This is a genomic window from Campylobacter sp. RM16190, from assembly GCF_012978835.1.
Lineage (GTDB): Bacteria > Campylobacterota > Campylobacteria > Campylobacterales > Campylobacteraceae > Campylobacter_A.
Genome location: NZ_LIWS01000004.1, coordinates 53,651 through 108,915 on the forward strand (window position 1 = coordinate 53,651; position 55,265 = coordinate 108,915).

The following is a 55,265-nucleotide window of genomic DNA, read 5'->3' on the forward strand; positions in this document are numbered from 1 at the left end:
AAAGGTATGAATTTATAGAGCTTGGAAGAATTTGGCAGATAATTCTCTTCGTGGAGCTTGTTGTATGGATGGTGCTTTTGCTTCGCGGCTTTGTAGGCGGATTTAAAGCCGGTGGAGATAAAATTTACTCGCTATATTTGCAGCTTCAGCCATAGCCGTGGGGCTGTTTTACGGAGCGGGGTTATTTTACGGTCAAAGAAGCCCGATTCCTGTTATGGAGTACTGGCGCTGGTGGGTAGTTCATCTTTGGGTTGAAGGATTTTTCGAGGTATTTGCTACGGCTTCGCTAGCTTTTGTCTTTGTTAGCCTTGGGCTTGCTTCAAAGAAAATGGCTACGTTTGCTACTCTTGCAAGTGCGAGTATATTTATGATAGGAGGAATTCCTGGCACCTTTCACCACTTATACTTTTCAGGAACCACGACACCTATAATGGCGGTTGGAGCCAGCTTTTCAGCTCTTGAGGTAGTGCCTTTAGTGCTACTTGGATATGAAGCGTTTCAGCACTATAGGATGCAGTTTGCTCAAACATGGGCAAAGACGCTTAAATGGCCGCTTTACTGCTTTATCGCCGTTGCGTTTTGGAATATGCTAGGTGCGGGGGTATTTGGATTTTTGATAAATCCTCCGATAGCTTTATTTTATATCCAAGGATTAAATACAACTCCTGTTCACGCGCATGCGGCGCTATTTGGCGTCTATGGATTTTTAGCGCTTGGCTTTATTTGGCTAGCTACTATTTATATTTATAAGGATAAAGAGTTTAACGATACTCTTATGAAGGTTGGATTTTGGTCGCTAAACTGGGGACTTATACTCATGATTTTAACCTCGCTTTTGCCTATAGGAATTTATCAAGCCGTAGCAAGTCTTGAAGTGGGTATGTGGTATGCAAGAAGTGCTGAATTTTTGCAAAGCGAACACCTGCAAATGCTAAGATGGATAAGGATGATAGGCGACACGATATTTATAGTGGGCGGAATTTGCTTCTTTATACAAATTTGTAAATTTATATTCGGCAAGCCTTCGCTTAAGGCTTAAGATTATAACCGACCTCTAAAATAGGGGTCGGTGTAGTTAAATTTCGATATTTATTGTTATATTGTTTTAGTAACTAAAAAATAGTAATACGAAGAATAATTATAAAATAAATGCTTAAGTATATTTCTTGTATGATAATGTTAATTAAGTTTTTAGATTCAAAATGATTATGACAAGAGACTATATTACATTTCCTCAACGAAAAATTAAAAAAAATTATCGTTCAGTTACTGGACATTTTCCAAGTGTAAAAAATAATAAGTCTATTGGTTTTGAATCATTATTAGAAAAGCATCATTTTTTGTATTTAGAATTTGATGATAATGTTATATCGTATTATGAGCAACCACAAATAAAAATACACTTCAATAACAGAAACATGACTTATAGTTTAGATTGCTATATTGTAAGAGATCAAAAATTAGGTCTCAAAGACTCTTTGATCGAAGTTAAATATACTAATGAGATTGATAGAAGAAAATCATATTTTGAAGATAAATTCGAAGCTACAAGAAAGTTTGCGCATGAATATGATTTAGAGTTTGATTTGTTTACTGAAAAATCATTAAATTTGACATATTTGGAAAATATAGATTTTTTATACAGATATAAATTAAATCCTATTGAAGTTGAGTTTGAAGACGAAATAATTTCTGCTTTGAAATATTATAAGAAATTAACTGCATTTGACTTGGTAAAAAAGATTACTTCAAATCTAATTGATTATCCCATTGTTTCAAATTTTATATGGATGCTAGTAGTTCAAAAAAAGATAAAAGCTTGCTTGGATATAGAAAAACTGACTATGAATTCATATTTGGAGATAACGCAATGAGCAATGTTATAAGTTTTGAAATCGGCACAAAGATTTTCTATGAAGAAGTGGAATATTATATTAAGGCCTATACGAATTTTGATGAAGTTATACTTAAAAAAAGTACAAATCCTTTTGATCAGAGGCTAGTAAAGGTAAATGAACTTATACGAGATCCTAGAAATATTAAACGGCTTGACAAAACATTATCTCAAATCAAAGATGAAGAGTTTGATTTAGTGTTGAAAAAGTATAAAATTATTGAGCCATTGCTGAAGCTTGAAAATAGAACAGCAAAAGATGTAGAAAAATAGCTAAAAAATATAAAAAGGGAATATCTACTATATATAGATGGATTAGTCTTTATGAAGATTATGGCACTTTATCGTCTTTAATAACTAGAAGAGAGTATTGCGGAGGAAAAGGCAAAAGCAGGCTAGATGATTCAGTAGATGTAATCATTGAAAAAGTAATAGAGGAGATGTATTTAAATAAACAACGATATCCTCTGACAAGTATATACAATAAGATTGTAGAGAAGTGTAGTATGGCAGGTTTTAAAATTCCTACTAAAAACACAATACGTAATCGAATCAACGCCGTCAATCCAAAGATAATTGCCAAGCATAGAAAAGGGATAACAGTTAGAGAGACTAGGGGAATGCCAAATCGTTTTCCGGAAGTAAGAATGCCTTTGGATATTATTCAAATTGATCATACAAAGATGGATGTTATGATTGTTGATGAAGATACAAGAAAGAGTATAGGAAGACCTTATATTACTGTAGCTATTGATGTGTTTAGCAGGATGATATATGGGTTTTATATTAGCCTAGAGGCTCCGGGATATTTTAGTGTCGGACAGTGTCTACTCAATGCTATTTTGCCCAAAGATGATTTGATGCAGCGTTATGGCATTCAAGGAGAGTGGCCAGTTTATGGACTTCCTCGTAAAATACATATGGATAACGGCAAGGATTTTAGAAGTATAAGTCTGCATAAATTTTGTGAAGAATATAGAATTGAAGATATATATCGTCCTGTAGCTAGGCCTGAATTTGGGGGAGCAGTAGAAAGAGTAATCGGAACATGTATGAAAAAAATACATGAAATACCTGGAGCAACTTTTTCTAACACTGCTGATAAAGGTAACTATAATTCTGAGGAACAAGCTGTAATGACTATGCATGAGCTTGAAAAGTGGTATTTGGATTTTGTAGTAAATGTCTACCATTGTACAGAACATAGTTCATTAGGCATGACGCCTAAAGAGAAATTTTATCAAGGTTTATTAGGAGTAGGAGAAGATAAATCAATTCCATTTTTGCCTACAGTTCCTGCCGATACATTGAAACTTAGAATGGCATTGTTGCCAGAAATAAGAAGAGCTGTGCAAAAAAATGGTATTACTATTGATTACATTACTTACTTTAGTGAATACCTTAGAAAATGGATTATACCAAGCCAATATAAAAAATTAAAACCGGACTTAAATAATAGAGTTGTTTGCAAAAGAGATCCAAGAGATGTGAGTAAAATTTATATTTATGATGAAGATATAAATGATTACATTGCTATTCCGTATGCCGATATAAGAAAGCCAAAGATGAACTTATCGGAACTAAGAGCTTCTATAGCGGAAGCAAGGCGTATAATAACCGGAAGAGAGCTAGAATCTTATGATATATTTGAAGCTTATAATAGATTGCATCAGTATACTTTAGATGCCATGTATCAGAAAAAATCAATTAAAAGAAAACATAATTCAAAAAAACATCAAGAAAAAACACTTAAAATAGATAAAGAAAGAATTGACTATAAAGAAGAAAATGATGCATTAAAATTGAATAATGAGAAGAATGATGGCGGTAATGGATATGAAATATATTCGGTTGAATAAATGAATAGCAGAAATTTAACTTCAGAAGCTTTTGAATTTTTATCAAAAAGTGACGAAGAAAGAATTAGTTATTGTAAGCAGGATCATTGGATAGCATATCCTGCTGCCAATAAATTAATAGAATTGCTTGAGGATAAATTTTCAGATCCACCTCAAATGAGGCATGAGGGGCTTTTGGTTTATGGCGATTCTAACAATGGAAAAACAGCTATTTTAAAAAAGATGTATCGTTTGCATAATGCTAATTTGGACTATGTGAAATATGATAAGGAGTGTATATATGAAATACCGATTATATATTTTCAAGCTCCAACCATGCCAGATGAAGGTAGGTTATATTCTCTTATTTTAAATGAGTTATTTGTGCCACATAAGCTAACTGAAAAAATTATAGAAAAGTCAAAATTAGTAGAAAGGCATCTTAAAAAACTTAATACTAGGATGATTTTAATTGATGAAATTCATAGTGCTTTAACGGGAAATTTAAACAAACAACGTACTTTTATTAATGATTTAAAGCAGCTAAGCAATAATTTGTCACTAACAATAGTTTTAGCCGGAACAAAAGAGGCTTATTCTGCATTATCTATAGGATCAGAAACTGAATCCAGATTTCCTGCGATAGAATTACCAAGATGGAGTAATGACAAAAAATTTCGTTCATTTATAGCAACTTACGAAAGATGTTTGCCTTTAAAAGAGGCTTCCAATATGGCAGACGATGCGGAGATTATAAGTGTATTATTTCATAAGTCAGAAGGATTGATTGGCAAAACGGTTAATTTGCTTAAAAAAGCTGCCGTAAAATCAATAAAATCAAAGAGAGAAAAAATTATAGTCTCTGATATAGAGTATTTGCCTAAGCTATGACATGAATAAGCAAAGAAGGGCCAATAATTGGGTTGAGGATTATTTCTTTTTAGTTGTTCCGCATCCTCTTAAAGATGAATTATTGAGTTCATGGCTTACTCGCATGGCGAGTAAGCATTTTCAAAAGCTTTCTTCATTTTTTACATTGTTTATCAAAAAAGATGGAAGTTTGGTTAGTAGGACAGATATAGATTTTTTATATGATGAAAAGCTATTTGACTATATATCTTTAAAGAGTGGTTTAGACAAACAAAATGTTTTAAAAATGTCTCTTAGAAGTGAAGAAGGGCATCTGTTTTCTTGCAATAATTGTCTTTATCCGCCCAAGCAGATTAGAAAGTTAAAAGACAAGCGCACTCATCATGGGCTAATGTTTTGTCCAAAATGCTTATCTGAGGATACAGTTCCTTACTATAGAAAGTATTGGAGATATTATTTTTATAATGCCTGCACTAAGCATAAAGTATTTCTCACTGATAGATGCTGGAGTTGCTATCAAGAAATTAGATTGGATAAGATAAATCGTTTTCAAGAAATTTGTTTTTGCAGCAAATGCAATAGAGATTTACGTTTAACTACTACTATGCCTATATATAGTAATTTTGAATATGGGTTAAAGGCCATCCGATGGTTTCAAATGGGACTTGATAGGGGTTATTTTATTATTGATAAACAAAAAATTAATTCACTTTTTGTATTTCAGATTTTTACCAAACTGTGTTGCATGCTAAACAACATAAGACTTTTAGTGCTTGATTTTTTTCCTTTATTAGATGAGTATAAAATAATTTGCAACAAACTTAATTTGTATAACTCTAAAAAGACTTTGTCAATACAAAAAGATTTCGTATTGACCGCGATGGTGTATTATCTTTTTCAAAACTACCCTAATAATTTGTTAAATTTCATAAAACAAAATAAATTAACCTATAGAGAATTTATACATGGTTTTAATGATATTCCATTCTGGTATAAAGAAATAGTAGGTAGTCTTATACCGCCACAAAATAAGATAGGCAGATTAATAAGTGAAAACGAAGTTGTGTCTGCGATTAGATATCTAAGAAGTATTGATAAGATTGTAAATCAAAAAAATGTAGCTGATGTTATTGGATGCCACTATACTGTACATAGGCAATTCGTAAGAATTTATAAACAAATAATATAGTTTAATAATTTATAGATAAGCAATATCTAGTTTCATACCTTGCTTAATAGTCCACTTGCCCATCTAATTAAATCTCTTTTTGATAGATCTTTTGTGTGTTCATGATTTTTTGTTACAAATTTTAAAGGAGTATTCTTATATATATTTTTTATATTTTCTATTGTCATATCATCTATAAAATATAAATTTATAAAAAAATCAAAAGTATTTTGTGTTACTGGATTGTTTGAAATAATCACCCAAGTACTTGCCGATGAATTTTCCCTATTTTCAATATCCAGTAACCCTATATGTAAATTATTGTACTTAAAAGTTGCTGTAATGTATTCTTTTTCTCTTTGATTTAGTTTGCATTTTGGTTTAACTTTTCCGGTTTTTTGGTCTATGATTTGTGGTAGCTTTTGAACATTATTTTTGACTAAACCTTCTATGTTGCATTCGGTTTTTAAAAAATCAATATACTTATTGAATGCTTCAAAATTTTTAATGCGTTCGTCGTCAATTTTCTTCATGATATATTCTTTTAGTTTTGTGCCGAGCACAACTTTTCTTATTGTGCTTACGCCTTTAATCTGCGATTCGGTAGTGCTTTGATCTATTGGCGTATTGTTTAAAGCGTATTCTTTTATCTGTAATATTTTTATTATGCTATCAATAGTTTCTTCTTTTTCTTTTACTTCTATGCCGCATAAGCTTCCACAAGAAAAATTTTTGTCTTTATAAATTTGTTATAAAAATATGCACGAGTCGCTGGCGCTTCTTTAAGTATCTCTGTTGTGTCATGTAGCATCATGGACTTTACAGTGGGTAATGACGAAAAATCTTTCATACTTTTTATAATATTATCTTTTTGAATTATTTTAAGAAGTTTTGTGAATCCGAGACTTGAATAATCATTAGTAATTTCATGTATGAAATAAGTAAGCTTGCCATGCTTATCATTAATGAGTGATGCCCTAGATTCAATTCTAAATTCATCCATAATAGGAAATTTTGCTTTTATTGGCATGTTTTTCACTGTTTTATTTTTCATATAATTGAGATAGGATTGTATGTAGGCACTGATGTCCTCAAAACATTTCTTGGAATACTCTTGGCATACAAAGCGATGTATATGAGCTGCATCTTCGTCTGATTTTTTCTGCTTTAGTATAATTGTAGCCTTATTGTTTTCAATATATGCTCCTTGATGCAGATTGTCTAGTTGATCTCTAAATACAGCCTCTCTTAAACTAGTAAATCTGAAATAATAGTATATTGCAACCGCATAGTGCGGGATTATTACATTGAAATTGTCAAAACAAATATAATAGCAATATATTTGTTTAGCGTATTTTAGATATGGATTTAATAATTTATCAAAAAGATAAAAAATTTCACTTTCTTCTATCAGTTCTTCTAATTTAAATGTGTTATCTTTATTTATCATATAAGTATTGATATTAAAGTTAAATCTTTGTATCTCATTATTAATTATTTCTGTTGTTTTGCACCCATTCAAGAAATACTTCCTGACAGGAAAATGAGTAAAAAGTAGCTCCGGAGAAAGATTGTAGCTAAAAGTATAATTTTTTTCATAGTTTTTTATTATAACCTTGAATTTATTATTTGCATAATCATCACTATTAAGCATTAGTCTTATTGGGAGTAGAATTTCAAAAATATCTTTAGGATTTTTTGCCATAAATTCCGGGATTATATTCCTAGTGGTTTTGTTTCTCCTCATTTCCATTCTCATTTTTTATTGTATATATTATCAATTTTTATTTCCTATTCTCATTTTATTTTGACTTTGACAAAATTGCTTAATATAAATGTGTAAAATATCAATCGCAGCAGGTGTAATGCCCGAAATTTCACTTGCTGCAAATAGCGTAGGCGGCGCAAATTTTTCAAGTTTTTCTACCACCTCGTTGCTAAGTCCGCTGATACCGCGGAAGCTAAAGTCTTCAGGAATTTTGACGCTCATCATATCTTTCATTTTATCGATTTGGTTTTTTTGTTCGTTTATGTAGTGCTTGTATTTGCATTCGATTAAAATTTGCTCCAAGCTAGCTTCGTCTAAATTTTCAAAGAATTCATCCAGTTTGCGCAGTTTTTCTTCGTTAAAGCTCTTTCTGGCGACTATCTTTTGAAGTGTGATTTTTTCGCTGATGATATCTTCATTTAAGCTTGCAAGCATAGCTAAATTCTCTTTTGACGGAGTTAACTCGCGACTTTCTAAAATTTCAAGCCCTTTAGCTAAATTTGCTCTTATGCTTTCTATTTTTTCGTAGGTTTTTGCATCTATTAGCCCAAGCTCGCGTCCGTATGAACCAAGTCTTAAAATCGCGTTATCTTCGCGCAAAAGCAAGCGGTATTCTGCTCTGCTGGTAAACATTCTATAAGGCTCTTTTGTGCCTTTTGTGACCAGATCATCTATCATCACGCCGATATACGCTTCATCTCGGCGCAAGACTAAAGGCTCTTTTTCATCGATACTTAAAACCGCATTTATGCCTGCCATGAGCCCTTGTGCACCCGCTTCTTCGTATCCTGTCGTGCCGTTTATCTGGCCTGCTAGGTAAAGCCCTTTTATCTTTTTGGTTTCTAAACTGTGTTTTAGCTCGGTAGGCTCGACGTAGTCGTACTCGATAGCATATCCGTGGCGAACTATGCGAGCCTTTTCAAAGCCTTTTACCGAGCGCAGCATCTTAACTTGCACCTCGTAAGGAAGGCTCGTTGAAAAGCCGTTGATGTAGTATTCAGTCGCTTCAAGAGTTTGAGGCTCGATGAAAAGATGGTGGCGCTCTTTATCGGCAAAGCGATTTATCTTATCCTCTATGCTTGGGCAGTATCTTGGTCCAACGCCTTCGATCTGTCCCGTAAAAAGAGGTGCTTTATCAAAATTTGAGCGGATAGTTTCGTGCGTGATGTCGTTTGTGTAAGCGATGTAGCAAGGCAGTTGGGTGGGGTTAAAATTTTCTGTTCTAAAGCTAAACGGCTTTGGATTTTCATCTCCGCCTTGCTTTTCAAGCACGCTAAAATCAATCGTCTTGGCATCTATCCTTGGACAAGTTCCCGTTTTTAGCCTGCCCATTTTAAGCCCTAAATTTGCAAGGCTTGAGCTTAAATTCGTAGAGCTTAGCTCGCCAACGCGTCCTGCTTTAAGCTTGTTAAATCCAACGTGAATAAGCCCGTTTAAAAAAGTTCCCGTAGTAATGATGAGCTTTTTGGCTCCATACGTATTTTCAAGATGTGTTTTTACGCCTGTTATTTCGCCGTTTTGAGTTAAAATTTCAGTTGCTATCTCTTGAGAAATTTCCAAATTTGGAGTGTTTAAAAGCAAATTTCGCATATAGACTCTATATCTATCCATATCAATTTGCGCTCTTGAACCGCGAACCGCAGGACCCTTGCTCTCATTTAGCACGCGAAACTGAATTCCTGTAGCGTCCGTTGCAAGCCCCATAGCTCCGCCAAGTGCGTCTATCTCTTTTACGAGATGACCTTTTGCTAGTCCTCCGATTGCGGGATTACAGCTTGCTGCACCGATTTGCTCTGCTAGAATTGTTATAAGAAGTGTTTTTTTACCCATTTTTGCAGCCGCCGTGCAAGCTTCAATGCCCGCATGACCGCCGCCGATCACGACTACATCATAATTATCCACTAAATTTGCCTTTTAAAAATAAAGGGGATTTTAACTAAAAACTTATAAAGGACAGCTGATTAAGATTGTATAAAATTTTAGTTATAATTTTATAAAAATTTATTAGTTTTTTAATATCTGTCAAATTTTTGGAGTTAAATTTAGTGCTAGAAATTTTAAAATCAAAAAGCGTTTTATATGCAGAAGATGAGCCAAGTGTCGCAAACGAGGTTATAGTTCTTTTGAATATGTTTTTTAAAGAGGTTTTTTATGCAAAAAACGGAAAAGAGGTTTTAGAAATTTATGAAGAAAAAACTCCAGACATGCTTTTGCTTGATGTGTCTATGCCTATTTTAGATGGGCTTGAAGCGCTTAAAGCTATAAGAAAAAAAGATAAAGATACCGTTGCCGTTATGCTTACCGCTTTTGATGATAAAAGTACGCTTTTAAGGGCTGTAGAGCTAAATATAACAAAATTTTTAGTAAAGCCTTTTAACAAACAAAATTTCATCTCCATGCTTGAAAGTTGTGCTAAAAAATTTACTTTAAAAGATATAAAAATAGATGAAATTTATACTCTATCGCTTGAAAATATGCATATACAAAGCAAGCAAAATTCTGATATAAAACTTACTAAAAAGGAGTTTTTACTTCTTAAATTTATGCTTGAAAATAGAGGCAGAGTTTGTCAATTTGATGAAATTTTAAATGTGGTTTATGAGTATGATAAGGGTAGCAAAGACAGCTTAAAAGCTATAATTAAAGAGCTAAGGAAAAAATGTGAATTTCTAGCTCTTGAAAACTCTTTCGGGCTAGGGTATATACTTAAGTGAAGCTATCTATAAAAATTAAAACACTAAGCGTTGTTTTGGTTATTTTTATGATGTTTTTATCGGTATTTTCATATCTTCGTTATGAAAACATGAAGAGCATAAGTCAAAATAACATACAAACTACAAATTTTAGACTTCAAAATCTAATCAAGCGCAACATATCTAGCCTTAATGAGTTTTTACATAATAGAGCCGAAGCGAATTTTAACTCTACAGGAGTTAGGCATGCTTTGAGAAATTCTCTTTCAAATGAGCTTTACATGCTTAGTTTGGGTAGGTATAAAATTTTGTCCAAAGAGAATATTTTTCTAAAACAGATGGTGTTTTTTGATAATAATTTTAAACTCATAACAAAGATGAATGATAGTATAAATTTGCCTATGATAAAGGGATGGAATGACGGATTTTATCTATATAAAGATGAGGTTTTATTTATAAGTTCTACGAAAAACGAAGACGGATATATTGTTTTTATTTTTGATGCAAAGCATTTTTTGGATCTTATCGAAAAAGAGGGTTATACCAAGGCTAAATTTGTTCTTGATTCCGAGCTTAATAGTTTTAAGAAGGCTAAAATAGGCATACTTGATAGAGTGTCAAATCCGTTTTTATCTTTTGAAAATTTATATATGTTTGAAGATAAACTTACTTTGATGCATAAATTTAATATAGATTTTTTGGATAGCAAAAGCGGATATATCGTAGTTTTTGAGGATATGTCAGCACTAAATAAAGATATAAAAAAGGCTTTTTACGTAACTGTTGGCGTTGGGTTTATTATGTTTGTGAGTGCTTTTTTGATACTTAATTACGCTTTTAACGTTTTGATTAAAAGGCTTGAGATAAGCGAGCGCAGTTTAGCCTTTGCAAATGAAAATTTAAAAAACGAGGTAAAAACCCAAACCGAGCAGATCATACAAAAAGAGCGGGTTATGATACATCAAAACCGCTTAGCAAGTATGGGTGAGATGCTCTCAAATATCTCTCATCAGTGGAAGCAGCCTCTAAGCGCACTTTCTGCAATCATCACAAAGCTTGATCTTATGAATGACGTGAGCGAGATTAAAAGAGAGGATTTGAGAGAAAATTTGAGTAAGTCTTCACAGATAATTGATTTTATGTCAAAAACAATCACTGATTTTAAGCTATTTTTTGCAAAAGAGAGTGAAAAAAGAGTTTTTAGTATCAAAGAAGAGTGCGATAAGACTATAAATCTTGTAAGTGCGCTTTTAAGCTCAAAGTCAATAGATATCAAAAGAGAGTATAGGTCAAATTTTGAAATTTTAGGCTATGCCGGGGAGTTTTCTCAAGTAGTCTTAAATCTTATCACTAACGCCAAGGATGCTATCTTGCAAAATAGCGTGGTAGATGGAATTATAACTATTAGCATTTATGAAGATGAAAAATTTGTAAAAGTGAGTGTAAAAGATAACGCAGGAGGCATTAAGGTTGAACCGATAGATAAAATTTATGGGCCTTATTTTAGCACTAAAGACAATAAAATAGGCACCGGAATAGGACTTTATATGAGTAAAACAATTATAGAAGAGCGATTTGGTGGCACTTTAACTGCGATAAATTTAGACGGCGGTGCAATATTTGAGATAATTTTGTCTAAAACCTCTTAAATCTCCCTATTTTCTCCCTGATTCCAATTATAATTTTTGAAATTTGATTTCAAGGAGGACGTAGTGGAGTTTTTAACACTTGTTATTATTACTATTTGCATGTATCTGCTAATGTTTAAGCCTGAGCGAGAGAAACTTGCTTTTGGTATGTTTGGGGCGGCTACTTTTATCCTTGTAGGAATGTGGTTTGTTACCACTTTTGGCTCCATCTTTGGCAACGGAAACTACTAGGAGGATATGATGAATAGTTGTCTAAACGAAAAGAATTTCAATCTAGTAATGGCTACGGCGATCATGCTTATTTTGGTTATTCCTGTCGGAATAGCTAATGTTTGGCTCGGATATGTCGTAAGAGAAAGCCCTTGCGCGCTTTGTTGGTGGGAGCGTATGGGTATGATTTTAGTGGGACTTCTAGGCTTTTTTATGCTTAGATACGGACCAAGACTAAAATACGTTATATCGGTATTTTTACTTGCGGCTTTTGGTATCCATATGGGCTTAAGACATCTTGGAAATTTCGTTCAGCTTGATGTAGATATGGGTCTTGGGGCTGAGATTATGGGTATTAGAACCTATACTTGGGCTGCAATAGTTTATTGGGCTGTAGTTATAGTGATGTCGCTTTTTTAATGTTTATAAAAAGAAGCGAAGAGTTAAATGCTGATTTTACCGGGCAAAGAAGCGTTATTAAGCCTTTTAGCAAATTTGGCAAAATTGTATTTTACATCTCTTTTGCTCTTGTTATTTCAAACGGTGCTCAAGCGTTTTTTACCCACGGAATTCCTCCATACGGAGGCAAAGCGCCAAACGATAGAATGAGTCTGAATTTGCCTATGATAAGCAAGACTTGGGAGACTTACATTTGGGATAGATTAAAGAGCTTTAGTATAAAAAAGGATTATCCTGAAAAGCCTTATATACACGGTATTTTTAATACTAAGAAATTTAACGAAAACTTTGCAAGCGGAGCTTTTGAAGAAGCTAAAAAGCTTCAAATTTTATCCGTTAAAGAGATTGGTATTAAGATGAATAAAGGCGATATGATAGCCGCCGTATCTTACGATAATAAAAATGAAGAATTCGCCTTTACTTCGCACTATGGCGGAAGTTATTTTACAAAAGATCTAAATACGGCTAGCAAATTTGCAGTAGTTGATTATCAAAATAGCTGGAATTTAGGACACACTACGGCAACTGCTTTTACTGGCGAAAATTTGCTAGTAATCGGGCAAAACAAGACGGCTTACGGTTTAAGAAAGCTTGAAAAGCCTATGGATGAAGTTATTCAGTATAGAACGTTTTTAGAGACAAGCGGAGATTACGGAAGCTTTTTTGAAAAGAATGTGGATAGATACACCAAAGACGGAAGACCTTTTTTAACCACGATAAGGGCTAAACAAGCTTACGCTTTGGCTTTTGGGTCCGATGAGAAATTTATGTATACAGTAAGTGCCGCAAATAGAGTTGTTAAAAATGTCGTTGTCAGCAAATTTCTTATAAGCGAAAGAAAGATGAGCTCTGAAGCTTATATCAAACCTTCTAAGGATTTAAAGCTTAAAGAAAAAAGAAATTTAAAAGACTATTACGTTGTGGGTGCTGCTGTTGATGGCGATAGAATTCTAGCTTATAGTAGAGAGTATAGCACACTTTTAAGTATCGATAAAAACAGCTTTGAGGTTAAAGATGTGTATGAGATGCCGCTTATGAAAGAGCCTCATTCACTTGCAGTAAGTAAAGATAAACTATATGTGCTTGGTTTTGAAAACGGAAAGAATTTATTATATGAAATAGAAAAGCCGTTTTGAAATTTGATTTAACTTGTTTGTGAGTAGAATTTTAGTAAAATCCTTGAAATTTTAAGGACTGAAATATGTTTAACGGACTTATTCGCGAGATAGCCGACGTTGTTGGCTACTCTCAAAACAAGCTTAGACTAAAGGCGAAACATAGACCAAATTTAGGCGATAGTATCGCGGTAAATGGCGCTTGCTTAAGCGTGATAGAGCTTTTTAATGACGGCTTTAGTGTGGAGCTAAGTGCGGAAACCAGAGCCGTTATAGCGATTGAAAATTTAAAAGGACGAGTTCATATGGAGCCTGCCATGAGGCTTGGCGATAGGGTTGACGGGCATTTGGTGCAAGGTCATATCGATGTGCTGGGCGAAATTTCAAAGATAGTTAGGCATGAAAACGGAGTGGATTTTTATATAAATTTGCCGCGAGATATCATGCACTTAATGGCAAACAAGGGCAGTATCTGCGTGGATGGAGTAAGCCTTACGATAAATGAGGTTACGCCAAACGGAGTGCGACTAACGATCATCCCTATAACGTTTCGCGAGAGCCTTTTTAGCGAGTTTAAAATAGGACGAAGAGTAAATGTCGAAAGCGATCTTTTAGCGCGCTACGTGGCTCACCAGCTTGGTTTTAAAAAGCAGATGAGCTGGGAAGAGATAGATCATATCGCAAGTCTTTATTAGAGCTGTTTAAAGCGAAATTTCAACCGAATTTGCCGTGGATGTATTGCTTAGTTTTTTTCTCTTTTGGGTCATGAAAAATTTGCTTTGTTTCGCCAAATTCAACTAAATCTCCAAGATGGAAAAATCCCGTAAAATCAGCTATTCTCATAGCTTGTTGCATGTTGTGAGTAACGACAACTATGCTAAACTCTTCACTCAAATCAACCATAAGCTTTTCTATCGTCTTTGTCGATATCGGATCAAGCGCGCTTGTGGGTTCATCCATCAAGATAAGCTCTGGCTTAATGGCTATGGTTCGCGCTATACAAAGGCGTTGCTGCTGACCGCCGCTAAGCGAAGTTGCAGGACTTTTTAACTTGTCTTTAACCTCTTCAAATAGCCCCGCCTTTTTTAGGCTATCAACTACCAGCTCATCGCACTCGCTGCCCTTTTTTACCATCTTATGCACGAGCGGAGCGTATGAGATGTTTTCGTATATGCTTTTTAAAAACGGATTTGGCTGCTGAAACACCATTCCTATGCGTTTTCTGACCTCTATCTCATCGGTGTTTTTTGAGTATATATTATGACCGTCTACGGTAACTTCTCCTGTTATCTTAACGTTTTCTATTAGATCGTTCATTCTGTTAAAACACCTTAGAAATGTCGATTTACCGCATCCCGAAGGTCCGATAAGGGCGGTGATTTTTTTATTATAAATATCCATATTTATATTTCTAAGTGCTTGTTTTTCTCCGTAAAAGAGGTTTAAATTTTTGCTTTTTGCTTTTATTTTCATATTTTTCCTTTTAGTTTTTATTGTTTTGCATTCGGCTTCTTATGATGATGGCGGCTAAATTTAGTGTAAATGTCGTAAATAAAAGCACTAAAATAGCCGCACTTGTTTTTTCTACATAAATTCGCTCCGGGCTTGAAGACCACATGTAAATTTGAGCCGGCATTACGGTTGAGGGATTTAGCACGTTTGTAGCGATTTCGGGCACAAAGGCTATCATTCCTACTATTATAAGCGGTGCGGTTTCGCCGATAGCACCTGCTAAAGCCATGATAAGTCCGGTTAAAATTCCGCTAAATGCGTTTGGTAAGACGTGATCTTTTAGCACTTGAAGTTTTGTAAGTCCGAGTGCGTATCCGGCTTGAGATATGCTCTCAGGCACCATTTTAAGAGCGCTTCTTGTGCTTACTATGACTACCGGCAGGCTCATTACGGCTAGCACAAGACCTCCTACTAGCGTTGAGCTTCTTGGCATGCCGAAGAAATTTATAAAAACGGCAAGTCCCAAAAGCCCAAATATGATAGAAGGAACGGCATTTAGGTTGTTTATATTTATCTCGATAAATTTTGTAAATTTGCTGTCTTTTGCAAATTTTTCAAGATAGATTGCGCTTGCAACTCCTATAGGGAAAGCAAGTCCCATAGCTACCATCATAGCTAGCACGCTTCCTATTATCCCCGACGCAAAGCCTGCGTTTTCAGGTATTTTAGAGTCTCCTTTTGTGAAAAAGTCTCTATTAAATTTGCTTACTATCACGCCCTTTTCAACTAGCTTAAATATAGCCTTTCTATCATCATCGCCGAATTTTGTGAAATTATGCTTTAAAAAGCTGTCCGTATCGGCGTTTGCGATTGCTTCGTAGCTTTTGGTTTCGCCTATTTTAAGACCATCTTGTTTGATTAAATTCGGTAAATTTCTAAGCCAGGCGCGAGATATGTATTTTTTCTCTACGTTTGGCAAAGAGTATGGATTTTGAAGCAGTTTTTCGGTGACGGTTATATCTATTTTTACGTAGTGTCTAGTAAATTCAGGCATTGCGGTTTTAACAAGAACCGATAAAAAAAGTAGTAAAAAGCCTATACAAAATATAAATGAAAATTTTGATAAGCCTTTAAAAATTTTGCTTTTCAACTTCCTTGCTTTCGCATCTTTTGCTATGAACGGATTTTGCATATATCGCCTTTAAAGATTTGAAATTTTATATTTTCTTTGGAAATTTCTTGAAATTAAAACGGCTATTAAATTTATGATAAAAGTTAGCACAAATAGCGTAATACCAAGAGCAAATGCGCTTAATGTAAGCGAGTTGTCAAACTCCTGATCTCCGCTTAAAACCTCTACTATTTTAACCGTAACCGTAGTCATATCTTCAAGCGGATTTAGGCTTAAATTTACCCTCAAACTTGCCGCCATTACGACTATCATCGTTTCGCCTAATGCTCTTGAAAGCCCTAAAAGAAAGGCTCCTATGATACCGGGCATCGCAGAAGGAAGCACCACAAAGCAAATACTCTCTTCTTTTGTTAGCCCAAGGCTTAAAGCCCCCTCTTTTAGTCGCTTTGGCACAAGCGATATCGCGTCATCACAAAGACTTGAGATCATCGGTATGATCATTACTCCCATGATAAGCCCCGCGCTTAAAGCGTTGTTGTAAGATGCGTTTATATCGAAATTTGAAGCTATTTTTACGATTAAAGGGGCCGCAAATATAGCCGCGAAAAATCCATAAACCACACTCGGAACCCCCGCTAAAATTTCCAAAATCGGCTTTAAAAAGCTTCTGGCTCGTCTGCTTGCATATTCGCTTAGATAAAGAGCGCTAAATAGCCCAAATGGAATTGCCGTTAAAATCGCAATTAGACTTATATAAAATGTTCCTAAAAATAGCCCGACCGATCCAAAGTGAGCCTTTTTATCCAAAAACGCATCGTGCGGCGCCCAAGTAGAGCTAAAAAAGAAGCCAAAAGCGCTCTCTTTTTCAAAAAATTTAAGCGCTTCAAAGATGATTGAGCCAAGTATCATAAGTGTCGCTAGTATCGTAATGAGCGATGATACAAATAAAAATGCGATAACTAATCTCTCGACTTTTTTGTTTGTTAGGCTTAGGTTTTGTAAATTTAGTGCCGTATTTTGGCGTTTATAGAAAAAATAAACACCAAAAGATAGGCAAAATAAAACTATATAGAGCAAATTTAACCCCTTATTTTATAACTTCACCGCTTTTTATCATCTCTTTAGTAAGCCTAATAGGCTCTGTTACGTTTTGCTTCATCTTTGTAAAAGTTTGGCTATCTGCAGGGATTAATCCGATGGTTTTTAGCACCCCTTCATCTCCTATCATCGCTTCGCTTATAAACATATCTACAAAGTCATTTATATCTTTGTTTTTTACTCTGTTTTGGTTTTTAACGTAGAAATAAAGACTTCTTGCAAGCTTGTAGCTACCGTCGCTAACGCTATTTTCATTCGGTGCTACGCCGTCTATCTTTACGGCTGCGACTTTGTCTTTGTTTTCTGCTAAAAAGCCGTATCCGAAAATTCCAAATGCGTTTTTATTTTGGGCTAGTTTTGCGATGATTAGGTTATCGTTTTCGCCTGATGGGATATAGACTCCATCGTCTCTAATTTGGCTGTATTTACCTGACTTATCACCATACTCTTTAAAGCTTTTTGAGGCTTTTTGCATGAGTTGCTCTTCAAAGCTATCTCTAGTTCCCGAAGTTGTCGGAGGTCCGTATATAACGATAGGTTTAGAGCTAAGAGAGCTATCTATATCGCTCCATTTTTTATACGGATTTGCTACTAATTTGCCATCAATTGGAACCTCTTTTGCAAGCGCTAAGAAAATTTGCTCTTTGCTTAGATTTAGTTCGCCGTTTTGCTTACCCATGGCAAAAACGATCCCGTCATATCCGATCATATATCCGCTTATATCCTCTATGCCGTTTTTTAGACACTCTTCAAACTCGCTCATTTTCATAGGACGAGATGCGTTTGCTATATCTATGCTGTTTTTGTCTTGTGACGAACAAAACACCTTAAAGCCTCCGCCCGTGCCGATACTCTCTACTATCGGGGTCTTTTTATTTTTTACAACCGCAAATTCCTCCGCAACATAACTTGCAAAAGGAAATACCGTTGAGCTGCCGGCTAGCTTTATCTGATCTGCCAAGGTTACCGTGCAAATTAGCGAAGTTAAGATTAAAGCCTTTGAAATTTTCATCTTTTTTCTCCTTTTTAGTTTTGATAGCGTAAGTGTAAAATTTTTTGGAAACTTTTAAGAAACATTTTGGATTGATTTGTTTTTTGAAATTTTGTAATATAAGATTTTTAAAATTTAAGGGATAACATGTCTGCACTGATAGCTTTGATTGACGATGAAAAGGATCTTTTGGATATTTTAGAGTATCATTTGCAAAAGGCGGGATTTGAAGTTGTAGGCTTTAGCGGCGTATCAAAGGTCGAGCAATTTTTAGAAGAGGAGAGTGTTGATCTTTTGATAGTGGATAGAAATTTAATCCATGCCGAGGGAGCTGTTTTTGTAAAAGAGCTTAGAAATAAAGGCTTTAATACGCCCGTTATATTTCTTAGTGCAAAAGATAGCAAAAAGGCTAAGCTTGAGGGTTTTGAAGCAGGCGGCGATGACTATATCACAAAGCCTTTTGATGTGGATGATCTTGTAGTTAGAGTTAAGGCTGTTTTAAAGCGAACAAAGGGTGAAAGCAAGATATACAAATTTAAAGATATAGTTATAAATTGCGAAACAAAGCAAGTTTTTGTGGCTGGTAACGAGATAAATTTAAGCAAGCTTGAGATGAATTTGCTTATAGAGTTTATAAAAAATCAAAATATAGTTTTAAGCAGAGATTATCTTTGGGATAAAATTTGGGACGGCGAAGAGATAAGCAAAAAGACGATAAATATCGCTATAAAACGCCTTAGGCAAAAGCTTGGAAATAGCGACTATATAGTTTCGGTTAGGGCTATGGGATATAAGATATGCTAGTTAAAAATAGAAATTTTGTATTTTTATTTTGCTTGCTTTTTGTGCTTTGTATAACTGTTTTAAAACTGCTTGAAAATATCTATATAAGCGCATTTTTGATATCTTTTTTATTTGTAGCGTTTTTGTTTTTTATGATCAAAAAAGACACTAGCAAACTTAATGTAAATATAGAAAATTTAAAAAATTCAAATTCTGAACAAGATGAATATAAGATGTTTTTTGGCGAGAGTAAAAATCTCCAAGATACGATAAAAGAGCTTAGAGAAGAGCTTAGAAAAAAGAGCAAAAAATCCATTAAAAAATCAGCCAAAATAAAACTTAGAAACACTCAACTCCAAGGCATTTTAAGCTCTATTTCACACGAGTTTAAAAATCCTATCGCAATCATTCAAGCCTCATCTCAAACGCTTTTAAACGATAAAAATTTAAGCAGCGATATGAGAGATAAATTTATAGAAAAGATCACCAGAAACTCGCAAAAAATCGTAAATTTGATAGATAGATTAAATTTAAAATCAACCGAAAGCCTAGAGCTAAACATCACAAATTTTAGCCTGCTAAAACTTGTAAATGAAGTTAAAAGCGAGCTTTTGGAAAAATATCCAAATAGGGCGATAAATGTACCAAAAAAAGAGATTTATATAAGTGCCGATGAGGCTCTTATAAAGCAAGTTTTAGTAAATTTCGTTGAAAATGCGCTCAAATACTCTCAAAAAGATATAGAAATTTACTTTGCAAATGAGGCTGTTTTTGTAAGAGATAGTGGCTCAGGAATAGAACAAAAAGATATAAAGCTAGTTACTAAAAAATATTTCAAAACAAAAAGCAATATAGAAACCAACTCTTTTGGCTTAGGGCTTTATATCGCAAAGCAAATTTTAAGGCTGCACGGCTTTGAGATGTTTATATTAAGCGAGGTTGGCAAAGGATCGGTGTTTGGCTTTGGCTATATTAAAAAACAGCCTGATGAAATTTTAGACGAGAGCGGACAAGCGGATGAAACAAATTAATTTTATACTTGATAACGAGCGTTTTTGCGCCGGTTTTACAACTCGTTTTGGTGGAGTTAGCAGCGGAGCTTATGAGAGCTTAAATTTGGGCGATCATGTTGGAGATGAGGCTAAAAATGTGGCTAAAAATAGAGAAATTTTAGCTAAGCTTCTTAGCGTAAAGGCAAAAAATCTAAAATTTATGCGCCAAATTCACTCAAACCGCGTGGAGATAATTAGAAATTTAGACGATGAGATAGCGCCATGTGATGGCATAATCACAAATTTAAAAGGCGTTGTACTTTGCGTTTTGGTAGCTGACTGCTCGCCTATTTTGATTGTCGATGAAATGCGCGAAGTTGTCGCTGCTATCCACGCCGGAAGAGCCGGAGTCGTGGGGCAAATTTGCACAAATGCGGTTAATAGAATGAAAAGCGAATTTGGCTCTAAAACGCAGAATCTTAAAGTCTTTGTTGGACCAAATATTAAAGGCGGCTGCTACGAGATAGGCGAACTTGATCTTGGCGAGTTTAATAGATACAAAAACGATGGTAAATTTGATATAAATGCCGCTTTAGCTGATGAATTTAAGGAGCTTGGCGTAAAGAGCGTAAAATTTGATGAAATTTGCACGCATTGCGATGAGAGGTATTTTTCTTATCGCAGAGAGCGAGTTACGGGAAGATTTGCGGGTTTTATTATGGCGAGATAGCGATTAAGCTTGGCTGTTTGATTATTGATCGATATTGCCTATTAAATTTAAATACGTAAATTTGTAGAACCATTAATAAACTTTGCGAAATAAGAAATTTTAAGCTTTTTATTTTATTTTTCTATTTTATTCTTAAATTTTGTTTTATTTTTCTTTTAAAATTATTATTTAATTTTTTAGCCTAAAAAACTTGATTTTAATTATTAGTTGTGTTATACTCTGCTTGTCCAATCTTAAAAATTTCACAAGGAGATAGCAATGAAGAAGATATTAACTTCTTTAGTCATAGCAGGTGCGTTAAGTGGTGCTTTTGCACATGATTTTTGGGTCGTAGGAAAAAATATGGATAAATTTAGCGCCGACATCGGTTACGGACATAGCTTCCCAAAACCTGAAGCGATAGCCGAGAAGAGATTAAGTCTTTTTGCTCCGCCATATATAGTGGATAAAAGCGGTGCCAAAACCGTTTTAAAGCAAGCCGGCGAAAACTATCACTATGAGGGCGAAAAGCTCAAAAAAGGCTCTTATGTGCTGGCGGGCGACTATAAACCTACGTTTTGGTCAAAAGACAAGGACGGCAAGTGGCATCAAGACGGACATAAAGAAAATGTAAAAAACGTTGAATCTTGCGGATTTCACGCTAGAACGGCTAAAAGCATAATCGTAGAAGGCGATCAAGTGGAGGACTTTATCTATAAGCCGATAGGTCAGATCGTAGAAATCGTTCCTCTAAGCGATGTTACGAAGATCAAGGTTGATACTCCTTTTAAATTGCAATTTTTCGCTAACGGCAAGCCTGCGAAAGTTGCTAAAGTTACGGGCGTGATTGAAGGATTTCCTGAGGGTAAATATACATTTTTTGGTACGACCGACCTTCAAGGGGTGATCGAAGTTATAGCTATCAAAGAGGGAAATTGGCTATTTCAAGCCAAGCACGAGACGGCTTACGCAGATCCTAAAAAATGCGACAAAGAAGAGCTTGACGCTAGCCTTGTAATAAAAGTAAATAAATAATCTTCCTTACCGATCGGACTAGTTCCGATCGCCTCTTTTTGCTTTGATAATTCAGTTTTGTTGTTTTATAATTTTATTTTTTAAGATACTTTAAGGACTGCATAATGGGATATGAAGCATTTGCGCCTAAGGATTTAAGAGTGGTAAAAATAATTCAAAACGCCAAGAAATTTGGAGTGGAAAGACTTCAAAACGAAGCTTTGGTAAAGGAATTCTTAAACCGCGAGCAAATTTCATTAAGCGAAGATGAGCGCGAAAATATAAGACAAATTTTTATAAATTTGATGAAGATTGAAGAGGAAGTGCAATTAAGCGGGTGAGATAATGAAAAAGATAGCTTTTATTGTTTTATTAGCCTTTACTCTTTTTGGCGCGCAGTTGCAAGAAGCGCAAAGACTCTTTCGCATAGGAGATGAAAAAGCCGCGATAGAAATTCTAACAAAGTCTTGCGATAGCGGGCTTTTAGACTCTTGTATTATGCTTGGGAATTTTTACTTTTCAAACGATAAGCTTAAGTATGAAAATGCCGTCAAGTTATATCAAAAAGCCTGCGAAGGCGGAAATTTACTAGGCTGTGATAGACTTGCTAGTGCTTATTATGAAGGCAGAGGTGTTAAGCAAGACTTCGCGCTTGCTGCGAAATTTGCCATGCAAGCTTGTGATGACGATATTCCTTACAGCTGCATCATCTTAGCGAATTTGCACTACTACGGAAACGGTGTCATAAAAGATCATGCACAGGCGCTTAAATTTTGCGAGCGGGCATGTGAGCTTGAGACGGCTTCAAGCTGCGTTATGGCGGCAAATATGCATGAAAAAGGCGAGGGTGCGCCAAAAGACATACAAAAATCGCTTCTTTATCACGAAAGAGCATGCGCTCTTGGAGCTAAATCAAGCTGCGATAAGGCTCAAAATCTAAAATAAACGATAAATTTAATCCACTAAAAAGAGATGATTTGTTAATATCACGTCCTTAAAATTTCACAAAAAGGACAAATTTGAATAAGATTATCTGTATGATAGTTTGCGCGGGAGCACTTTTTGCCTCGACTTTAAATAAAGCCGATGATGCTTATGTAGAGGGCAGATACGAAAAGGCGGCCAAGCTTTATGGGAAGGCTTGCGATGAGGGCGATATGCAAGGGTGTTATAACCTTGGCGCAATGCACGAAAACGAAAGAGGCGTTAAATACGACATGCAAAAGGCAGTAAACCTCTATGAAAAAGCTTGCAACGGTGATAATGTCTATGGCTGTTATAACCTTGCTATGGTTTATAGCGATTTGAAAGATTACTCAAAAGCTGTTACGCTTCTAACGAAAGCCTGCAACGGCGAAGACGGCATGGCGTGCTTTAACTTGGGCGTGTTTAACTTCAAAGGCGAAGGCATAAAAGAAGATAAAAAAGCGGGCAACGAATTCTTTAAAAAAGCTTGCCAATACGGGACTCCTGAAGGTTGCTACGAGCTAGCGCGCTCTTATGTAAGGGGCCATGGAATCGAGCTAAATTTCAAAAAAGCCGAAGAGTTTCACGCTAAAGCTTGCCAGATGCATCACGCAAGAGGCTGCTACAACGTGGGTGCGCTAAATACTAATCCGAAAGCCAAAGCTCACATGAAGCAAGATAGAGAAAAGGCTAAGGAGTTTTTTAAGCAAGGCTGCGATCTGGGTGATGAGCAAAGCTGTGAAAATTTAATGTTTATGGAGCTTGGAAAGCTTTGATTTAATTTTGCATAAAGGCTAAAATTTCTTTAAATTTGCTAAAATAAAAAATCTACATTTGAAATTTAAAGGAGTTAGCATGCTACTACTTAAAAATGCAAATTTATTTACCCCTGAGCATGTCGGAGATAGTGATGTGCTTGTGGGCGGAGGTAAAATTTTAGCTATCGGAAAAGGACTTGATTTCCGCTGTGAAAACCTTGAGACTTACGATCTTAAAGGCAAAATTTTAGCTCCCGGACTAATCGATCAGCACGTTCATATCACTGGTGGAGGCGGCGAAGCGGGCTATCATTCAAGAACTCCTGAAATTAAATTAAGCGAGATCGTAAAGCACGGTATCACGACTGTCGTTGGAGTTTTAGGCACTGATGGCTGTACCAGAAGTCTTGAAAATCTTTACTCCAAAGCAAAAGCGCTTGAATTTGAAGGTATCTCGACATTTATCCATACAGGTTCATACGCTACGCCGACTGTTACTTTTACGGGAAGTATTACTAAAGACTTAGTGCTAATCGATAAAGTTAGAGGCGTTAAAATCGCAATGTCGGATAACAGAAGCAGTTATCCGACCGATGAAGAGCTTATCAAAATCCTAACTCAGATAAGAATTGGAGGCATGATATCCAAAAAGGGCGGCGTGATGCATATGCACATGGGCGGACTATCTAGCAAGCTTGATGCGGTGTTTAGGATACTAAAAGACTGTGAATTTCCTGTTCAGTACTTCTCTCCGACACATTGTGCCAGGACAAAAGATCTCTTTGATGAGTGCTTGAAACTTCAAAAGATGGGCGGATTTTTTGATATCACAAGCGGCGGAAGCCAGTTTGCTCCGCTTCATGAGGTAATCGCTTACGGCATCGAAAAGGGCTTAAAGCTAGACATGATGACGATGAGCTCTGATGGCAACGGAAGCGTGCCTAAATTTGATAAAAGTGGCGCTCTGGTCGGATACGGATGTGCAAGTTGCAGCGCAAATTTAGACGTGCTAAGAGATGTGGTCAAAAACAAAATTTTAACTCATACGCAGGCTTTTGCTTTGATGGGAAAAAATGTGGCTAAATTTTTAAATTTAGAAAATAAAGGCTCTATAAAAGTCGGTTTTGATGCTGACTTTACGAGCTTTGATGAGGATATGAAAGTTCAAGATGTAATCGCGAAAGGCGAGTTTTGCGTGAAAGATAAAGAGCTTGTTAAAAAAGGATTTTTCGAGTGATTTTATTGCGACCGTGATAGTAAATTTGCGATTGTGTTTGAAATTTATAGGCTCTGGTTTAGTGTGCCGGGGTCTGTAAATTTTGATAATTAAAATTTACTAAGAATTTTGCTTTAACCAAAGCCTATTCATAAAATTTAGCTTAATTTTATATTGCTTTCAGTATAATCCAAGCTTCAATTCACACACACCAATCCTAAAATTTGGTTGCGACAGGTGCAAATTTGTCGTTAATGGGTGTGGAGGAGAAACCTAAATTTCGCGCAAAAGCGCACAAGGAGAACCGATATGGTAACAATGAGAGATTTGCTAGAGTGCGGCGTTCATTTCGGACACCAAACACGCAGATGGAACCCAAAGATGAAAAAATTCATTTTTGGCGAGAGAAAAGGTATCTACATTATAGATCTACAAAAAACTATCCGCTACTTCCGCTACACGTACAACATCGTTCGTGACGCAGCGGCAGAGGGTAAAACTATCCTTTTTGTTGGAACAAAAAAACAAGCCGGTCAAACAGTTGGCGAATATGCTGAAAAATGCGGAATGCCATACGTAAATCACCGCTGGCTGGGCGGCATGATGACAAACTTCGGAACAATCCGCCAAAGCATACGCAAGCTTGAAGTTATCGAAGCTATGGAAGAAGATGGCTCAATCAATCTTCTAACCAAAAAAGAAGCTTTGATGCTAAGAAGAAAAAAAGAAAAGCTTGTAGCCTACCTTGGCGGAATTAGAAATATGAAAACTCCACCTGATATGATCTTTGTTATCGATACAGTTAAAGAAAAAATAGCAGTCCAAGAAGCTAACAGATTAAAAATCCCTGTAGTTGCTCCGATAGATACAAACTGTGATCCTGACGTAATTGATTATCCAATCCCTGGAAATGACGATGCTATCCGCTCGGTGCAACTTTTCTGCCAAGAGATGGCTGAGGCTATCATCGAAGGACGCTCACAACTTGAAAAAGACGGCGGCGTAGCCGAAGAGGGCAAAGAAGAGGTTACTCAAGATGAAAAAGACGCTGTGCTAGAAGAGGCATTTAGCGAAGAAGAATTTGAAGCGGAGGATGAAGAATAATGGAAATAACCGCACAAATGGTAAAAGAGCTCCGTGAAGCAACCGGAGCCGGAATGATGGATTGTAAAAAAGCTTTAGCCAAAGCTAACGGCGATATGGAAAAAGCCGTAGATATACTTCGCGAAAAAGGTCTTGGACAAGCCGCTAAAAAAGCCGACAGACTTGCAAGCGAGGGTCTTGTAACGGTTGAAGTATGCGAACACTGCAAGAAAGCAACTATTACAGAGATAAATTCAGAAACCGATTTCGTTGCTAAAAACGTTCAGTTTCAAAACCTTACAAAAGACACTACCGCTCATATCCAAGCAAACTCTATCTCTAGCGTAGAAAGCCTTAATGAGAGCGTTATAAACGGTGTTAAATTTGAAGATTATTTCAAGGGTCAAATCGCTACAATCGGCGAAAATTTGGTAGTAAGACGCTTTGAGACGGTTAAAGTAGATGAAAACGGCGTAGTAAACGGATATGTGCATTCAAACGGACGTGTCGGCGTTATTATTGCTGCAGCTTGCGATAGCGCTCAAACAGCTCAAAAGGCAGAGGATTTCATAAGAAATTTATGTATGCATGCAGCCGCTATGAAGCCAAGCGTGATAAGCTACAAAGATCTTGATAGGGAATTTGTGGAAAAAGAATTTATCGCTCTTAAAGCCGAGCTTGAAAAAGACAATGAAGAGCTGGTTCGTCTTGGCAAACCGCTTCACCACATTCCAAGTTACGCAAGTAGGTTGCAACTTACCGATGATGTCGTAGCAAAAGCCGAAGACTCGATAAAAGAAGAGCTAAAAGCCGAAGGTAAGCCTGAGAAAATTTGGGATAAAATCATACCTGGCAAGATCGAAAGATTTTTTGCGGACAATACTGTACTTGATCAAAGACTTACGCTACTGGGTCAATTTTACGTAATGGACGATAAGAAAACTGTTGAGCAGGTAATAACTGAAAAGAGCAAAGAGCTTGGCGGTAAAATCGAGATCGTAAAATACGTTAGATTTGAGCTTGGCGAAGGCTTAGAGAAGAAAAACGAAGATTTTGCGGCGGAAGTTGCGGCGCAAATGGCTTAAAAATGGAAATTTTAAAGGGCGTAGATCTTAGCTTTGCGTATGATTATACGCTCTTTGAAAATGTCAATATATCTTTAAATTCCCGCGAAAGCTCGGCAATTTTAGGTGTAAGCGGATGCGGGAAATCAACTATACTTAATATACTTTCAACACTGCTTAAGCCTAAAACGGGCGAAGTTATTTATAAAGGCAGGTCGCTTTATGATCTCTCTTCAAACGAACTTTTGCAGATTCGCAGACTTGATTTCGGAATTATTTTTCAAGCGCACTATCTGTTTAAAGGCTTTAACGCAAGGGAAAATATCGAACTTGCGGGAATTTTATCGGGTCAAAATATAGATGAAAATATCCTTGAAAATTTAAAAATCAAAGAAGTTTTAAATCAAAAAGTAGGCGAATTGAGCGGAGGGCAGCAGCAGCGCGTGAGTATCGCTAGAGTGCTATGTAAAAAACCAAAAATAATATTTGCCGACGAACCCACTGGAAATTTAGACAAACAAACTGCAAATGACGTAATGCAAACTCTTTTTGGGTATATCAAAGCAAACGATGCGGCACTTGTGCTTGTAACGCATGATAACGAGCTTGCAAGCAGATGCACAAACGTATATAAGCTAGAGGATAAACAACTGCAAAAATGGAGATAGTAAGCTTTTTTGGCGCTGATAGAGTTATAACTTTTATGCTTTTATTCGCCAGATTAAGCGGACTAATGGTCTTTTTTCCTTTTTTTGGGCACTCTCAAATTCCTATCTCGGCAAAAACTGCTCTTACGTTTTTTTTAACTATCTTCTTGTTTCCTATGGCGAGCGTTAAAAGCGGCGAAATTTACTATCTTGCAGTTGAAATTTTAAGCGAACTTATGCTTGGACTTTGTGCAGGATTGCTTGTAACCATCGTATTTGGCATACTTCAGCTTGCCGGCGAGCAAATTTCTATGGTTATGGGCTTTTCTATGGCTAGTGTGCTTGATCCTCAGACGGGTATAAACTCGCCCGTGATGTCAAATATCATAAATTTTCTTGCTTTGATGACGTTCTTGGCATTTGACGGACATCATCTTTTGTTGCTATTTTTTGCAAATTCACTCACCCATATCCCGCTTGGCGAATTTTACCCAAGCGCAAATATAGTCCACTACACTTCAAAATCCATGATAAATCTCTTTATGTTTGGCTTTATCATGTCGTTTCCTATCCTTGCGCTTTCGCTTTTGTCTGATCTTATCTTTGGCATGCTTATGAAGACTATGCCGCAGTTTAACCTGCTGGTTGTGGGTTATCCTATTAAGATTGTGATAGGGTTTTTAGTGCTGATTGCTATTTTAACAGGAATGATGGAACTATTTAGCGAGCTTATGTTTAGAGTGATAAACGATATGCCGTCGCTCTTTTTTAACTAAGCTAGGAGTAATAAAAAATATCTTAAAATACCTATTTTAGGTTTTATGAAAGGAGTCTTGATGAAAGTCGCACTTGTCAATAGTAATCCTGCAGTATCGCGCTTGGCAACGCTTAGCCTTAGTAAAATAGGATATGAATATATTGAAGTTGATAACCTTGATGATATTAAGGGTAAGTTTTTTGATATATTAATTTTAGATAGCGAAATTACTGTTCAAGATGTAAATTTAGAAGAGATAACAAGTAAAATTTTATACCTATCTTCTAAAAGCTCTCCGGAATTTGATCGTGCGGACAAGATTTTACCAAAGCCTTTTTTACCTACGGAATTTATATCTATTGTAGAATCCTTAGGGCATACTCAAGATCAAAATTTATCTGGTTTTGATGAAGATAAAGAAAAATTTAGCGAACTAAAAGACGAACAAGGTTCTTTAGCTTCTATCGAAGATAGTGAATTTGTAGATGAACTTAGCGATGAGCTATTTAAAGATGAATTTGGTATTAAAGACGACAATATTGAAGATGACAGATTTAGCTTGGATGATTTTGATATAGACTTGGCGGATAAAGATGAAGAGGCTAGAGATTTAGATAGCACTAGTGAAGATGATGATATAAACAAAGAAGATATTTTAGAAGAATTTGATGATTTTAAAGATGAAGAACCTGCTGAGATGACTTCAAGAGAGGAGGATCTTTTGTCTGATTTTGGCTTTGATGATGACAAAAAAGAAGATATCAAAGAGAATGCAGATCTAAGTGACCTTGAAATTGAAGAGTCATCGCAACCTAAAGATGAGCTGGCTGAAGAAAATGAGTATAGCAAAAATGAAGATTTAAGTGACGAAATAGAGCTTAAAGATGATGGCGATAAGGTTGATTTTGAAACAGAAGACGATACATTTGCCGATATTAGAAAAACTATAGATGAGATAGACAATTTGGATAGTGATTTAAATTTAGATGAATTTGAAGATAAATCCGAGAGCGAATTTGCAAATGATCGCTCTGAAATGGTAAAAAAAGAGAAAAATTTAGATACACAAGATCAATTAGGAAATGAAGATTTTATAAAAGAAAGTGATGAGATGGGCGATTTTACGTTTATCGATCAAGAGAGTGAATTTAAGGGCGAGCGGTTAAATGTATCCAGCACTAGCGAATATGACGATATTGATCAGATAAAAGAAGAGGATCTGGCAAAGGCTTTGAACGAGGATTTTGCCAGTATAGTAGAACCCACAAAAAGCGATTTAGTAGGTAGCTCTGAGGCTATAAAAAAAGAGCTGGCACATAAGATAGGAGAGCAGATCACAGGCGCTCTTAGTGCCGATTCTATCAAAGAGGCCTTAAAGGGTCTAAATATAAAAATAAATATAACATTTGAGGAAAAGTAGTTTGAAGGGGCAAATTTTACTTATTTCAGGACCTAGCGGAAGTGGTAAAAGTACCCTTTTAAATAGGCTTTTAAAAGAGGAAACCGATCTTTATTTTTCGATTTCAAGTACAACAAGAGCTATAAGAGATGGTGAAAAAGAGGGTGTAAACTATCACTATATCAGCGAAGAGGAGTTTAAAAAGGGTATCGAAGAGGATAGTTTCTTGGAGTGGGCGTATGTGCATAAAAACTACTACGGAACATCATTAAAACCTGTATTAAAAGCTCTTAATGAAGGAAAAATCGCCGTATTTGATATAGATGTGCAAGGCTTTCATATAGCTAGAAAAAAATTTGGCGAGCTTATAACCTCTGTTTTTATTACAACTCACAGCCAAAATGAACTTAAACGTAGGCTCGAGGGTCGGAGAACCGATAGCGCACAAACTATTGAACATCGCCTAGCAAACGCTCTTGATGAGATGGAGCACATCTTAGAATACGATTATTTTTTCATAAACGATGATCTTGAAGAGAGTTATAAAAACTTGCAGTCAATTTTAAGAGTTATTAGGCTAAAAAGTAATAGTATAAATTTACGCGAAACTATCAATAATTGGCGTGAATTTTGAAAAATATGATAATATAACGAAAATTTTAAAAGGAGAAAAAATGGGTCCAAGTGTCCAACAATTGCTTATAGTTTTACTTATAATAGTTTTGCTTTTTGGAGCAAAGAAGATTCCGGAGCTTGCAAAAGGACTTGGTAAGGGTATAAAAAGCTTTAAATCAGAGATGGAAACTGATGATAAAAAAGCTGAGAATGTAGAGAAAGTTGAAGAGAAAAAAGAGGAAGCTATAACCGCTACAAAAGTAGATGAAACCACTAAGAGTGCGTAAGGTTTAGGGTTGAAAAATTTAGTAATAGACGAGATAAAAAAAGTTATAGAGGTTGATTTTGTCCTTGAAAAACCAAAAGATAAAAATCTCGCCCACTATGCGACTCCTCTTGCGTTTTCTTTGGCAAAAGAGCTTAAAAAATCCCCCGTAATCATAGCGCAAGATATTGCTAGCAAATTTCAAGATAGCGAGATCTTTGAAGTAAGTGCATTAAATGGCTATATAAATTTTAAGTTAAAACAAAATTTCTTAGGCAATCTTGCTAAAGCCGCTATAGAAAACCCTCAAAATTTTGCCAGAGGCGGAGCCGAAAGTGAAAAAATTTTACTTGAATACGTAAGTGCAAATCCTACAGGTCCTCTTCATATAGGTCACGTAAGGGGTGCTGTATTTGGAGATACTCTTGCTAGAGTCGGCAGATATATAGGCAAAGATATTAAGACTGAATACTATATCAATGATGCGGGTAATCAAATAGATCTGCTTGGAATTTCCATAAGTCTTAGAGCGCGAGAAGAACTTTTTAGTGAAGATGTAGTCTATCCGGAGGCTTATTATAGAGGCGATTATATCCTAGACATAGCTAAGGCTGCGGAACAAAAATTTGGCAAGGAAATTTTTTACGATCAGAGTAGAAATTTGGAGCTTGCTGATTTTGGTAAAGACATTGTATTAAATCTTATTAAGCAAAATTTAGCAGATGCGCAAATTTTTATAGAAAACTGGTCAAGTGAGAGAAGCTACTATGATCAGCTTGATGAGACTCTTGATAGGCTTAGATCTTGTAACGGAATATATGAGCAAGAGGGTAAAATTTGGCTAAATTCTAGTTTAGTAGGAGACGAAAAGGATAGGGTTATAGTGCGCGAAGATGGTCGCGGAACCTATCTGGCGGGAGATATTGTATATCACAATGATAAATTTAAGCGCGGATACGATAGATATATAAATATCTGGGGAGCCGATCACCACGGTTATATAGCGAGAATGAAAGCGGCCGTGCATTTTCTTGGCTATGATGAAAATAGACTAGAAGTTTTACTCTCGCAGATGGTTAGCCTGCTTAAAAACGGCGAGCAATTTAAGATGAGTAAGAGAAGCGGCAATGTAGTCTTGATGAGTGATGTTGTGGAAGAGATTGGCTATGAAGCTCTTAGATTCATATTCCTTAGCAAAAAGAGCGATACTCACCTTGAATTTGATGTAGACGAGCTTAAAAAAGAGGATAGTTCAAACCCGGTTTTTTACATAAATTACGCTCATGCAAGAGTTAATCAAATTTTTGCAAAGGCTGGTAAAGTTGTAGATGATGTCAAAAATGCGAGCTTTGTAAATTTGAATGAAGATGCTAAAAATCTGCTTTTTGAAGCACTTGCTTTAAACGAGGTTTTAGTAGATGCGTTTAACGCTCGCTCTATGCAAAAAATTTGTGACTACTTAAAGTCTTTAGCTGCTAATTTTCATAAATTTTATAATGAAAATCGCGTTGTCGGGAGCGAAAACGAAGATGAGTTGTTAAAATTATTTGCAGTTGTTGCACTCTCTATAAAAACAGCGCTTTCTCTTATAGGGATAACTGCAAAAGATAAGATGTAAATTTATGCTAAGTTAAAATGAAGTTAGCTAAAAAACGAAAGATTAGATCCTGGCTTATCATACTATTTTTAGCCAGTTTTTCTATTTTGCTATCTAAAATTCCTCCATTTTCCACTTTTTATATTAGCCCTCTTATAATCGCCGTGGTTGTTGGAGCTATACTTGGCAATATCTCTTATAAAAATGTATTAATGCTAAGAAGAAGCCATGTTTTAGCCGTGAGTACAAAGCAAATTTTAAGACTTGGGATTATTCTTTTTGGATTTAAGCTTAGTATTGCAGATATTTCACAGGTCGGTATTGTAGGTATATTCTTATCGTTTTTTATCGTATTCTCAACATTTTTCATTGGATATTATTTAGGGCAAAAGATAGGTCTTGATAGAAAAAGCGCGGCGCTGATTAGTAGTGGTAGCTCTATATGCGGTGCTGCTGCAGTGCTTGCCGCAGGAAGCGTCATAAAAGCAAAAAGCGATCAGATAGCCATAGCCGTATCTACCGTGGTTGTATTTGGCACGATAGGTATGTTTGTCTATCCTCTTATATTTGGCTCTCAAATTTTAGCTTTTAGCGAGTTAAAGATGGGATTTTTTACCGGAGCTAGTTTGCATGAGGTGGCTCATGTAGTAGGAGCTGGATCTGCTATAGGCGAAGTGGCTCAGGCAAATGCAGTTATAATTAAAATGCTAAGAGTCTTGATGCTCGCTCCGTTTTTGATAGTTCTTAGCTCATTAAATTTAGAAGTATCAAATGGTAAAAAATTATTAAATATAAGAGCCTCTTTCCCATATTTTGCACTATGGTTTTTATTCGCCGTATCTTTTAATTCAATTGGAATCTTAAGTGACTTTTTGCTAGATATTATCTATTTTATAGATATTTTATTATTAACTATTGCGATGAGTGCACTTGGGGTAACGATAAGAAAAGATGTTTTGAAAAATGCCGGCAAAAAGCCTTTTGTTTTGGCTTTTATTCTGTTTGTTTGGCTATTTTTATCGGCTTTTTGTCTAGTTAAATTTCTAGTATGAGCTTAAAAGCGATCTACTTATCGAGATTTTTTACATTTGTTTTTATATTTTTATTAGTGGTTATAGAGTATATGGCTATTATAAGTGTGGAATTTGAGCTTGTAAAAAGCAGTTGGGATAAGATAAATCATTTTTTAGCTTTTGTTGCGCTTTATATCACTATGAATTTTGGGTTAAAAAGTCTAAATTTAATCCAAAAAATAGTTATACTAATGATCTATGCGGCTCAAATAGAAGTTGTTCAAGTGTTTTTGCCAAATAGGTATTTTAGTCTGCTTGATATTTTAGCCGATTTTATAGGGGTATTATTTGGAATCTTGGCGGTAAGGGTTTTGTTAAAATTTACCGCCAGGTAGGCTTAGCTTCTTTGCTCTTTTAGTTTTGATAAAAACTCTTCGATATTGTATTTAGCGCGGTATTGTGGGCTTAGAAGATGTATTAGGATATCTCCCAGATCCAGCACAACCCAATCGGGCGAGCTTTCTATGCCTAAAAATTCCTCTCCAAGCGGTTTTAGTGCTAGCTTTAAATCATCTGTTAAAGAGTATGCGTGCCTCTCTCCCATTGTAGTTGCGATTACTACATATTTTACGAAATAATCCTTTTCTCTCATATCAAAGGCTTCTATTGACTCAGCCTTCTTTTCATCTAGAATTTTGATGATTCTGTCGATTCTTTCTTGCATTTTAATCCTTGGTAAAATTTTATAACTTCATCTTTTATTTTAGCAGGAATTTGATCTTGTACCAGATCGCTTCTTATTTTAGAAGATGAGATATCTATATGTATATCAAGCTTTTGAAGCTTTTTTGGTATCTTAATATGATCTCTTTTGGCCACTATAAAATGAACTAAAGAGCTAAGAAGCTCAAAATTATGCCATTTATCAAGAGTCGCCAAGTGATCGGCTCCTATTAAAAGATATAATTTCTTTATATCGTAAATATCATAAAGGTGTAAAACACTCTCTATCGTAGGCACAGGGCGATTTTGATCTATCTCAAATCTGCTTATTTCAACATTTGGCAGATCTCCCCAAATCTCCTTTGTCCATTTGAGTCTAAGTTCTGGAGGCGCTGAAAATTCTGCCTTAAAAGGGCTAATGTATGTAGGCATTATTATGAGTTTATCTATATCAAGGCTATCAATCGCCATCTTTACGATACTGTCATGCCCAAGATGAGGAGGATCAAAACTCCCACCAAAAAATGCCAACTTCATTCCCAATACATCCTATTTGTATCTGCTAAAATTTAGATATAAAGCTTATCAAAATTAGAGTAAAACTGAGTTGAAAAATATATAAATTAAAAATTTTAATTAATAAAGCAGGGTTAAAGTTCTTTATATGTAAAATTTAGCAAATTTCATTATCAAAGGAAGTACGAATGGTTAAAATCGCTATAAACGGCTTTGGTAGGATTGGAAGATGTGCGGCGCGTATTATATTAGAGCGTGACGACGTAGAGCTAGTCGCCATAAACGATACGGCAAAGAGAGAGATGACAAGGTATCTTTTAAAATATGATACTGTTCATGGGGAGTTTAAGCAAGATGTAAAAGTTATAGATGACGACTACATCGAGGTTAATGGTAAAAAAATAAGAGTTTATTCTACAAGAGATGCAAATGAGCTTGATTTTGCAGCCTTTGGTGCTGATGTTGTGCTTGAGTGCACAGGAGCTTATCTAACTACTGAAAAATGCCAACCTTATATCAAGAATGGGATTAAAAAAGTTGTGATGAGCGCTCCCGCAAAAGATGATACACCTACATACGTAATGGGCGTAAACGAGGAGCTTTACAAGGGTGAGGCTATAATATCAAACGCAAGTTGTACTACAAACTGCCTTGGTCCGGTCGCAAAGGTTTTAGATCAAAAATTTGGCATAGTCAAGGGTCTTATGACAACTGTTCATGCGTATACACATGGACAAAGTTTGGTTGATGTTAAAGCTAAAGATTTTAGACGAAGTCGTGCAGCGGCATTAAATATCGGACCTACTACCACTGGAGCTGCAAAAGCTATTAGCAAGGTACTTCCGCAACTTGCCGGCAAGATGCACGGTCAAAGCGTGCGTGTACCTGTGGCAAACGTTTCTATGGTTGATTTGACAGTAGTTTTAAATAAAAAAGTAAGTGTAGAAGATGTCAATAACGCCTTTAGAGATGCTGCAAATGGTGCTATGAAAGGAATTTTACTTGTAGATGACGATCAAAGAGTATCAAGTGACTTTATGACTTCAAGCTATAGCTCTATCGTAGCAAGCGATATTACTCAAGTAATTTGCGATGATCTTGTAAAGGTCATGGCGTGGTATGACAATGAGTGGGGATATTCGCAGCGCCTTGTAGATTTAGCGGTTTTAGCTGTAAAAAAGGGTTAGTATGAGTGAAATTTTATCTATAAACGACCTTGACTTAGCTAAGAAAAAAGTATTTATTAGGTGCGATTTTAACGTGCCTATGGATGAGTTTTTAAATATTACCGATGACCGCAGAATTCGCTCAGCGATTCCTACTATAAAATACTGCCTTGATCATGGATGCAGCATTGTTTTAGCAAGCCACTTGGGTCGCCCAAAAAACGGCTTTGAAGAAAAATTTTCTCTTAAAAATGTTGCTAAAAGACTATCTAGACTGCTTGATCGTGATGTAATATTTGCAAATGATGTTATAGGCGATGATGCTATGAAAAAAGCAGCAGAGCTAAAAGCAGGTGAAATTTTAATGATAGAAAATCTTCGCTTTGAAAAGGGCGAGACAAAAAATGATGAGAATTTGGCTCGTGAGCTGGCAAAATTTGGTGAAGTCTATATAAATGACGCCTTTGGAGTATGTCATAGAGCTCACGCTTCGGTTGAGGCTATTACTAAATTTTATGATGAAAATCATAAGGCTGCCGGATTTTTACTGCAAAAAGAGATAAATTTCGCTCAAAATTTGATAAAACATCCTTCACGTCCGTTTGTAGCTGTTGTGGGCGGCTCAAAAGTAAGCGGAAAGCTTCAAGCGCTTCACAATCTACTTCCTCGAGTAGATAAGCTGATAATAGGTGGAGGAATGGCATTTACTTTCTTAAAAGCGCTTGGCGAGAATATAGGAAATTCTCTTCTTGAAGAGGATTTAATAGAGGATGCGAATGAAATCTTAAAAAAGGGCAAAGAGCTTGGAGTTAAAATTTACTTGCCGGTAGACGTAGTGGCCGCTCAAACGTTTTCTGCTGATAGTGCGGTTAAATATGTCTCTTCTAAAGAGATACCAAATGGTTGGATGGGGCTTGATATAGGACCTGCTTCGGTAAGATTGTTTAAAGAGGTTTTAGCCGATGCTCAAACCATCTGGTGGAACGGCCCTATGGGTGTTTTTGAGATGGATAAATTTAGCAAGGGAAGTATTAAGATGAGCCACGCTATCGTAGAAACTCATGCTACAACTGTCGTTGGCGGCGGAGATACCGCTGATGTGGTCGAACGTGCCGGAGATGCCGACGAGATGACCTTTATCTCAACTGGTGGAGGAGCGAGCTTGGAGCTAATAGAGGGCAAGGAACTACCTGGCATAAAACCTCTTAGAAAGGCGTGTGAGTCGTGATATTTGCAGCAAATTTAAAGTGCAATCATACAAGAGAGAGCTTTAGGGAGTATGCTGAAATTTTAAACTCAAATTTGGATCAAAATGAAAATGTATTGGTATTTCCGCCTTTTAGTGCTTATGAAAAGACTGATTATAAATTTAAGCTTGGAGCGCAAAATTTCTATCCTTGCGAGAGCGGAGCCTTTACTGGCGAGATCGGTAAAGCTATGCTTGATGAGCTTGGTATAAGAACTGTTCTCATCGGACACTCTGAAAGGCGTGAAATTTTAAACGAAAGCGAGGAGTTTTTAAAAGTCAAATTTGAATTTGCCGCCAAAAACGGTTGGGATATAATCTACTGTGTAGGCGAAAATTTAGCCACCAATGAGGCTAACAAAACTAAAGAGTTTTTAAAAAATCAGCTTAACAATATAGATCTAAGCTATGAAAATCTATGTATCGCCTATGAGCCGATCTGGGCCATAGGCACTGGCAAGAGTGCGAGCGGTGAGCAGATAGAGGAAATTTTAAATTTCATAGCAAATTTGACCAAAGCACCGCTTCTTTACGGAGGAAGCGTAAATGCGAAAAATATTGGGCAGATCGCTAAAATTTCTAGCTGCAATGGAGTTCTTGTGGGTACTGCAAGTTGGGATGCGTATAATTTTTTAAATTTAATAAAGGAAGCAAAATGATAATGAATGGCAAAAAAGGTTTAATAGTCGGTGTTGCAAACGCTAAATCAATAGCTTACGGTATTGCGGAAGCTTGCCATCAGCAAGGCGCACAGCTTGCTTTTACGTTTTTAAATGATGCTTTAAAAAAACGCGTAGAGCCTATAGCTGAGGAGTTTGGAAGCAAATTTGTATATGAGCTTGATGTAAATAATCCTGCCCATTTGGACGGTATAGCTGATAAATTAAAGGCAGATTTGGGTGAAATAGATTTCGTTGTCCATGCTGTAGCTTATGCACCTAAAGAGGCTCTTGAAGGAGAGTTTATAGAGACTACAAGGGAAGCCTTTGATATCGCCATGGGAACTAGCGTATATTCGCTTTTAAGTCTTACAAGAGCCGTTATGCCTGTGCTTAAAGAGGGGGGGTCTATCCTAACTCTTACATATCTTGGCGGACCTCAATTTATACCTCATTACAATGTAATGGGTGTTGCAAAAGCGGCTCTTGAGAGTTCTGTGCGATATCTTGCTCATGATTTAGGCCCAAAAAATATCAGAGTAAACGCCATCTCTGCAGGTCCTATCAAAACTCTAGCCGCAAGCGGAATAGGTGATTTTAGAATGATTTTGCGATATAACGAGGTAAATAGCCCTCTAAAACGCAATGTGACTACAGAAGATGTAGGTAAGAGCGCTATGTATCTTTTAAGCGATCTTGCAAGTGGTGTAACAGGTGAAATTCACTATGTGGACTGCGGATATAATATAATGGGAATGGGCGATATCGCTAAAGACGAAGAGGGAAATACCATCTTGGCATGGGATGCTAAATAAATAAATTTAATGAGCCCTAAATAATAAATTTAGGGTCTCATCTCTTGATATTTAAGGATATGATATGTCAAAACTTTTTACTCCATTTAAAATAGGCGATATAGAGATAAAAAATCGTATAGTTATGCCACCTATGTGCATGTATAAGGTTAAAGGCGATAATGGCTTGCCAAGGTGCTTTCATAAGCTTCATTATGCTGCTCGTTCGCTTGGAGGAGTTGGGCTTATCATAGTAGAGGCTACTGCGGTTGAGCCACGAGGTAGGATAACTCACAGCGATCTTGGTCTTTGGAGTGATGAGCAAATAGAAGAGCATGCAAATCTTGTAAAAGATTGTGCAAAATATGGAGCCAAAATGGCTATACAACTAGCTCATGCCGGACGCAAAAGCACATGCGATAGCCAAAGTATAGCACCAAGCGCTATTAAATTCAGTGATGATTATAAAACACCAAAAGAGATGAGTATAGATGATATAAATGATCTTAAACAAAATTTTAAAAATTCTGCCATTAGAGCTCAAAAAGCAGGATACGAGATCATAGAAATTCATGCTGCGCACGGGTATTTGATAAGTGAATTTTTATCTCCATCTATAAATAATAGAAGTGATCAATATGGAGGAGGCTTTGAAAATCGTACGAGATTGTTACGTGAAATTTTAACAGATGTTAAAAATGCCGTAAATATCCCGGTAGGAGTTAGGATAAGTGCCGATAGTTGGCTAAATAAAGATTGGAAGCTGGACGATAGTGTAAAGCTATCTTGCGAGCTTGAAAATTTAGGAGCAGCATATATTCATGTATCCTCTGGAGGATTTTTTGACACAAAAAAGCTTGATAATATGCCTAAATTTTTGCCTCTTTATCAGGCAGATTACGCAAAAGCCATAAAAGAATCGGTAAAAATCCCTGTTATTGCAGTTGGTATGATAACTACGGCAAGCCAAGGTGAAGCGCTACTTATGGGTAATGTTTGCGATGCAGTTGCTTATGGAAGAGAGCTTATTAGAAATCCAAATTTTGCTCAGCTTGCTATGAGTGAATTAGGCCGAGAGGATCTAATAGAAAAACCATATCAAAGAGCATTTTAAACAATACAAGCACTATTTAAAATTTAAAACTATCGCTAAGACGCTATTTTAGTCATTTATTATTCAATAAAAATTTGTATTACAAGTTTCAATATGTATTATCGTTTTTAATTTAATTAAAGTATTTTAGAATATAATATCGAAATTGGTTATTGATAAAGGAATTAAAATGCATCTTGGTCTTATAGAGTCTGGAAATTCGTGTAAGATAAAGGCCCTCCATGCTAAAGATAAGCTTTTGCAAAAGCTTTTGGATATGGGTTTTGTAGTAGGAGCTCAGATAGAAGTTATCAGAGAGGCGCCACTTTATGATCCTTTGGAGTTAAGAATACATAACTATCTAGTATCTCTTAGAAAGAGTGAGGCTGAGCTTATAGAGGTAGAGCCATGGAAATAAAAGTAGCCTTGGCCGGTCAGCCAAACTGTGGCAAATCCACTATTTTTAATATGATAAGCGGTATACATCAGCATATCGCAAATTACCCGGGTGTTACTGTAGATAAGAAATCGGGCTTTTTTAGCGTAGGCGATATAGATATCGAGATGATCGATCTACCCGGAACCTACTCTTTTAGCTCATACTCTCTTGAGGAGAAGGTTGCAAAGGAGGCCATTATAAATGAAAATCCGGATCTTATTTTAAATATAGTAGACGCTTCAAATTTAAAAAGAAATTTATACCTTACTTTTCAACTGCTTGAAATAGGCGTACCTGTCGTAATTATATTAAATATGTGCGACGTTGCTAGACGTAGAGGCATTACTATAGACTCAGAAAAAATGAGTGAAATTTTAAGATGTCCGGTAATTTGTGCAAGTGCTGCCAAAAACGAGGGTAAGGCCGAAATTTTAGACATATTAAAAAAAACCGATGAGATAAAAAAGAACTATGAAGAGTTTAAAATAAACTATGATGAGCTTGAAATTTATATCTCAGAGATCGAAAAGACGATAAAAGTAAATGATGAGTTGTCTATTGGCAAAAGATGGCTTGCCCTAAAAGCTCTTGAGAAAGATCAGACTATTATAAATTTACTAAAAGCCGACAATGAAAATATAGATGAAGTAGTTTCAGCACAAACAGATAAATTTCACGATACTTTTGATAGAGATGTCGAAAGCTTTTTGGCATCTTTTAGATATGAAAATGCCGATGTTATATTTCATAAATGCGTTCAAGAGACAAGAAGGGGCGAGCTGACATTTACCGATAAAATTGATAAATTTGTCCTAAATAGATGGCTTAGCTTTCCTATTTTACTGGCTGTTATAGTGATTATTTATCAAAGCAGTATCGTTTTTGGTTACAAGCTTACCAACTACACTTGGCCTGTTTTTGCAGCGATAAAGAATTTCATCTCGGATATAACTCCAGCTGCCGATATATCGCAGATTCCTATGATAACAGATATGGCTATGTGGCTTACTAATTCGACTATTGCACTTTTAAACTACCTTCCGATATTCTTTATTCTCTTTGCTATGATCGCGATATTAGAAGATGTTGGATATATGCCTAGAATGGCATTTGTACTTGATAAGCTTTTTAGAAAATTCGGTCTTCATGGGCAAAGCACTTTGCCTCTTGTTTTAGGGGGAGCCTTTGTAGGCGGATGCGCAGTTCCTGGGGTAATGTCAACTAAAGGAATTTCAGACGATAGAGCTAGAATGGCAACTATACTTACCGTTCCTCTTATGAACTGTCTTGCCAAAGTGCCGTTTTATACTCTTTTACTTGGAGCTTTTTTTCCAAAAGATATGAGCATAATGCTTTTTTATATCTCTACGGTAACGGTTCTAGCAGCTTTAATAATAGCTAAATTTTTAACTTCAACAGTATTAAAAAGCCGTGAAACAGCACCTTTCGTTATGGAGCTTCCGCCTTATCATATGCCTACATTTAAAGGCGTTATCATAAGATCTTTTGAGAGAGTTTGGATATATATCAAAAAAGTTTGCACCATAGTAATTGCAGTTGCTGTTATATTATTCGCGCTGCTTCAGTTTCCGGGGCTATCAACTGAAAAACAAGAGTATTACAATCAAGAAGAGACTAAGGCTCTTGCAAAATTTGATAGAGCCGTAAAAAAATCAACTTACTATGACAAAGTAGATACCAGAGAAGAAGTTGCCGAGCTTTTAAATCTATATGATGGATATAGGGCTAAAAAGATGGGTGGAAGCAAAGATGTTGATGAGAAATATCAGGCCAAAAATCCTGATATGTATAAATTTTTAGTTCCAAAAGCTGATACTGAGGCCAAAAAGATAAATTCAGCCCTCAGAAAGCTCTCAACCGATAGAAATAGAATCCTTAGAGAGCAGAAGAACGATAAGATAGAAAGTTCTTTGCTTGGTATGGCCGGACGCGCTCTTGAGCCTATATCTCAATTTGCCGGATTTGACTGGAAGATTAATGTCGCATTCTTAAGCTCTTTTGCTGCCAGAGAGTCTGCCGTAGCTACTCTTGGTAGCATCTATGAGTCAGGTAAAGAGAGCGGAGAGGCTGCAAATGCGGATGAAAATTTAAGACCTGAAGAGAGAATGGCTAAAAACAGCGGATATACCCCGCTTCATGCCGCATCTATCATAATATTTATGCTACTCACTCCGCCTTGTATAGCTACTATGATAGTTGTTAAGATGCAGACTAATAGCTGGGTATGGATGTGCTTTGGAATGTTCTTTCCGTTCGTGCTTGCGTTAATTGTTTCATCGATATTCTTTAGCATCTCTCTTGCTGCCGGTATTAGTGGTTTATCTGCGATGAGTTGGTACTACTTTATATTGTTGGCTATAGTTGTGATATTATGGTTTGTTCCCGAAAAGAGGATAAACTGGAGTGGCGGTATAAAAAAGTAATAAAATTTAATAAATCTAAATAAAGGAGAAAAAATGAAAAAAATTATGTTTTCATCTATTTTAGTTGCTCTTATGAGCTCATCTGCTTTCGCTCATACTGCGCTTATGAGTTGCTTTGACAATGGTGACGGAACTGTTACATGCGAAGGTGGCTTTAGCGATGGTTCAAGTGCAAGCGGCGTTCAATTTAGCGTCATTCAAAATGGTAAAGTAGTGATAGAGGGCAAATTTGATAAAGAGAGCACATATACATTTAAAAAACCAGAAGGTGAGTATAAGGCTAAATTCTTTGCCGGTGAAGGTCACGAAGTTGTCGTTAATTCAAAAGATATAGCTCAATAATTTTATTTTAAGGAGATTTAATGTTTAAAAAAGTTGTTATTTCATCAGTTGTTGCAGGTTTTTTAGCTAGTTCAGCATTCGCTCACTTTCAAATGCTTTATACTCCTGAGTCAGCTTTAGAAAAGCCGGCTACAATTCCTTTAAAGCTTGTTTTCACACACCCTTTTGCGGATGAGCATACTATGGATATGGGTCTTCAATTTGATAAGAGTAGAGAGGGTATAGTTGACTTTTTCGTGCTTCACAAAGAGAAAAAGACAGAGCTAAAAGGCAAGCTTAAAGAGATGAAATTTAAGGGTAGTCACAATGAGGGTATAGGCTATGAGATGGACTACCAAGTAAGAAGCATGGGCGATTACGTTTTTGCATTAACCCCAGCTCCATACTATGAAGCTAACGAAGAGTCATACATCCAGCAAATTACAAAGATGGTTTTAAACGTAGCGGGCGCACCTACTGATTGGGATGCAGAGCTTGGTCTTAAGGCTGAGATTGTTCCTTTAATGAAACCATACTCGATCTGGGCGGGAAGTACATTTACGGGTATCGTAAAATCAGAGGGCAAACCTGTTCCATTTGCCGAGATAGAGGTAGAGTATCTAAACCACGATGTTGATGTAAAGAAAAATATGACAAGCAAAAAAGGTAAAGTGGAGGCTCCTCAAGATAGCTTTGTAACGCTTACTATTAAAGCTAATGAGAGAGGCGAATTTACATTCGGTATTCCAAAGTCAGGTTGGTGGGGATTTGCAGCTCTTGGAGTCGGACCTGATAAAGAGTATAAAGGCAAAGAGTTGAGCCAAGATGCTGTTATTTGGGTTCAAGCTAAAGATATGAAGTAATTTTTTAGGCGAAGCACTGCTTCGCCTAAATTTTAAAAAGGATACTTATGAGCGGACTTGAAATGGTGTTTCTTATCGTCATAGCTATCGGTGCAGGATACTTTGTCTATGTCAAAGAATTTAAGCAAAGAGATTGCGGATGTGGCGAAGGTAAGAGTTGCCATAAAAAAAGAAAAATTGAATAGTCTTTAGTGTTTTTAGACCCTAAAATCGGGTCTATTTTTAAATTAGTTTATAAGACATTGGAATTTTGATTATATAGTCTTTATCAAGCATAGGAAAGTCCTTAAAGGCTCGTCTTATAGTCTCAATAGCCGCTTCATCCAAACTATCATATCCTGAGCTTTTTATAATTTTTATATCATCCACACTTCCGTTTGTTTTAAATAAAAAACTGATTTCGACTACTCCTTGATGCTTCATTTTAACAGCTCTTTTGGGGTATTTTTGATGTTTCTTTATGGCTGCTTGCATCTTTGAAAATCTCTCATCTCCTGCGGAGCTTGCGAAGTTAAATTCTCCTACGATAGGAGCAATAAAACTGCTTATAGGTGCAGCTGTAACGGAACCTATCTTTTTAGCTTTGATTGGAATTGTCGGCTGGATGACTGGCTGCGGCGGAGCAGGAGTTGGATCTAAAACAGGCTCGGTTTTAACTACGGATTTTTGTTTTTTTGGTTTTGGTTTTGGTTTTTCGATAGGCTTAGGCTCTATCTTTGGTTCCGGCTTTGGCTCGGGTAGAATTACAGGCTCAACAATAGGCTCTACCACGGGTTCAGGAACTACAACGGGCTCTGGCGGAAGAGGAGTTGGAGGTGCTGCAATAGGCTCTGGTGCTGGTGGAAGAGGTGGCGGCGGAGTAAAAGTATTTAGATTTATTTTTGTCATATTTTCTTTACTGGATAAATCTGTCTGGCTTGGAAAATTTATAAAAGCGGTGATAATAATAGCATGAAATAGTGCTGAGCCTACAAATCCACCCAAATTTGATTTGCTACTCGGTGAGAGTTGTAATGGCAAAATTCTCATGTTTTTTCTCTTTTAGTATATCTACTACTTTTACAAACATCTCAAATTTACTCTCTTTATCGCTTTTTAACTGGACTAGAGTTCTTGAATCTATTTGGTTTAGACGATCTTTTAATGCATCTTGCGAAGTCTTTATATCGTCTATGAAAAATTCATTATCTTTGTTTATTACAACAATTATTTTTTTATCTTCATCGTTTTGTTCTGCACTTTCACTGCTTGGAAGATTTATAGGGATGTTTCCTTGAGCAATAAAAGTAGATACGCTAAGTACTATAGCAAGCAATACTAGCATAATATCGATTAGAGGAATTACGTTTAACCCCTCTTTTTTAGGCATGTTCATATTTTGCCTTATATCTATTTATAAGAACATCAACTTTTCTCATAAACGCATTATATATCATAAGTGTAGGTATGGCCACAAGAAGTCCTAGCGCTGTAGCCTTTAAAGCTAAAGATAGACCCACCATAATGCTTTTAGTGTCTATTCCGCCACTCATGCCCATATCATAAAATGTGATCATAATACCTGCAACAGTCCCTAAAAGCCCTACATAAGGAGCGTTTGAATAGATGATATAAAGTAGGGTTAGGTTGTTTGTAAGGCTTTCTTCTAGTTCATCTTTATTCTTATACATTTCAAATTTAACATTTGCATAAAATATCAGTCTTTCTATTGTAAACCAAACGACTAAAAAACTCATAAAGCCTAGAATGCCAATTATGATATAGTCAACGTTCTCCTTTAGAAATTCCATCTATTGCCTTTAAATTTTTTGTTATGATTATATCAATTACGATACTTGTTGTCAATAATTTTACATATCGGTTTAGATGCCATGATCTATGTTATAGCTATTGTAAAATTAATTAATCAAAAAATATTTTTATATGTATTTAATATATAAAATTTTACTATTTGATGCTTTTTGATAAAAGTCTAAATGCAACCACGGATGGATCAAAAAGTAAAAATAAAAAGCACTTTTCATCACAATGCTAATATATTTATTAATACTTATTTGATAGAAGCTATTGAAGTGCAAGTGGGCTCCAGATCGGTATAAGTGGATTTGAAGTCCTTGTGGGAGAGTGTGGCTTTTAAAACAGTTAATGCCAATGTTCTGCTTGGAGATAGTTAAAATATATGCGCTAAGTTAAAGCTTGGCTATATAAGCAATAATAAATACACTTCACACATAAAGAAGCGACAAATATACAGAGTATACAGCTACTATAGATTGCAAACCTAGCAGAATTTTCAAAATTAATCTATCTTAATAAGCTCTAAATAATTAAAAGAGGTTGCTTAAAGCAGCCTCTTTATAGTAAATTAATATCCCCTGATTCTTTTTACGTTATCGCAAGCAGAAGCATCTCCGCTATAGCAAGACGACTTGTAAATTTGTAAGGCTCTATATTCATCCTTTTTGACGCCAAGACCTAGCTCGTAAAGTCCGCCTGTATTTGTGCAAGATGCTATATCTCCCATAGCGCAGCCTCTTGAATATGCCTCAAAGGCGTTTTGATAGTCAGGCTCCTTTGCGTCTATACCAAGTCTATAAAATTCGCCCAAATAATAGCAAGAGTCGGCACCGTTGTTCATGCAAGAATTTCTATGAATTTCTATGCCTTTTTTCATATCTTTTTGTAGCCCTATTTGATCGCCGTACATATATATATTTGCTAAATTTGTGCAGGATTTTTGATGACCCATTTTGCAATTTTTTTCATAAATCTTAAATGCAGTTTGGTGATTTTGTAGATTTTGATAACTTATTGCTAAATCGTTGCAAGCAGATAAATTTCCCGCTTCGCATTTTGGTTTTAATATCTGTATAGCCTTGTGATTAAAGTCCGCATCCGCATTTATATTATTTGCTGTAGATGTATTACTCGCCGCGCAACCAGCTATTAGTATAGCTACTAAAAAAAATAATAAATTTCTCATATCCACTCCTGGTCTATCTTGTAAATTTAAAGTACTTTACCAAGGATGTAGTGAGTTGTATCATTTACTTTTCTAAGAGAAAATTTATGTTTATTGGCCCAGTTTTGTATTATTTGTTCCACTTCCGCCTTTATACCTTCGGCGGTCGCTATGTTTTTTATCTTAAAATAGTCTTCGCTTCCGCTCATGGCGACAAAGCATCTATGCGGTTTTAGGTGATCGTTTAAAGTTATAATACTTTCAGGCTCAACTCCGTTTGAGTTATTTAAAACCCTCTTTATTTGAGCCAGAGTTACCTCGTTTGCCTCGTAATTTAACTGATTTAAAAGTGCAACTAAATCCATTTTATTCCTTTCTGATTTTATTATATTATACTTTTTTGACTTATTAAAACGCCTTCAATTAGCTTTTTTATATCACCGTCTAGTATCGCATCTGTTTGTGAATAAGCTAAATTTGAGCGGTTGTCCTTTACTTGCTGATACGGGAAAAGCACGTAAGAGCGTATCTGATGACCCCAGCCTATCTCGCTTTTTTCGACACTTGCGCTCGCTTCTTGCTGCTTCATAAGCTCAAGCTCATAAAGGCGAGATTTTAGCATTTTCATCGCGGTTGCTTTGTTTTTATGCTGGCTTCTATCGTTTTGACACTGCACGACTATACCTGTAGGATAGTGCGTGATCCTTATAGCACTTTCAGTCTTATTTACGTGCTGACCGCCCGCACCGCTTGCTCTATATGTATCTATCTTTATGTCTTTTTCGTCGATCTCTATCTCGATATCATCGTCAAGCTCAGGGCTTACCATTACGCTTGTAAAGCTTGTATGCCTGCGTCCTGCGCTATCAAATGGACTTGTACGAACTAGACGGTGTATGCCGTTTTCCGCCTTTAGATATCCGTATGCGTTTTCGCCTTTTACGATGAAGCTTACATCTTTAAGCCCTGCCTCATCGCCCTCTTGAAAGTCAAGCGTCTCAACCTTAAAGCCCTCTCTCTCGCAAAATCTCAAATACATCCTATAAAGCATGCTCGCCCAGTCGTTACTCTCAGTTCCTCCTGCGCCAGGATGAATAGTAACGATAGCGTTTTTGTTGTCATCTTCGCCGCTAAGTAGCATGGAAATTTCTAAATTTACTATCTTTTCTTCAAGTGCGCCCGCGTCTTCATAGAGTGAATTTAGGGTCTCTTCGTCGTTTTCTGTGTTTGCCAGATCGTAAAGATCTTTTGTATCATTCAGTGCGTTTCTGGCATCTTTAAATTTATTTAAAATATTTGTTATTTTTGTTTTTTCTTTTCCGATTTGTCCGGCTAATGCTATGTTTTGCCAGAAGCTAGGATCGTTTTCAAGTTCGCTTATTTTGTTTAATCTTCTTTCTATCTCGTCAGGTTTTATTATAAGCGCGATATTATTTACCTTTGTATCAAGGCTCTTTAAAAGTTCGGTGTACTCGTAGTTATCCAAATTTATCTCCAAATTCATTATTTCTATTATGATTATAGCATAATTGAATGAAGTCAGGTTCGAGTAAAGATAAAATTGATATAATTTGCGACTTTAATATAAAAAAAGAGAAATCAAAATGCAGATAATTAGAACAGCTAGCGAGCTTAAAAATTTTATAGATAGTGTTAGTGGAGAGATAGGCTTCGTACCTACTATGGGTGCTTTGCATGATGGGCATGTAAGCTTGATAAAAAGATGCGCAAGCGAAAATGATATAGCTATAGTCTCAACCTTTGTTAATCCTACTCAATTTTTACCAAACGAGGATTTGGACAAGTATCCTAAAAACGAAGTTAGAGATATTGAAATTTGTAAGAGCTGCGGCGTGGCGGCCATTTTTATACCAAGCACGGATGAGATATACTTTGAGAGTGAACCGTGTATAGCCGCACCTAAAAATTTGGCTTCTATTTTAGAGGGCAAAACTCGCCCGGGGCATTTTGACGGTGTGCTTAGAGTTTTAATGAAGTTGTTTAATCTAACTAAGGCAAAACGAGCTTATTTTGGTAAAAAAGATGCCCAGCAACTAACTATTGTGCAAAATATGGTTAAAACTATGTTTTTAAATTTAGAGATAATTCCTTGCGAAATAGTAAGAGAAAAGGATGGACTGGCTCTATCTTCAAGAAATTCTTATTTAAATGAATCCGAAAAGCTTGAAGCCTTAAGACTTTCTAAGGCTATCATGAAAGCTTCAAATTTGATAAAACAAAATGAATTTAGCGCGAGCAAGATTAAAGATGAGATGTTTGAGATTTTAAAGCCTTTAAAAGTTGATTATGTGGCCATTGTGGATAGAAATTTCAATGAAATTTCAAAGATTGAACCAAAAAATAGCATAATTTTAGTTGCAGCCTACGTGGGTAAAGCGCGTTTAATTGATAATTTATGGGTATAAAATGAGCAAACTTCATCTAATTTCACTGGGCTGTAATAAAAATTTAGTCGATTCTGAGATTATGCTTGGACGTCTTCAAAACTATGAAATCACCGATGATGTGGCTGTTGCCGATGTGATAATTATAAATACCTGTGGATTTATAGACTCTGCTAAGCAAGAGAGCATACGCTCTATCCTTGAGGTTCATGAAGCACGCAAGAAGGGCTCTTTGCTAGTAGTTACGGGCTGTTTGATGCAAAGATATAAAGAGGAGCTTATTAAGGAGCTTCCAGAGGTGGATTTATTTACAGGTGTTGGAGACTATGATAAGATCGATGAAATCATACTAAAAAAGCAAAATTTATTTAGCCCAGGAACTTATTTGCAGGCAAATGAAGAGCGCGTGATAACAGGCTCAAACTACCATGCTTATATCAAAATTTCAGAAGGCTGTAATCAAAAATGCAGCTTTTGCGCGATACCTACATTTAAAGGCAAGCTAAAGTCGCGCTCGATTGAAAACATAGTAGATGAGGTTAAAAAGCTTGTTAAAAAAGGATATTTTGATTTCAGCTTTTTATCTCAGGATTCAAGCTCCTTTATGAGAGATCATGCTAAAAGCGATGGGCTTATAGAGCTTATTGATGCGGTTGAGAGGATTGATGGCGTAAGGAGTGCTAGAATCTTATATCTATATCCTAGCACGACCTCAAATGAGTTAATAAAGCGTATAATAGACTCTAAAGTTTTTCAAAATTACTTTGATATGCCTATACAACATATCAGTGATAAAATGCTTAAGATTATGCGCAGAGGAAGCGGAGCTAAGCGTATTAAAGAGCTTTTAACTATGATGAGGGAGGCTGAGAATTCGTTTCTTAGAACTGGTGTCATTGTTGGGCATCCGGGTGAAGGTGAGGAAGAATTTAATGAGCTTTGCGAGTTTTTAAGCGAGTTTAAATTTGACCGTGTTTCAGCATTTGCGTATTCAAGAGAGGAGGATACTTTATCATACGAGATGGAGCAACTTCCTATAAAGACTATAGAAAAACGCCTTTCAAAAATGGAAAAGATAACTAAAAAAGTTGTAAACGATAGCTTTGCTAATGAACTTGGAAAACAATTCGAGGTTGTTATAGAAGGAGTTAGCAGCGAAGGAGAGATGTTTTATGGAGCTAAAAAACTTCTTTGGGATAAGGATATTGACGGAGAAATTTTGATAAACGAGAGTGAGCTTGAAACTCTTGAAACCGGTAAAATTTACGATTGCGAGATAACACAAGTAATCAAAGATAAAGTGCTCGGACGAGTGATAGGGTGATGATAAACGAGGCTTTGACAGATATTTTAAAAAAGGGCAAAAACCTGCTTGCGTTTTCGCATGGAGTAGATTCTACGGCTCTTTTTTATATCTTGAACGAGCGAGAAATAGACTTTGACATAGCAATAGTTAATTATAATACAAGAGGGCAGAGCAAAGAGGAGATCGCAAGCGCAAGAGGGCTAGCTAGTAAGTTTAATAAAAGAATTTTTGAACTTAGCGTGAGCCTTGAAAGCTCAAATTTTGAGTGCAGGGCAAGAGAGGCAAGATATGATTTTTTTACTAAAATTTGCTCTGAATTTGGCTATGCAAATTTAATTTTGGCTCATCAGCTTGATGATAAATTCGAATGGTTTTTGATGCAACTTGGCAAAGGTGCCGGTCTAAACGAACTTCTTGGAATGAGAGAATTTGAAAAAAGAGAGAAATTTAATATTGTAAGACCTCTTTTGAATATAAGAAAAACAGAGCTTTTAAACTTTTTAAATGAGCGTAAATTAAAATATTTTTTAGATCATAGCAACGAAGAGATGAGGTTTAAAAGAAATTTGATAAGGGCTAAATTTAGTGAACCTTTTTTAGATCTATTTAAAAGTGGTGTAGCTAAAAGTTTTGAGTTTTTAGAAAATGATATGGATAGCCTAAAGCCTGAAATTTTAAATCCAAAGGATAGATTATATCTGGTTAAAAATGATAAAAACGCCATCAGGGGAATTGATAGGGCATGTAAGCTTTTAGGCGTAGTAATGAGCGAGGCTCAACGAAGAGAGTGTCAAAGATGCTTATTAAATCAAACGGATTGCGCTATTAGTACAAAAGTTGCTGTAGGATATTTTCCAAAATTTATTTTTATAACTCCGTTTGTAAAAGATGCTATGGATAAAAAATTTAAAGATGCTTGCAGGGTATTTAAAGTGCCTAAAATAAATCGTCCTTATCTACATCAAATTGGTTTTGAAATAGAAAATTTGAGAGAATTTGTATAAAAACTACTTAAGTCCGTAAACTTTGATATTAAAAGTAGTGTGTATCTTGCTACTATTTTCACGCATCTGTATAGGAAAATCAACTTTTATAATATTATCGTATTTTGTAAGAGCGTCAATAAAGTTGTAAAACTTGGTCGGAGTTAAAATATTGCTAGTTACGTTTAGTTCATATCTAAAAAATTGCTCTTTGTTTGAATCGTTGTTTATATGACTTAGTTTTACTTCATTAAAATAATTTTTTGCAAATTTTGTGAAGTTATCCTCGCTAAATTTTGTATCAAATGCCTTAAATATAAGCCTATCTTTCTCTTTTATATCATTTAGAGTTGAATTTTTACTATTGTAAATTTGATTTATCTTTGTTACGCTGGCCGCTTGGATGCGGTTTTGGTATTGAACCTCTCGGTAGTCTTTGATATTTGGCACAATGAACGCAAATATCATTACAAGGCATACAACGATAAATATTAAAACATAGATTAAAAGCTTGACTATATCAATCTCTTCTAAACTTGTATCTTTACTCATTGTAGCCTTCCGAATTGTTAATCTTGTTTGTGCTAATGAAATTTAGCCATCCGTTTTGAAGCTGATAAAAAGTCGTATTTGAGGTATTAAATATCGATTTTAAAGGGGCTAAAAGTAGCATATTGTAAGTATCTTTGCTTGGCGTTACGCCCTTTATTACAAGAGAGTTTTTATGCATTATTACTTCGTTTAATGTTATGCTGTCTGGCACCAGATCAAAAAGATTGTTTAGACTCTGTTTTAATATCGTATTTGAAGCAAAAATTTCATATGCCCATTCGCGTTGCTCTTGTAGTTTTGCCGTGATTTCATCAATATTTTTGATATCTTTTGAGATTGTATTGTAATTTGTTTTTAGGTTCTCTATATTGTTTTGTAATGAGTGATTTTTAAAGACTAAAAATAGATTCAGAGCCAGCAAAAGGACAAAAACACTACCTATGAAAATAAACCAAATTTTACTAAATAGAGTTAAAAACGGCTTTTTAGCAGGATTTATAAGGCTATATCTATAAGTCATCTTTAGCCTCGCTCATCATAAGCTCAGTCATCATTTTAAGCGTGTTGACAGGATAGGCTGCTGTTTCTACCATTAGTTCGGTTTCTAAATAGTGTAGAAAGGTAGCGCTTGTTTTTATGTTATCAAAAATTACTATTTGCTCAATAAAATCGCCGTCATACATCGGATTTAGATAAAAATCTTTAAGAGTGTTTACAATATATTGATACATACTCATATCGCGTCCAAATATCGATACGGAAGTCGCCACGTCTTTTGATACCGGCATATTTATATCGTAATCAAGATCAGCAAAATCATCTGTAGTTGAGCCTGATTTTAGCATGTTATCAAGATTATCAATTCCGTCTAAACTCTCTACATCGGAATCAATTTCAGCGATAAAATCATCTATATCGTCTATTTTTTCTTGGTTAAAATCCAAATCATCATCTGACGAGACTCCGATATTTTCACCGGTTTTTGTAAAGGATGCAAATTTAAATTTGCCTTTGTTTGCTATACAAATTGCAAACGAGTCTTTATGGCTGTATATATAAAGAGTATTTTTTTTATTTTCTTTTTTATCAATAATGGCTTTGTGCATAAGAGCTATCGGAGAGTATAAAAAATCAATACCGATTGGCTTAAATTTTACTTTCATCTGCGCAATATCCATTAGATTGGCGTATACAAACCATCCATCAGAAATTTTAGTAAAGCTTATATTTTTTGGATCTATGCTAAATAATTTAAATTCATCTTCATTTCTGCAAGCAATGGCGCCTTGTCCCATATAGTCGAAAAATACGGCTATATAGACCCATTTGTACTCTTTTTGTTGACGCTTTATAAAGTCTATGATTTTTTCATTTAAGACATCTGGATCTTCATTGTCAAATTCTGCTTTAATAGTCTTTATCGTTTTGCCATTTCTTGTCACTATACCGTAAAATAGGCATTGTTTGGATTCTATTACTACGCTAAGGTATAAAACGCTAAAAAAACGGCGAATAGAAAACGACATAATTCTCCTAAAATTTATAGTGCTTTATCTTACCTAAAATCAGCATTAATTGCAATTAAAACGATGTTATCTTAATATGATGTGGCTACAATGTTGACTCTCACAAGGCACACCGTCATCATCCCCATCCGTCCTTTGGTTGCCACCATTCTTTTCGCTTTTGCATTTTTTTAAATACTTCATCGCTTCATCACAATCCTTAAAGTGCGAGCAGTAGTATTTTTTGGAGCAATCAATCTTATCTCCGCTAATAAGCATACTCATGCAAAAAGCAACTAAAACTAAATATCTCATATTTCCTCCTTAAACAGCTCCTCTTTAAGCTTTACAAATTTATCTCGCATATCTCTTGCTTCTTCTTGGATATCTTTTGGCGTTAGCATTGAAGGCTTTAGTTTGTCGTATCCTTCGATAATGATCTCGCACATTATGCGTATGCGGTTAGTATCTACCTTGCTAACCTCGCTAGACTTGCTTATCTTTAAAATTTGCTCCAGATATTCATTTGCTTCTTCTATGTATCTTGTGTATTTTAGCGCGATTTCGCTTTGTTTCATAACTGTATTTGCCATCTTATTGTAGATGTCTTTTTCATAGGCTTTTTGAGCAAGTTCATGTGCTTTTTTGTAGTTTCCGATTTCATAATAAAATTTAGACTGCAAAGCCTCTTGGTATGAGCTGTTTGTAGCAAAAAACACCCAAGATCCGACGATGATGGCGGTAGCTAAAACGACTATGAAAAATTTATTATTCATCGCTAGCACCCATCTTCTTTTTTATCAAATTTTTAGCGTCGTCAAGGCTTAAATTTGCGACGCTAAAAGGTTCTGAAAGGGTAAAATTTATAGTTGAAAACGGCTTTGGCAATATCATCTTATCCCAGCTTTTAAACTGCCAAAATTTACTTGCTTCGTAGTTTAGAATTTGGATATTTACGTTTTGCTTCTGAGCGATTATAACGGCTCCGTCCGCTATGCTATGGCGCGGACCTCTTGGGCCGTCAGGAGTGATTATCACGTCGTTGCCGGCTTTGATCTCTTTAAAGGCGTTTATAAGAGCTTTTGCGCCGCCTTTTGAGCTGCTTCCTCTGATAGTTCCTATGCCAAAAAATTTAATTACTCTTGCGATGATCTCGCCATCTTTATGATCGCTGATAATTACTTTGCCGTGCCTTTTAAATTTGCTCCACCAGTGGAGGTAGGCAAAGCTCATCATGGCTATGCGCCCATGCCAGAAGAGTACGACATGAGCAGGAGCTTCTAAATTTGTTTTTGAGTAGGTCTTTTTGCAGGTTAAAAATATGAGCCAAATAAGAAAATATATGGCGTAAGTGGTGAAATTTATAAAGAGCGCTCTTTTAAATTTAGCCCACCAACTCGCCATAAAGAACCATTCTTTTTGGATTTGTGATTTTTACTCTTAGTGTTTTGCCAAGTAGCTCTTCGCTGCCATCTACTTGAACTAAGAAATTATTAAAGCTTCTTCCGGCAACTGCGCCGTTTGCTCTTAGTTCCTCAAAATAAACCTCTAAAATTTTATCTTTTTGAGAGGCTGTTATCGCGTCTAAAATTTCATTGTGCCTGCTTTGAAGCCTTGTTAAACGAGCCGAAGCGATATTATCTGGAATTTGATTTGTAAACTCTGCCGCTTTTGTAAGAGGGCGAGGGGAGTACTTAAAGCTAAAAATTTGCTCAAATCTAACACGCTCAAGCACATCCATCGTATCTTCAAATTCAGCGTCCGTTTCACCGGGGAAAGCCACGATGATATCGGTGCTTATGCTTACATCAGGACACATCGAGCGAAGTTTAAGTGCGCGGTCTAAAAACCACTCTTTAGTATATCCTCTCTTCATCTCACGAAGAACTTTTGTATTACCGCTTTGAAGCGGCATGTGCATTGATTTGCAAATTTTGGGATTATTTACAAAAACTTCTAAAAATTTATCATCCATATGAAGCGGATGAGGGCTAGTAAAGCGAATTCTCTCAACTCCGTTTACTTCGCTAATCTTAACCAGCAGATCGCTAAAATCCATTTTCTCATGCGAGG

At 35.9% G+C, this 55,265-nt stretch carries 66 protein-coding genes (2 of these 66 running past the window's edge); 44 read left to right on the forward strand and 22 right to left on the reverse strand.

Annotation, left to right across the window (positions count from 1 at the left end; translation table 11 throughout):
- The 7 genes from CDOM16190_RS10700 to CDOM16190_RS05565 form a co-directional block, all read left to right on the forward strand.
- Positions 1–155: the 3' portion of a hypothetical protein gene (locus CDOM16190_RS10700; protein ID WP_249934121.1), read on the forward strand. 76 nt of this gene lie to the left of the window's left edge; the window shows 155 of its 231 coding nt (coding positions 77–231); the start codon falls outside the window, past its left edge; its stop codon occupies positions 153–155.
- Positions 156–157: 2 nt separating this feature from the next.
- Positions 158–1,039 (forward strand): cbb3-type cytochrome c oxidase subunit I, encoded by an 882-nt coding sequence (locus tag CDOM16190_RS05540; RefSeq protein ID WP_349644379.1) that lies wholly within the window; start codon positions 158–160, stop codon positions 1,037–1,039.
- Between the two features lie 163 nt (positions 1,040–1,202).
- Positions 1,203–1,874, forward strand: a complete 672-nt coding sequence (locus CDOM16190_RS05545) for a TnsA endonuclease N-terminal domain-containing protein (RefSeq protein ID WP_170019248.1) — start codon at positions 1,203–1,205, stop codon at positions 1,872–1,874.
- The gene (locus tag CDOM16190_RS05550; RefSeq protein WP_170019249.1) at positions 1,871–2,167 is read left to right on the forward strand and encodes a hypothetical protein; all 297 of its coding nucleotides are present in this window, start codon (positions 1,871–1,873) and stop codon (positions 2,165–2,167) included. Before CDOM16190_RS05545 ends, CDOM16190_RS05550 begins: the two co-directional genes overlap by 4 nt.
- A gap of 233 nt (positions 2,168–2,400) precedes the next feature.
- Entirely contained in the window at positions 2,401–3,753 is a 1,353-nt protein-coding gene (locus tag CDOM16190_RS05555; protein ID WP_170019250.1) for a TnsB C-terminal domain-containing protein, read from the forward strand.
- The gene (locus CDOM16190_RS05560; RefSeq protein WP_170019251.1) at positions 3,754–4,623 is read left to right on the forward strand and encodes a TniB family NTP-binding protein; all 870 of its coding nucleotides are present in this window, start codon (positions 3,754–3,756) and stop codon (positions 4,621–4,623) included.
- Between the two features lies 1 nt (position 4,624).
- Positions 4,625–5,791: a TniQ family protein gene (locus tag CDOM16190_RS05565; RefSeq protein WP_170019252.1), complete on the forward strand. Its 1,167-nt coding sequence runs from the start codon at positions 4,625–4,627 to the stop codon at positions 5,789–5,791.
- Positions 5,792–5,823: 32 nt separating this feature from the next.
- On the opposite strand, the gene CDOM16190_RS05570 is transcribed toward CDOM16190_RS05565, so the two are convergent.
- The 3 genes from CDOM16190_RS05570 to mnmG form a co-directional block, all read right to left on the reverse strand.
- A complete protein-coding gene (locus CDOM16190_RS05570; protein ID WP_170019253.1) occupies positions 5,824–6,303 on the reverse strand; it encodes a Tn7-like element transposition protein TnsE in 480 nt (159 codons plus the stop codon).
- A 167-nt stretch (positions 6,304–6,470) separates the two neighbouring features.
- Positions 6,471–7,517 carry a hypothetical protein gene (locus tag CDOM16190_RS05575; protein WP_170019254.1) on the reverse strand — a complete coding sequence of 349 codons (1,047 nt, stop codon included), beginning with the start codon at positions 7,515–7,517 and terminating at the stop codon, positions 6,471–6,473.
- A gap of 30 nt (positions 7,518–7,547) precedes the next feature.
- Complete coding sequence (gene mnmG, locus CDOM16190_RS05580) at positions 7,548–9,440, reverse strand: tRNA uridine-5-carboxymethylaminomethyl(34) synthesis enzyme MnmG (protein WP_170019255.1); 1,893 nt, start codon at positions 9,438–9,440, stop codon at positions 7,548–7,550.
- A 143-nt stretch (positions 9,441–9,583) separates the two neighbouring features.
- On the opposite strand from mnmG, the gene CDOM16190_RS05585 reads away from it, so the two are divergent.
- From CDOM16190_RS05585 to ribE, 6 genes are all read left to right on the forward strand, one after another.
- On the forward strand, positions 9,584–10,252 hold the full coding sequence (locus CDOM16190_RS05585; RefSeq protein WP_170019256.1) for a response regulator transcription factor: 669 nt from the start codon (positions 9,584–9,586) through the stop codon (positions 10,250–10,252).
- On the forward strand, positions 10,249–11,880 hold the full coding sequence (locus CDOM16190_RS10910) for a sensor histidine kinase (RefSeq protein ID WP_170019257.1): 1,632 nt from the start codon (positions 10,249–10,251) through the stop codon (positions 11,878–11,880). The genes CDOM16190_RS05585 and CDOM16190_RS10910 overlap by 4 nt, the downstream gene beginning before the upstream one ends.
- A 63-nt stretch (positions 11,881–11,943) precedes the next feature.
- Positions 11,944–12,111 (forward strand): dihydroneopterin aldolase, encoded by a 168-nt coding sequence (locus CDOM16190_RS05595; RefSeq protein WP_169972802.1) that lies wholly within the window; start codon positions 11,944–11,946, stop codon positions 12,109–12,111.
- Between the two features lie 9 nt (positions 12,112–12,120).
- Complete coding sequence (locus tag CDOM16190_RS05600; RefSeq protein ID WP_170019258.1) at positions 12,121–12,510, forward strand: disulfide bond formation protein B; 390 nt, start codon at positions 12,121–12,123, stop codon at positions 12,508–12,510.
- Complete coding sequence (locus CDOM16190_RS05605; protein ID WP_170019259.1) at positions 12,510–13,685, forward strand: hypothetical protein; 1,176 nt, start codon at positions 12,510–12,512, stop codon at positions 13,683–13,685. Before CDOM16190_RS05600 ends, CDOM16190_RS05605 begins: the two co-directional genes overlap by 1 nt.
- Before the next feature lie 65 nt (positions 13,686–13,750).
- Positions 13,751–14,359: a riboflavin synthase gene (gene ribE, locus CDOM16190_RS05610; protein ID WP_170019260.1), complete on the forward strand. Its 609-nt coding sequence runs from the start codon at positions 13,751–13,753 to the stop codon at positions 14,357–14,359.
- Between the two features lie 19 nt (positions 14,360–14,378).
- On the opposite strand, the gene pstB is transcribed toward ribE, so the two are convergent.
- From pstB to CDOM16190_RS05630, 4 genes are all read right to left on the reverse strand, one after another.
- Complete coding sequence (gene pstB, locus CDOM16190_RS05615; protein ID WP_349644381.1) at positions 14,379–15,131, reverse strand: phosphate ABC transporter ATP-binding protein PstB; 753 nt, start codon at positions 15,129–15,131, stop codon at positions 14,379–14,381.
- Between the two features lie 16 nt (positions 15,132–15,147).
- On the reverse strand, positions 15,148–16,308 hold the full coding sequence (gene pstA, locus CDOM16190_RS05620; protein WP_170019262.1) for a phosphate ABC transporter permease PstA: 1,161 nt from the start codon (positions 16,306–16,308) through the stop codon (positions 15,148–15,150).
- Positions 16,309–16,317: 9 nt separating this feature from the next.
- The gene (pstC, locus tag CDOM16190_RS05625; RefSeq protein ID WP_349644382.1) at positions 16,318–17,205 is read right to left on the reverse strand and encodes a phosphate ABC transporter permease subunit PstC; all 888 of its coding nucleotides are present in this window, start codon (positions 17,203–17,205) and stop codon (positions 16,318–16,320) included.
- A 130-nt stretch (positions 17,206–17,335) separates the two neighbouring features.
- On the reverse strand, positions 17,336–18,358 hold the full coding sequence (locus CDOM16190_RS05630; protein WP_170019264.1) for a substrate-binding domain-containing protein: 1,023 nt from the start codon (positions 18,356–18,358) through the stop codon (positions 17,336–17,338).
- 126 nt (positions 18,359–18,484) lie between these two features.
- On the opposite strand from CDOM16190_RS05630, the gene CDOM16190_RS05635 reads away from it, so the two are divergent.
- From CDOM16190_RS05635 to CDOM16190_RS05720, 18 genes are all read left to right on the forward strand, one after another.
- The gene (locus CDOM16190_RS05635; protein WP_170019265.1) at positions 18,485–19,141 is read left to right on the forward strand and encodes a response regulator transcription factor; all 657 of its coding nucleotides are present in this window, start codon (positions 18,485–18,487) and stop codon (positions 19,139–19,141) included.
- Positions 19,135–20,151: a sensor histidine kinase gene (locus CDOM16190_RS05640; protein ID WP_170019266.1), complete on the forward strand. Its 1,017-nt coding sequence runs from the start codon at positions 19,135–19,137 to the stop codon at positions 20,149–20,151. Before CDOM16190_RS05635 ends, CDOM16190_RS05640 begins: the two co-directional genes overlap by 7 nt.
- Positions 20,138–20,842 (forward strand): peptidoglycan editing factor PgeF, encoded by a 705-nt coding sequence (gene pgeF / locus CDOM16190_RS05645; protein WP_170019267.1) that lies wholly within the window; start codon positions 20,138–20,140, stop codon positions 20,840–20,842. The genes CDOM16190_RS05640 and pgeF overlap by 14 nt, the downstream gene beginning before the upstream one ends.
- Positions 20,843–21,100: 258 nt before the next feature.
- Positions 21,101–21,856 (forward strand): DUF4198 domain-containing protein, encoded by a 756-nt coding sequence (locus tag CDOM16190_RS05650; protein ID WP_170019268.1) that lies wholly within the window; start codon positions 21,101–21,103, stop codon positions 21,854–21,856.
- A gap of 104 nt (positions 21,857–21,960) precedes the next feature.
- Entirely contained in the window at positions 21,961–22,176 is a 216-nt protein-coding gene (locus CDOM16190_RS05655; protein ID WP_169939904.1) for an acetyltransferase, read from the forward strand.
- A 4-nt stretch (positions 22,177–22,180) separates the two neighbouring features.
- Complete coding sequence (locus CDOM16190_RS05660; RefSeq protein ID WP_170019269.1) at positions 22,181–22,780, forward strand: tetratricopeptide repeat protein; 600 nt, start codon at positions 22,181–22,183, stop codon at positions 22,778–22,780.
- Between the two features lie 74 nt (positions 22,781–22,854).
- Positions 22,855–23,577 carry a tetratricopeptide repeat protein gene (locus CDOM16190_RS05665; protein ID WP_170019270.1) on the forward strand — a complete coding sequence of 241 codons (723 nt, stop codon included), beginning with the start codon at positions 22,855–22,857 and terminating at the stop codon, positions 23,575–23,577.
- A 79-nt stretch (positions 23,578–23,656) separates the two neighbouring features.
- Positions 23,657–24,796, forward strand: coding sequence for a beta-aspartyl-peptidase (gene iadA, locus CDOM16190_RS05670; RefSeq protein WP_170019271.1), 1,140 nt, complete (start codon positions 23,657–23,659; stop codon positions 24,794–24,796).
- A 288-nt stretch (positions 24,797–25,084) separates the two neighbouring features.
- Positions 25,085–25,879 carry a 30S ribosomal protein S2 gene (rpsB, locus tag CDOM16190_RS05675; protein WP_169939912.1) on the forward strand — a complete coding sequence of 265 codons (795 nt, stop codon included), beginning with the start codon at positions 25,085–25,087 and terminating at the stop codon, positions 25,877–25,879.
- Entirely contained in the window at positions 25,879–26,943 is a 1,065-nt protein-coding gene (gene tsf, locus CDOM16190_RS05680) for a translation elongation factor Ts (protein ID WP_170019272.1), read from the forward strand. Before rpsB ends, tsf begins: the two co-directional genes overlap by 1 nt.
- Positions 26,944–26,945: 2 nt before the next feature.
- Positions 26,946–27,590, forward strand: a complete 645-nt coding sequence (locus CDOM16190_RS05685; RefSeq protein WP_170019273.1) for an ABC transporter ATP-binding protein — start codon at positions 26,946–26,948, stop codon at positions 27,588–27,590.
- Positions 27,581–28,345: a flagellar biosynthetic protein FliR gene (gene fliR, locus CDOM16190_RS05690; protein WP_170019274.1), complete on the forward strand. Its 765-nt coding sequence runs from the start codon at positions 27,581–27,583 to the stop codon at positions 28,343–28,345. The genes CDOM16190_RS05685 and fliR overlap by 10 nt, the downstream gene beginning before the upstream one ends.
- A gap of 60 nt (positions 28,346–28,405) precedes the next feature.
- The gene (locus CDOM16190_RS05695) at positions 28,406–29,746 is read left to right on the forward strand and encodes a midas domain-containing protein (RefSeq protein WP_170019275.1); all 1,341 of its coding nucleotides are present in this window, start codon (positions 28,406–28,408) and stop codon (positions 29,744–29,746) included.
- A 1-nt stretch (position 29,747) separates the two neighbouring features.
- Positions 29,748–30,359, forward strand: coding sequence for a guanylate kinase (gmk, locus tag CDOM16190_RS05700; RefSeq protein WP_170019276.1), 612 nt, complete (start codon positions 29,748–29,750; stop codon positions 30,357–30,359).
- A gap of 40 nt (positions 30,360–30,399) precedes the next feature.
- Positions 30,400–30,627 carry a twin-arginine translocase TatA/TatE family subunit gene (gene tatA / locus CDOM16190_RS05705; RefSeq protein ID WP_169972840.1) on the forward strand — a complete coding sequence of 76 codons (228 nt, stop codon included), beginning with the start codon at positions 30,400–30,402 and terminating at the stop codon, positions 30,625–30,627.
- Positions 30,628–30,636: 9 nt separating this feature from the next.
- The gene (gene argS, locus CDOM16190_RS05710; protein ID WP_170019277.1) at positions 30,637–32,223 is read left to right on the forward strand and encodes an arginine--tRNA ligase; all 1,587 of its coding nucleotides are present in this window, start codon (positions 30,637–30,639) and stop codon (positions 32,221–32,223) included.
- A 17-nt stretch (positions 32,224–32,240) separates the two neighbouring features.
- Complete coding sequence (locus CDOM16190_RS05715) at positions 32,241–33,254, forward strand: YeiH family protein (protein WP_170019278.1); 1,014 nt, start codon at positions 32,241–32,243, stop codon at positions 33,252–33,254.
- Between the two features lie 71 nt (positions 33,255–33,325).
- Positions 33,326–33,610, forward strand: coding sequence for a VanZ family protein (locus CDOM16190_RS05720; protein ID WP_249934122.1), 285 nt, complete (start codon positions 33,326–33,328; stop codon positions 33,608–33,610).
- A 2-nt stretch (positions 33,611–33,612) separates the two neighbouring features.
- On the opposite strand, the gene rsfS is transcribed toward CDOM16190_RS05720, so the two are convergent.
- Positions 33,613–33,939, reverse strand: coding sequence for a ribosome silencing factor (gene rsfS / locus CDOM16190_RS05725; RefSeq protein ID WP_169972848.1), 327 nt, complete (start codon positions 33,937–33,939; stop codon positions 33,613–33,615).
- On the reverse strand, positions 33,903–34,475 hold the full coding sequence (gene nadD / locus CDOM16190_RS05730) for a nicotinate (nicotinamide) nucleotide adenylyltransferase (protein WP_170019280.1): 573 nt from the start codon (positions 34,473–34,475) through the stop codon (positions 33,903–33,905). The genes rsfS and nadD overlap by 37 nt, the downstream gene beginning before the upstream one ends.
- A gap of 167 nt (positions 34,476–34,642) precedes the next feature.
- Between nadD and gap the strand changes: the two genes are divergently transcribed.
- The 10 genes from gap (at position 34,643) to CDOM16190_RS05780 (ending at position 43,664) form a co-directional block, all read left to right on the forward strand.
- Positions 34,643–35,641, forward strand: a complete 999-nt coding sequence (gene gap, locus CDOM16190_RS05735; RefSeq protein WP_170019281.1) for a type I glyceraldehyde-3-phosphate dehydrogenase — start codon at positions 34,643–34,645, stop codon at positions 35,639–35,641.
- Between the two features lies 1 nt (position 35,642).
- Positions 35,643–36,848 carry a phosphoglycerate kinase gene (locus tag CDOM16190_RS05740; RefSeq protein ID WP_170019282.1) on the forward strand — a complete coding sequence of 402 codons (1,206 nt, stop codon included), beginning with the start codon at positions 35,643–35,645 and terminating at the stop codon, positions 36,846–36,848.
- A complete protein-coding gene (locus CDOM16190_RS05745) occupies positions 36,845–37,525 on the forward strand; it encodes a triose-phosphate isomerase (RefSeq protein WP_170019283.1) in 681 nt (226 codons plus the stop codon). The genes CDOM16190_RS05740 and CDOM16190_RS05745 overlap by 4 nt, the downstream gene beginning before the upstream one ends.
- The gene (fabI, locus tag CDOM16190_RS05750; RefSeq protein WP_170019284.1) at positions 37,522–38,340 is read left to right on the forward strand and encodes an enoyl-ACP reductase FabI; all 819 of its coding nucleotides are present in this window, start codon (positions 37,522–37,524) and stop codon (positions 38,338–38,340) included. Before CDOM16190_RS05745 ends, fabI begins: the two co-directional genes overlap by 4 nt.
- A 64-nt stretch (positions 38,341–38,404) precedes the next feature.
- Positions 38,405–39,433 carry an NADH:flavin oxidoreductase/NADH oxidase gene (locus CDOM16190_RS05755; protein ID WP_170019285.1) on the forward strand — a complete coding sequence of 343 codons (1,029 nt, stop codon included), beginning with the start codon at positions 38,405–38,407 and terminating at the stop codon, positions 39,431–39,433.
- Positions 39,434–39,602: 169 nt separating this feature from the next.
- The gene (locus CDOM16190_RS05760) at positions 39,603–39,830 is read left to right on the forward strand and encodes a FeoA family protein (protein WP_169972862.1); all 228 of its coding nucleotides are present in this window, start codon (positions 39,603–39,605) and stop codon (positions 39,828–39,830) included.
- A complete protein-coding gene (gene feoB / locus CDOM16190_RS05765; protein WP_170019286.1) occupies positions 39,821–42,295 on the forward strand; it encodes a ferrous iron transport protein B in 2,475 nt (824 codons plus the stop codon). The genes CDOM16190_RS05760 and feoB overlap by 10 nt, the downstream gene beginning before the upstream one ends.
- Positions 42,296–42,328: 33 nt before the next feature.
- Positions 42,329–42,637: a hypothetical protein gene (locus CDOM16190_RS05770; protein WP_170019287.1), complete on the forward strand. Its 309-nt coding sequence runs from the start codon at positions 42,329–42,331 to the stop codon at positions 42,635–42,637.
- A gap of 20 nt (positions 42,638–42,657) precedes the next feature.
- Positions 42,658–43,479 (forward strand): DUF4198 domain-containing protein, encoded by an 822-nt coding sequence (locus tag CDOM16190_RS05775; RefSeq protein ID WP_170019288.1) that lies wholly within the window; start codon positions 42,658–42,660, stop codon positions 43,477–43,479.
- 47 nt (positions 43,480–43,526) lie between these two features.
- Positions 43,527–43,664: a FeoB-associated Cys-rich membrane protein gene (locus tag CDOM16190_RS05780; protein WP_169972870.1), complete on the forward strand. Its 138-nt coding sequence runs from the start codon at positions 43,527–43,529 to the stop codon at positions 43,662–43,664.
- A gap of 37 nt (positions 43,665–43,701) precedes the next feature.
- Here CDOM16190_RS05780 and CDOM16190_RS05785 read toward each other — a convergent pair whose 3' ends face one another.
- The 6 genes from CDOM16190_RS05785 to prfB all read right to left on the reverse strand — a co-directional run bounded on the left by CDOM16190_RS05785 (position 43,702) and on the right by prfB (position 47,927).
- Positions 43,702–44,508 carry an energy transducer TonB gene (locus tag CDOM16190_RS05785; protein ID WP_170019289.1) on the reverse strand — a complete coding sequence of 269 codons (807 nt, stop codon included), beginning with the start codon at positions 44,506–44,508 and terminating at the stop codon, positions 43,702–43,704.
- A complete protein-coding gene (gene exbD / locus CDOM16190_RS05790; protein WP_170019290.1) occupies positions 44,474–44,854 on the reverse strand; it encodes a TonB system transport protein ExbD in 381 nt (126 codons plus the stop codon). The genes CDOM16190_RS05785 and exbD overlap by 35 nt, the downstream gene beginning before the upstream one ends.
- The gene (gene exbB / locus CDOM16190_RS05795; protein ID WP_169972875.1) at positions 44,841–45,269 is read right to left on the reverse strand and encodes a TonB-system energizer ExbB; all 429 of its coding nucleotides are present in this window, start codon (positions 45,267–45,269) and stop codon (positions 44,841–44,843) included. The genes exbD and exbB overlap by 14 nt, the downstream gene beginning before the upstream one ends.
- A gap of 575 nt (positions 45,270–45,844) precedes the next feature.
- Positions 45,845–46,462 carry a tetratricopeptide repeat protein gene (locus tag CDOM16190_RS05800; protein ID WP_169972877.1) on the reverse strand — a complete coding sequence of 206 codons (618 nt, stop codon included), beginning with the start codon at positions 46,460–46,462 and terminating at the stop codon, positions 45,845–45,847.
- 26 nt (positions 46,463–46,488) lie between these two features.
- Positions 46,489–46,806, reverse strand: coding sequence for a type II secretion system protein (locus CDOM16190_RS05805; RefSeq protein WP_170000733.1), 318 nt, complete (start codon positions 46,804–46,806; stop codon positions 46,489–46,491).
- A 20-nt stretch (positions 46,807–46,826) separates the two neighbouring features.
- Positions 46,827–47,927: a peptide chain release factor 2 gene (gene prfB / locus CDOM16190_RS05810; protein WP_170019291.1), complete on the reverse strand. Its 1,101-nt coding sequence runs from the start codon at positions 47,925–47,927 to the stop codon at positions 46,827–46,829.
- A 118-nt stretch (positions 47,928–48,045) separates the two neighbouring features.
- Here prfB and panC point away from each other — a divergent pair, with 118 nt between their 5' ends.
- Genes panC through tilS form a run of 3 tightly spaced genes read left to right on the forward strand, consistent with a single transcriptional unit; the run spans position 48,046 to position 51,156 of the window.
- Positions 48,046–48,867, forward strand: coding sequence for a pantoate--beta-alanine ligase (panC, locus tag CDOM16190_RS05815; RefSeq protein ID WP_170019292.1), 822 nt, complete (start codon positions 48,046–48,048; stop codon positions 48,865–48,867).
- Between the two features lies 1 nt (position 48,868).
- Positions 48,869–50,170 carry a 30S ribosomal protein S12 methylthiotransferase RimO gene (gene rimO / locus CDOM16190_RS05820; RefSeq protein WP_170019293.1) on the forward strand — a complete coding sequence of 434 codons (1,302 nt, stop codon included), beginning with the start codon at positions 48,869–48,871 and terminating at the stop codon, positions 50,168–50,170.
- On the forward strand, positions 50,170–51,156 hold the full coding sequence (gene tilS, locus CDOM16190_RS05825; RefSeq protein WP_170019294.1) for a tRNA lysidine(34) synthetase TilS: 987 nt from the start codon (positions 50,170–50,172) through the stop codon (positions 51,154–51,156). The genes rimO and tilS overlap by 1 nt, the downstream gene beginning before the upstream one ends.
- 3 nt (positions 51,157–51,159) lie before the next feature.
- On the opposite strand, the gene CDOM16190_RS05830 is transcribed toward tilS, so the two are convergent.
- The 7 genes from CDOM16190_RS05830 to miaB all read right to left on the reverse strand — a co-directional run.
- Positions 51,160–51,687 carry a hypothetical protein gene (locus tag CDOM16190_RS05830; RefSeq protein ID WP_170019295.1) on the reverse strand — a complete coding sequence of 176 codons (528 nt, stop codon included), beginning with the start codon at positions 51,685–51,687 and terminating at the stop codon, positions 51,160–51,162.
- Positions 51,680–52,207, reverse strand: coding sequence for a PilN family protein (locus CDOM16190_RS05835; protein WP_170019296.1), 528 nt, complete (start codon positions 52,205–52,207; stop codon positions 51,680–51,682). The genes CDOM16190_RS05830 and CDOM16190_RS05835 overlap by 8 nt, the downstream gene beginning before the upstream one ends.
- Positions 52,197–53,213 (reverse strand): DUF8341 domain-containing protein, encoded by a 1,017-nt coding sequence (locus tag CDOM16190_RS05840; RefSeq protein WP_170019297.1) that lies wholly within the window; start codon positions 53,211–53,213, stop codon positions 52,197–52,199. The genes CDOM16190_RS05835 and CDOM16190_RS05840 overlap by 11 nt, the downstream gene beginning before the upstream one ends.
- A 66-nt stretch (positions 53,214–53,279) precedes the next feature.
- Positions 53,280–53,507 carry an excalibur calcium-binding domain-containing protein gene (locus tag CDOM16190_RS05845; protein ID WP_170019298.1) on the reverse strand — a complete coding sequence of 76 codons (228 nt, stop codon included), beginning with the start codon at positions 53,505–53,507 and terminating at the stop codon, positions 53,280–53,282.
- On the reverse strand, positions 53,504–53,977 hold the full coding sequence (locus tag CDOM16190_RS05850) for a hypothetical protein (protein ID WP_170019299.1): 474 nt from the start codon (positions 53,975–53,977) through the stop codon (positions 53,504–53,506). The genes CDOM16190_RS05845 and CDOM16190_RS05850 overlap by 4 nt, the downstream gene beginning before the upstream one ends.
- Entirely contained in the window at positions 53,961–54,596 is a 636-nt protein-coding gene (locus tag CDOM16190_RS05855; protein WP_170019300.1) for a lysophospholipid acyltransferase family protein, read from the reverse strand. The genes CDOM16190_RS05850 and CDOM16190_RS05855 overlap by 17 nt, the downstream gene beginning before the upstream one ends.
- Positions 54,577–55,265, reverse strand: partial view of a tRNA (N6-isopentenyl adenosine(37)-C2)-methylthiotransferase MiaB gene (gene miaB, locus CDOM16190_RS05860; protein WP_283956943.1) — the 3' portion only. Its footprint extends 625 nt past the window's final position; the window shows 689 of its 1,314 coding nt (coding positions 626–1,314); its start codon lies off the right edge, out of view; the stop codon is at positions 54,577–54,579. The genes CDOM16190_RS05855 and miaB overlap by 20 nt, the downstream gene beginning before the upstream one ends.

What these genes read in the sequence shown, in the direction of transcription:
- CDOM16190_RS05545 (WP_170019248.1), top strand. Translation starts at nt 1,203, where the DNA reads ATGATTATGACAAGAGACTATATTACATTTCCTCAACGAAAAATTAAA.
- CDOM16190_RS05550 (WP_170019249.1), top strand. Translation starts at nt 1,871, where the DNA reads ATGAGCAATGTTATAAGTTTTGAAATCGGCACAAAGATTTTCTATGAA.
- CDOM16190_RS05555 (WP_170019250.1), top strand. Translation starts at nt 2,401, where the DNA reads ATGGCAGGTTTTAAAATTCCTACTAAAAACACAATACGTAATCGAATC.
- CDOM16190_RS05560 (WP_170019251.1), top strand. Translation starts at nt 3,754, where the DNA reads ATGAATAGCAGAAATTTAACTTCAGAAGCTTTTGAATTTTTATCAAAA.
- CDOM16190_RS05565 (WP_170019252.1), top strand. Translation starts at nt 4,625, where the DNA reads ATGAATAAGCAAAGAAGGGCCAATAATTGGGTTGAGGATTATTTCTTT.
- CDOM16190_RS05570 (WP_170019253.1), bottom strand. Translation starts at nt 6,303, where the DNA reads ATGAAGAAAATTGACGACGAACGCATTAAAAATTTTGAAGCATTCAAT.
- CDOM16190_RS05575 (WP_170019254.1), bottom strand. Translation starts at nt 7,517, where the DNA reads ATGAGGAGAAACAAAACCACTAGGAATATAATCCCGGAATTTATGGCA.
- CDOM16190_RS05600 (WP_170019258.1), top strand. Translation starts at nt 12,121, where the DNA reads ATGAATAGTTGTCTAAACGAAAAGAATTTCAATCTAGTAATGGCTACG.
- CDOM16190_RS05605 (WP_170019259.1), top strand. Translation starts at nt 12,510, where the DNA reads ATGTTTATAAAAAGAAGCGAAGAGTTAAATGCTGATTTTACCGGGCAA.
- ribE (WP_170019260.1), top strand. Translation starts at nt 13,751, where the DNA reads ATGTTTAACGGACTTATTCGCGAGATAGCCGACGTTGTTGGCTACTCT.
- pstA (WP_170019262.1), bottom strand. Translation starts at nt 16,308, where the DNA reads ATGCAAAATCCGTTCATAGCAAAAGATGCGAAAGCAAGGAAGTTGAAA.
- CDOM16190_RS05630 (WP_170019264.1), bottom strand. Translation starts at nt 18,358, where the DNA reads ATGAAAATTTCAAAGGCTTTAATCTTAACTTCGCTAATTTGCACGGTA.
- CDOM16190_RS05635 (WP_170019265.1), top strand. Translation starts at nt 18,485, where the DNA reads ATGTCTGCACTGATAGCTTTGATTGACGATGAAAAGGATCTTTTGGAT.
- CDOM16190_RS05640 (WP_170019266.1), top strand. Translation starts at nt 19,135, where the DNA reads ATGCTAGTTAAAAATAGAAATTTTGTATTTTTATTTTGCTTGCTTTTT.
- pgeF (WP_170019267.1), top strand. Translation starts at nt 20,138, where the DNA reads ATGAAACAAATTAATTTTATACTTGATAACGAGCGTTTTTGCGCCGGT.
- CDOM16190_RS05650 (WP_170019268.1), top strand. Translation starts at nt 21,101, where the DNA reads ATGAAGAAGATATTAACTTCTTTAGTCATAGCAGGTGCGTTAAGTGGT.
- CDOM16190_RS05655 (WP_169939904.1), top strand. Translation starts at nt 21,961, where the DNA reads ATGGGATATGAAGCATTTGCGCCTAAGGATTTAAGAGTGGTAAAAATA.
- CDOM16190_RS05660 (WP_170019269.1), top strand. Translation starts at nt 22,181, where the DNA reads ATGAAAAAGATAGCTTTTATTGTTTTATTAGCCTTTACTCTTTTTGGC.
- iadA (WP_170019271.1), top strand. Translation starts at nt 23,657, where the DNA reads ATGCTACTACTTAAAAATGCAAATTTATTTACCCCTGAGCATGTCGGA.
- rpsB (WP_169939912.1), top strand. Translation starts at nt 25,085, where the DNA reads ATGGTAACAATGAGAGATTTGCTAGAGTGCGGCGTTCATTTCGGACAC.
- tsf (WP_170019272.1), top strand. Translation starts at nt 25,879, where the DNA reads ATGGAAATAACCGCACAAATGGTAAAAGAGCTCCGTGAAGCAACCGGA.
- CDOM16190_RS05685 (WP_170019273.1), top strand. Translation starts at nt 26,946, where the DNA reads ATGGAAATTTTAAAGGGCGTAGATCTTAGCTTTGCGTATGATTATACG.
- fliR (WP_170019274.1), top strand. Translation starts at nt 27,581, where the DNA reads ATGGAGATAGTAAGCTTTTTTGGCGCTGATAGAGTTATAACTTTTATG.
- CDOM16190_RS05695 (WP_170019275.1), top strand. Translation starts at nt 28,406, where the DNA reads ATGAAAGTCGCACTTGTCAATAGTAATCCTGCAGTATCGCGCTTGGCA.
- tatA (WP_169972840.1), top strand. Translation starts at nt 30,400, where the DNA reads ATGGGTCCAAGTGTCCAACAATTGCTTATAGTTTTACTTATAATAGTT.
- CDOM16190_RS05715 (WP_170019278.1), top strand. Translation starts at nt 32,241, where the DNA reads ATGAAGTTAGCTAAAAAACGAAAGATTAGATCCTGGCTTATCATACTA.
- CDOM16190_RS05720 (WP_249934122.1), top strand. Translation starts at nt 33,326, where the DNA reads ATGGCTATTATAAGTGTGGAATTTGAGCTTGTAAAAAGCAGTTGGGAT.
- rsfS (WP_169972848.1), bottom strand. Translation starts at nt 33,939, where the DNA reads ATGCAAGAAAGAATCGACAGAATCATCAAAATTCTAGATGAAAAGAAG.
- nadD (WP_170019280.1), bottom strand. Translation starts at nt 34,475, where the DNA reads ATGAAGTTGGCATTTTTTGGTGGGAGTTTTGATCCTCCTCATCTTGGG.
- gap (WP_170019281.1), top strand. Translation starts at nt 34,643, where the DNA reads ATGGTTAAAATCGCTATAAACGGCTTTGGTAGGATTGGAAGATGTGCG.
- CDOM16190_RS05740 (WP_170019282.1), top strand. Translation starts at nt 35,643, where the DNA reads ATGAGTGAAATTTTATCTATAAACGACCTTGACTTAGCTAAGAAAAAA.
- fabI (WP_170019284.1), top strand. Translation starts at nt 37,522, where the DNA reads ATGATAATGAATGGCAAAAAAGGTTTAATAGTCGGTGTTGCAAACGCT.
- CDOM16190_RS05755 (WP_170019285.1), top strand. Translation starts at nt 38,405, where the DNA reads ATGTCAAAACTTTTTACTCCATTTAAAATAGGCGATATAGAGATAAAA.
- CDOM16190_RS05760 (WP_169972862.1), top strand. Translation starts at nt 39,603, where the DNA reads ATGCATCTTGGTCTTATAGAGTCTGGAAATTCGTGTAAGATAAAGGCC.
- feoB (WP_170019286.1), top strand. Translation starts at nt 39,821, where the DNA reads ATGGAAATAAAAGTAGCCTTGGCCGGTCAGCCAAACTGTGGCAAATCC.
- CDOM16190_RS05770 (WP_170019287.1), top strand. Translation starts at nt 42,329, where the DNA reads ATGAAAAAAATTATGTTTTCATCTATTTTAGTTGCTCTTATGAGCTCA.
- CDOM16190_RS05775 (WP_170019288.1), top strand. Translation starts at nt 42,658, where the DNA reads ATGTTTAAAAAAGTTGTTATTTCATCAGTTGTTGCAGGTTTTTTAGCT.
- CDOM16190_RS05780 (WP_169972870.1), top strand. Translation starts at nt 43,527, where the DNA reads ATGAGCGGACTTGAAATGGTGTTTCTTATCGTCATAGCTATCGGTGCA.
- CDOM16190_RS05785 (WP_170019289.1), bottom strand. Translation starts at nt 44,508, where the DNA reads ATGAGAATTTTGCCATTACAACTCTCACCGAGTAGCAAATCAAATTTG.
- exbD (WP_170019290.1), bottom strand. Translation starts at nt 44,854, where the DNA reads ATGAACATGCCTAAAAAAGAGGGGTTAAACGTAATTCCTCTAATCGAT.
- exbB (WP_169972875.1), bottom strand. Translation starts at nt 45,269, where the DNA reads ATGGAATTTCTAAAGGAGAACGTTGACTATATCATAATTGGCATTCTA.
- CDOM16190_RS05800 (WP_169972877.1), bottom strand. Translation starts at nt 46,462, where the DNA reads ATGAGAAATTTATTATTTTTTTTAGTAGCTATACTAATAGCTGGTTGC.
- CDOM16190_RS05805 (WP_170000733.1), bottom strand. Translation starts at nt 46,806, where the DNA reads ATGGATTTAGTTGCACTTTTAAATCAGTTAAATTACGAGGCAAACGAG.
- panC (WP_170019292.1), top strand. Translation starts at nt 48,046, where the DNA reads ATGCAGATAATTAGAACAGCTAGCGAGCTTAAAAATTTTATAGATAGT.
- rimO (WP_170019293.1), top strand. Translation starts at nt 48,869, where the DNA reads ATGAGCAAACTTCATCTAATTTCACTGGGCTGTAATAAAAATTTAGTC.
- tilS (WP_170019294.1), top strand. Translation starts at nt 50,170, where the DNA reads ATGATAAACGAGGCTTTGACAGATATTTTAAAAAAGGGCAAAAACCTG.
- CDOM16190_RS05830 (WP_170019295.1), bottom strand. Translation starts at nt 51,687, where the DNA reads ATGAGTAAAGATACAAGTTTAGAAGAGATTGATATAGTCAAGCTTTTA.
- CDOM16190_RS05835 (WP_170019296.1), bottom strand. Translation starts at nt 52,207, where the DNA reads ATGACTTATAGATATAGCCTTATAAATCCTGCTAAAAAGCCGTTTTTA.
- CDOM16190_RS05840 (WP_170019297.1), bottom strand. Translation starts at nt 53,213, where the DNA reads ATGTCGTTTTCTATTCGCCGTTTTTTTAGCGTTTTATACCTTAGCGTA.
- CDOM16190_RS05845 (WP_170019298.1), bottom strand. Translation starts at nt 53,507, where the DNA reads ATGAGATATTTAGTTTTAGTTGCTTTTTGCATGAGTATGCTTATTAGC.
- CDOM16190_RS05855 (WP_170019300.1), bottom strand. Translation starts at nt 54,596, where the DNA reads ATGGCGAGTTGGTGGGCTAAATTTAAAAGAGCGCTCTTTATAAATTTC.